General features: G+C 59.9%; 48 protein-coding genes. 33 read left to right on the top strand and 15 right to left on the bottom strand.

Annotated elements, in window-relative coordinates:
• Window positions 1-150: 150 nt before the first annotated feature.
• Window positions 151-1,986, bottom strand: coding sequence for a long-chain-fatty-acid--CoA ligase (locus tag HMPREF3042_RS08400; RefSeq protein WP_070856788.1), 1,836 nt, complete (start codon window positions 1,984-1,986; stop codon window positions 151-153).
• 270 nt (window positions 1,987-2,256) lie between these two features.
• Here HMPREF3042_RS08400 and mshA point away from each other — a divergent pair, with 270 nt between their 5' ends.
• The 5 genes from mshA (at window position 2,257) to HMPREF3042_RS08375 (ending at window position 7,019) form a co-directional block, all read left to right on the top strand.
• Window positions 2,257-3,519 (top strand): D-inositol-3-phosphate glycosyltransferase, encoded by a 1,263-nt coding sequence (gene mshA, locus HMPREF3042_RS08395; protein WP_210403447.1) that lies wholly within the window; start codon window positions 2,257-2,259, stop codon window positions 3,517-3,519.
• Between the two features lie 59 nt (window positions 3,520-3,578).
• Window positions 3,579-4,064: a type III secretion system chaperone family protein gene (locus HMPREF3042_RS08390; protein WP_070852009.1), complete on the top strand. Its 486-nt coding sequence runs from the start codon at window positions 3,579-3,581 to the stop codon at window positions 4,062-4,064.
• A gap of 70 nt (window positions 4,065-4,134) precedes the next feature.
• On the top strand, window positions 4,135-4,881 hold the full coding sequence (locus HMPREF3042_RS08385; protein ID WP_070852010.1) for a phosphoglyceromutase: 747 nt from the start codon (window positions 4,135-4,137) through the stop codon (window positions 4,879-4,881).
• A 131-nt stretch (window positions 4,882-5,012) separates the two neighbouring features.
• Entirely contained in the window at window positions 5,013-6,320 is a 1,308-nt protein-coding gene (locus HMPREF3042_RS08380; protein WP_070856786.1) for a sensor histidine kinase, read from the top strand.
• Between the two features lie 3 nt (window positions 6,321-6,323).
• A complete protein-coding gene (locus tag HMPREF3042_RS08375) occupies window positions 6,324-7,019 on the top strand; it encodes a response regulator transcription factor (protein WP_070856785.1) in 696 nt (231 codons plus the stop codon).
• 53 nt (window positions 7,020-7,072) lie between these two features.
• On the opposite strand, the gene HMPREF3042_RS08370 is transcribed toward HMPREF3042_RS08375, so the two are convergent.
• Window positions 7,073-8,005, bottom strand: coding sequence for a DUF3109 family protein (locus tag HMPREF3042_RS08370; protein WP_070856784.1), 933 nt, complete (start codon window positions 8,003-8,005; stop codon window positions 7,073-7,075).
• Between the two features lie 34 nt (window positions 8,006-8,039).
• On the opposite strand from HMPREF3042_RS08370, the gene HMPREF3042_RS08365 reads away from it, so the two are divergent.
• The 5 genes from HMPREF3042_RS08365 to HMPREF3042_RS10680 all read left to right on the top strand — a co-directional run bounded on the left by HMPREF3042_RS08365 (window position 8,040) and on the right by HMPREF3042_RS10680 (window position 12,131).
• Window positions 8,040-8,978 carry a Ppx/GppA family phosphatase gene (locus HMPREF3042_RS08365; protein ID WP_076773236.1) on the top strand — a complete coding sequence of 313 codons (939 nt, stop codon included), beginning with the start codon at window positions 8,040-8,042 and terminating at the stop codon, window positions 8,976-8,978.
• Window position 8,979: 1 nt separating this feature from the next.
• The gene (locus HMPREF3042_RS08360; RefSeq protein WP_070856782.1) at window positions 8,980-10,419 is read left to right on the top strand and encodes a hypothetical protein; all 1,440 of its coding nucleotides are present in this window, start codon (window positions 8,980-8,982) and stop codon (window positions 10,417-10,419) included.
• A 102-nt stretch (window positions 10,420-10,521) separates the two neighbouring features.
• Window positions 10,522-11,331, top strand: a complete 810-nt coding sequence (proC, locus tag HMPREF3042_RS08355) for a pyrroline-5-carboxylate reductase (protein ID WP_070856781.1) — start codon at window positions 10,522-10,524, stop codon at window positions 11,329-11,331.
• A 263-nt stretch (window positions 11,332-11,594) separates the two neighbouring features.
• Window positions 11,595-11,786 carry a helix-turn-helix domain-containing protein gene (locus HMPREF3042_RS08350; protein ID WP_005509751.1) on the top strand — a complete coding sequence of 64 codons (192 nt, stop codon included), beginning with the start codon at window positions 11,595-11,597 and terminating at the stop codon, window positions 11,784-11,786.
• 243 nt (window positions 11,787-12,029) lie between these two features.
• A complete protein-coding gene (locus HMPREF3042_RS10680; RefSeq protein ID WP_003855542.1) occupies window positions 12,030-12,131 on the top strand; it encodes a 30S ribosomal protein bS22 in 102 nt (33 codons plus the stop codon).
• A gap of 258 nt (window positions 12,132-12,389) precedes the next feature.
• Here HMPREF3042_RS10680 and HMPREF3042_RS08345 read toward each other — a convergent pair whose 3' ends face one another.
• Window positions 12,390-13,514, bottom strand: a complete 1,125-nt coding sequence (locus HMPREF3042_RS08345) for an HAD family hydrolase (protein ID WP_049172365.1) — start codon at window positions 13,512-13,514, stop codon at window positions 12,390-12,392.
• Between the two features lie 167 nt (window positions 13,515-13,681).
• Here HMPREF3042_RS08345 and HMPREF3042_RS08340 point away from each other — a divergent pair, with 167 nt between their 5' ends.
• From HMPREF3042_RS08340 to rfbA, 17 genes are all read left to right on the top strand, one after another.
• Window positions 13,682-13,924 (top strand): glutaredoxin family protein, encoded by a 243-nt coding sequence (locus HMPREF3042_RS08340; RefSeq protein WP_038627544.1) that lies wholly within the window; start codon window positions 13,682-13,684, stop codon window positions 13,922-13,924.
• A gap of 224 nt (window positions 13,925-14,148) precedes the next feature.
• On the top strand, window positions 14,149-15,591 hold the full coding sequence (locus tag HMPREF3042_RS08335; RefSeq protein WP_083308228.1) for a glutamyl-tRNA reductase: 1,443 nt from the start codon (window positions 14,149-14,151) through the stop codon (window positions 15,589-15,591).
• A 15-nt stretch (window positions 15,592-15,606) separates the two neighbouring features.
• A complete protein-coding gene (gene hemC / locus HMPREF3042_RS08330; RefSeq protein WP_070566381.1) occupies window positions 15,607-16,539 on the top strand; it encodes a hydroxymethylbilane synthase in 933 nt (310 codons plus the stop codon).
• Window positions 16,540-16,743: 204 nt separating this feature from the next.
• The gene (locus HMPREF3042_RS08325; protein WP_070856780.1) at window positions 16,744-18,411 is read left to right on the top strand and encodes a bifunctional uroporphyrinogen-III C-methyltransferase/uroporphyrinogen-III synthase; all 1,668 of its coding nucleotides are present in this window, start codon (window positions 16,744-16,746) and stop codon (window positions 18,409-18,411) included.
• Between the two features lie 46 nt (window positions 18,412-18,457).
• Complete coding sequence (hemB, locus tag HMPREF3042_RS08320; protein ID WP_070438168.1) at window positions 18,458-19,516, top strand: porphobilinogen synthase; 1,059 nt, start codon at window positions 18,458-18,460, stop codon at window positions 19,514-19,516.
• Between the two features lie 45 nt (window positions 19,517-19,561).
• Window positions 19,562-20,197 carry a hypothetical protein gene (locus HMPREF3042_RS08315; RefSeq protein ID WP_070851777.1) on the top strand — a complete coding sequence of 212 codons (636 nt, stop codon included), beginning with the start codon at window positions 19,562-19,564 and terminating at the stop codon, window positions 20,195-20,197.
• The gene (locus HMPREF3042_RS08310) at window positions 20,194-20,574 is read left to right on the top strand and encodes a hypothetical protein (RefSeq protein ID WP_070856779.1); all 381 of its coding nucleotides are present in this window, start codon (window positions 20,194-20,196) and stop codon (window positions 20,572-20,574) included. The genes HMPREF3042_RS08315 and HMPREF3042_RS08310 overlap by 4 nt, the downstream gene beginning before the upstream one ends.
• 19 nt (window positions 20,575-20,593) lie before the next feature.
• Window positions 20,594-23,185 carry a heavy metal translocating P-type ATPase gene (locus HMPREF3042_RS08305; RefSeq protein WP_070856778.1) on the top strand — a complete coding sequence of 864 codons (2,592 nt, stop codon included), beginning with the start codon at window positions 20,594-20,596 and terminating at the stop codon, window positions 23,183-23,185.
• A gap of 35 nt (window positions 23,186-23,220) precedes the next feature.
• A complete protein-coding gene (hemL, locus tag HMPREF3042_RS08300) occupies window positions 23,221-24,567 on the top strand; it encodes a glutamate-1-semialdehyde 2,1-aminomutase (protein ID WP_070856777.1) in 1,347 nt (448 codons plus the stop codon).
• Between the two features lie 148 nt (window positions 24,568-24,715).
• On the top strand, window positions 24,716-25,309 hold the full coding sequence (locus tag HMPREF3042_RS08295) for a histidine phosphatase family protein (protein ID WP_070857034.1): 594 nt from the start codon (window positions 24,716-24,718) through the stop codon (window positions 25,307-25,309).
• 54 nt (window positions 25,310-25,363) lie between these two features.
• Window positions 25,364-25,978: a TlpA disulfide reductase family protein gene (locus HMPREF3042_RS08290; protein WP_070856776.1), complete on the top strand. Its 615-nt coding sequence runs from the start codon at window positions 25,364-25,366 to the stop codon at window positions 25,976-25,978.
• A 23-nt stretch (window positions 25,979-26,001) separates the two neighbouring features.
• Window positions 26,002-26,862, top strand: coding sequence for a cytochrome c biogenesis CcdA family protein (locus tag HMPREF3042_RS08285; protein WP_070857033.1), 861 nt, complete (start codon window positions 26,002-26,004; stop codon window positions 26,860-26,862).
• A gap of 15 nt (window positions 26,863-26,877) precedes the next feature.
• Window positions 26,878-28,566 carry a cytochrome c biogenesis protein ResB gene (locus HMPREF3042_RS08280; RefSeq protein WP_070856775.1) on the top strand — a complete coding sequence of 563 codons (1,689 nt, stop codon included), beginning with the start codon at window positions 26,878-26,880 and terminating at the stop codon, window positions 28,564-28,566.
• 172 nt (window positions 28,567-28,738) lie between these two features.
• A complete protein-coding gene (gene ccsB, locus HMPREF3042_RS08275) occupies window positions 28,739-29,749 on the top strand; it encodes a c-type cytochrome biogenesis protein CcsB (protein ID WP_070856774.1) in 1,011 nt (336 codons plus the stop codon).
• A 52-nt stretch (window positions 29,750-29,801) separates the two neighbouring features.
• Window positions 29,802-30,794: a dTDP-glucose 4,6-dehydratase gene (rfbB, locus tag HMPREF3042_RS08270; RefSeq protein ID WP_070856773.1), complete on the top strand. Its 993-nt coding sequence runs from the start codon at window positions 29,802-29,804 to the stop codon at window positions 30,792-30,794.
• Window positions 30,795-30,897: 103 nt separating this feature from the next.
• Window positions 30,898-31,587, top strand: coding sequence for a dTDP-4-dehydrorhamnose 3,5-epimerase family protein (locus tag HMPREF3042_RS08265; RefSeq protein WP_070856772.1), 690 nt, complete (start codon window positions 30,898-30,900; stop codon window positions 31,585-31,587).
• 20 nt (window positions 31,588-31,607) lie between these two features.
• Complete coding sequence (gene rfbA / locus HMPREF3042_RS08260; RefSeq protein ID WP_048759301.1) at window positions 31,608-32,483, top strand: glucose-1-phosphate thymidylyltransferase RfbA; 876 nt, start codon at window positions 31,608-31,610, stop codon at window positions 32,481-32,483.
• On the opposite strand, the gene HMPREF3042_RS08255 is transcribed toward rfbA, so the two are convergent.
• Window positions 32,480-32,782, bottom strand: coding sequence for a hypothetical protein (locus HMPREF3042_RS08255; RefSeq protein ID WP_070851767.1), 303 nt, complete (start codon window positions 32,780-32,782; stop codon window positions 32,480-32,482). The genes rfbA and HMPREF3042_RS08255 overlap by 4 nt on opposite strands.
• 193 nt (window positions 32,783-32,975) lie before the next feature.
• Here HMPREF3042_RS08255 and HMPREF3042_RS08250 point away from each other — a divergent pair, with 193 nt between their 5' ends.
• A complete protein-coding gene (locus HMPREF3042_RS08250; protein WP_070856771.1) occupies window positions 32,976-33,377 on the top strand; it encodes a DUF4229 domain-containing protein in 402 nt (133 codons plus the stop codon).
• Between the two features lie 26 nt (window positions 33,378-33,403).
• On the opposite strand, the gene HMPREF3042_RS08245 is transcribed toward HMPREF3042_RS08250, so the two are convergent.
• The 3 genes from HMPREF3042_RS08245 to menE form a co-directional block, all read right to left on the bottom strand.
• Entirely contained in the window at window positions 33,404-34,585 is a 1,182-nt protein-coding gene (locus HMPREF3042_RS08245) for an alpha/beta fold hydrolase (protein WP_083327452.1), read from the bottom strand.
• A gap of 9 nt (window positions 34,586-34,594) precedes the next feature.
• Window positions 34,595-35,491, bottom strand: a complete 897-nt coding sequence (locus HMPREF3042_RS08240; protein ID WP_070851765.1) for a 1,4-dihydroxy-2-naphthoate polyprenyltransferase — start codon at window positions 35,489-35,491, stop codon at window positions 34,595-34,597.
• A gap of 78 nt (window positions 35,492-35,569) precedes the next feature.
• Window positions 35,570-36,736 (bottom strand): o-succinylbenzoate--CoA ligase, encoded by a 1,167-nt coding sequence (gene menE / locus HMPREF3042_RS08235; protein WP_070856770.1) that lies wholly within the window; start codon window positions 36,734-36,736, stop codon window positions 35,570-35,572.
• 137 nt (window positions 36,737-36,873) lie between these two features.
• On the opposite strand from menE, the gene msrA reads away from it, so the two are divergent.
• Together msrA and HMPREF3042_RS08225 are read left to right on the top strand one after the other, a co-directional pair.
• Window positions 36,874-37,530, top strand: coding sequence for a peptide-methionine (S)-S-oxide reductase MsrA (gene msrA, locus HMPREF3042_RS08230; protein WP_070856769.1), 657 nt, complete (start codon window positions 36,874-36,876; stop codon window positions 37,528-37,530).
• A gap of 99 nt (window positions 37,531-37,629) precedes the next feature.
• Window positions 37,630-38,811, top strand: a complete 1,182-nt coding sequence (locus HMPREF3042_RS08225; protein ID WP_070856768.1) for a YkvI family membrane protein — start codon at window positions 37,630-37,632, stop codon at window positions 38,809-38,811.
• Between the two features lie 34 nt (window positions 38,812-38,845).
• On the opposite strand, the gene HMPREF3042_RS11020 is transcribed toward HMPREF3042_RS08225, so the two are convergent.
• From HMPREF3042_RS11020 to HMPREF3042_RS08195, 7 genes are all read right to left on the bottom strand, one after another.
• Complete coding sequence (locus HMPREF3042_RS11020) at window positions 38,846-39,334, bottom strand: hypothetical protein (RefSeq protein ID WP_246822382.1); 489 nt, start codon at window positions 39,332-39,334, stop codon at window positions 38,846-38,848.
• Complete coding sequence (locus HMPREF3042_RS08220; RefSeq protein ID WP_246822380.1) at window positions 39,312-40,280, bottom strand: ABC-2 family transporter permease; 969 nt, start codon at window positions 40,278-40,280, stop codon at window positions 39,312-39,314. The genes HMPREF3042_RS11020 and HMPREF3042_RS08220 overlap by 23 nt, the downstream gene beginning before the upstream one ends.
• The gene (locus HMPREF3042_RS08215) at window positions 40,277-41,020 is read right to left on the bottom strand and encodes an ABC transporter ATP-binding protein (protein WP_070856767.1); all 744 of its coding nucleotides are present in this window, start codon (window positions 41,018-41,020) and stop codon (window positions 40,277-40,279) included. The genes HMPREF3042_RS08220 and HMPREF3042_RS08215 overlap by 4 nt, the downstream gene beginning before the upstream one ends.
• A 116-nt stretch (window positions 41,021-41,136) precedes the next feature.
• Entirely contained in the window at window positions 41,137-41,844 is a 708-nt protein-coding gene (locus HMPREF3042_RS08210; protein WP_070628679.1) for a response regulator, read from the bottom strand.
• Between the two features lie 52 nt (window positions 41,845-41,896).
• Window positions 41,897-43,150 carry a sensor histidine kinase gene (locus tag HMPREF3042_RS08205; protein WP_070856766.1) on the bottom strand — a complete coding sequence of 418 codons (1,254 nt, stop codon included), beginning with the start codon at window positions 43,148-43,150 and terminating at the stop codon, window positions 41,897-41,899.
• 33 nt (window positions 43,151-43,183) lie between these two features.
• Complete coding sequence (locus HMPREF3042_RS08200; protein WP_070856765.1) at window positions 43,184-43,864, bottom strand: alpha-ketoglutarate-dependent dioxygenase AlkB family protein; 681 nt, start codon at window positions 43,862-43,864, stop codon at window positions 43,184-43,186.
• A gap of 16 nt (window positions 43,865-43,880) precedes the next feature.
• Window positions 43,881-44,663, bottom strand: coding sequence for an SDR family oxidoreductase (locus HMPREF3042_RS08195; protein WP_070856764.1), 783 nt, complete (start codon window positions 44,661-44,663; stop codon window positions 43,881-43,883).
• A 139-nt stretch (window positions 44,664-44,802) separates the two neighbouring features.
• Here HMPREF3042_RS08195 and arfB point away from each other — a divergent pair, with 139 nt between their 5' ends.
• Entirely contained in the window at window positions 44,803-45,246 is a 444-nt protein-coding gene (gene arfB / locus HMPREF3042_RS08190) for an alternative ribosome rescue aminoacyl-tRNA hydrolase ArfB (protein WP_070438066.1), read from the top strand.
• A 41-nt stretch (window positions 45,247-45,287) separates the two neighbouring features.
• Entirely contained in the window at window positions 45,288-46,214 is a 927-nt protein-coding gene (gene pdxY / locus HMPREF3042_RS08185; RefSeq protein WP_239392963.1) for a pyridoxal kinase PdxY, read from the top strand.
• Window positions 46,215-46,265: 51 nt separating this feature from the next.
• Here pdxY and HMPREF3042_RS08180 read toward each other — a convergent pair whose 3' ends face one another.
• Entirely contained in the window at window positions 46,266-47,246 is a 981-nt protein-coding gene (locus HMPREF3042_RS08180; RefSeq protein ID WP_016422029.1) for a 1,4-dihydroxy-2-naphthoyl-CoA synthase, read from the bottom strand.
• A gap of 13 nt (window positions 47,247-47,259) precedes the next feature.
• On the opposite strand from HMPREF3042_RS08180, the gene HMPREF3042_RS08175 reads away from it, so the two are divergent.
• Window positions 47,260-48,285 (top strand): o-succinylbenzoate synthase, encoded by a 1,026-nt coding sequence (locus HMPREF3042_RS08175; RefSeq protein WP_070628676.1) that lies wholly within the window; start codon window positions 47,260-47,262, stop codon window positions 48,283-48,285.
• Window positions 48,286-48,426: the final 141 nt, after the last annotated feature.

The raw sequence follows: 48,426 nt of genomic DNA, 5'->3' as shown, positions 1-48,426 counted from the left end.
AAAGTGACTAGGTTTATGACACGTGAATTGCATTCACTCGCAATTTTTTGCCATAAACCTAGTCACTAAGTCTGGGGGCGGGGATCCGCCTTATGGGGATAGGGGCCAGCTCTACTCAGGCCCCTATCCCAACTACAAAACCACCGTGAACTAATGGGACTTGCGGTGGGAAAGCGAATCGACGCTCTGGCCCTTCTGCTCCAGCTGCTTGAGTAGCACGTCGCGGACGTCCCGGCGGCGGACCTTGCCCATCTGGTCACGCGGCAGTTCCTCCAGGTGGAAGAATGCGCGCGGCACTTTGTACCGGGTCAGGTTGTCGTAGCAGTGGTCGCGGTAGGCATCGGAATCCAGTCGGGCGTAGTCAGCAAGAGTGATGGCGGCTACGACCATCTCGGAGCCGTCGCTCTTTGGCAGGCCGACAACCGTGGCATCGGTGATGTCCGGGTGGGAGAGTAGTACTTCCTCGACCTCGGCCGGGTAGACATTGAAGCCACCGGTGATGATGACCTCCTTGATGCGGGCAACCAGCTTGATGAAGCCGTCCGACTCCATGACTCCGACATCGCCGGTGCGGTACCAACGGTCGCCAGCGGGAAGCTCAGCCGGCCCATCGGTAAAGGACTTCTCCGTTGCTTCCGGGAGGTTGAGATAACCGGCGAAAACCTGTGGGCCTCGGACGATGACCTCGCCCTCCTCGCCGTCAGCGCGGAGCTTGGTGGGGTCATCGGGGTCAACGATGGCGACCTCGGTGTCAGGGAAAGGCAGGCCAACGTAGCCCGGGCGGCGGTTACCGTCCATCGGGTTGCCGACGATAATCGGTGAGGTTTCGGTGAGACCGTAGCCCTCGACAAGGCGACCACCAGTGAGCTTCTCCCACTTCTGCACGAGGGAAACCGGCAGGGTAGCGGCGCCACAGAAGGCGAACTTCACGCCGGAGAGGTCGACATTATCCCGCTCGGCGGCTTCGACAATTTTCTCGTAGAGGGTCGGCACGCCAGGAACCCATGTCGGGCGATTGTTCTTCATCACCTTCATAATCAGCGGAATCTCCGGTGACGGCACCAGTACCAGTTCAGCGCCAATCAGCATGGACAGGTTAGTGACAATGGTCAGGCCGTAGGCGTGGAACATCGGCAGGATGCCAAGGGAGATTTCCCGCTCCTTGCCAAGGCCCGGTACCCAGGCCTTGCCCTGCAGAATGTTGGCGACCAGCCCGCGGTGGCTCAGCTGCGCGCCCTTCGGCGAGCCCGTGGTGCCAGAGGTGTACATCATCACTGCAGTGTCATCGGCAGTGATGGGCTCATCGGCCTGGAGGTCGTGGCCGTCTCCGCCGACGGCGTCGTGAAGCAAAGCATCAAAACCCATGACCTGCGGTGCGGAGGAATGCAGCTTAGCGCGGGCGGCGCGGAGTTTCGGCAGCGGGATTGACAGGGCGGTGCGCATGACAAACGGCAGATCCTGCAGCATGTTGACCGCAATGATGGTCTCGAGCGGGGTGTTGCTGCGAAGGTCTTCAAGTACGGGGACGATCTTGTCCCAGCAGATGGCAAAGCGGGCACCGTGGTCGTTGAACGGATGGCGCAGCTCGTGGGCGGTGTAGAGGGGGTTGTGCTCTACGGCAACAGCGCCGAGATGCAGAACTGCCCAGTAGGCGATGACGTGCTGCGGGCAGTTCGGCATGAGCAGTGCCACGCGATCGCCTTTGCGTACACCGAGTGCGCGCAGGCCGGCGGCAACGCTGCGAACCTTGGCATCCAGTTCGGCATAGGAGGTAGAGCGACCGAAGAAGGTCAGTGCCTTGCGGCGCGGGTGGTTGCTCAGAGTGTGGCGGTAGACATCTAGGAGGGTGTCGAAGTTGTAGTCAATGTGAGGCGGGGTCCACTCCGGATACAGGTTCAGCCAGGCCTTGGAAATAGCAGCGTTGGGTGTCGAACCGTTAGCTGGGGCAGAGTTTTTTTCAGCGCGCGAGCTGGATGTATCGGCCATGGGGTCCTCCTAGTTTTTGTGTGTGACCTGACCACGTCGTGAGGTGATAATAACTTACGACGTAGTAGGTATCGACCCCTATTGTGCCGTACGTCGCACTGCAATGTCGGGATTTCTATACACGTATTTGAGGTACTCATTTGCGGGGTTGCCCTTGGAATAGGCACTCTGGGCAGTATGACCGAAACATTTCCGTCGGCAACGGCGGGCGCAGACGCCGCCACCCCAAACACCACCTCTAATACCCCGGCGTGGCCGAACCGCATCGCGATGATCTCCATGCATACCTCTCCGCTGGAGCAACCGGGCATCGGTGACGCTGGCGGCATGAATGTCTACGTGCTGCGCACCTGCGAGGAGTTGGCGCGACGCGGTGTGAAGGTGGATGTTTTCACTCGCGCCACGCGTTCCAGCGATGGACCGGTGATTCAGGTCAGTGAGAATTTCCGTGTCATCAACATAGTGGCTGGCCCATATGAGGGGCTGGAGAAGTCAGACCTGGCTACGCAGATGCCGGCTTTTGCTGGCGGGGTTATTGAGTTCGCCCGCAAACAGGGGATTGAATACGACCTGATTCATTCGCACTACTGGCTCTCTGGCCAGGTGGGGTGGTTGCTGTCGGATTTGCTTGATATTCCGTTTGTGCACACGGCGCACACGCTGGCGGCGGTGAAGAACCTCCATCTGGCGGAGGGGGATACGCCAGAGCCTGAGTCGCGTCGTATTTGTGAGCAGCAGATTGTGGACAATGCGTGCCGGCTCATCGTCAATACAGATGCCGAAGCTAAGCAGCTCGCGGATCTCCACGATGCCGACCCGTGGCGCATCAATGTCGTGCCGCCCGGGGTGGACGTGGAGCTCTTTTCGCCGGGCAGCGATCGTGCCACCGAGCGGTCCCGTCGTGAGCTGGGCATCCCGTTGCACACTAAGGTCATTTTGTTCGTTGGTAGGCTGCAGCGGCTGAAGGGGCCGCAGGTATTGCTGCGCGGTGTTAGCGAGCTCATGCGTCGCCATCCCGCCACTAATGTCCGAGTGATTATCTGCGGTGGCCTGTCCGGTTCTGGGGTGCACGCGCCCGACGAGTTCACCAATCTCGCCGCGGAAGAGGGGATCGATCACCTAGTCCGTTTCATGCCCCCGCGCCCGCCGCAGGACCTGGCGAAGCTCTACCAGGCCGCAGACATCGTCGCCGTGCCCAGTTACAACGAAACTTTCGGGTTGGTGGCGATGGAGGCTCAGGCCACCGGCACTCCCGTTGTCGCGGCGAATGTTGGCGGGCTCTCCATCGCTGTCGACGATGGGGTCAGCGGTTTGCTTGTCGACGGTCACGAGCCCGCAGCCTGGGCCGATGCCCTCGGTCGCCTGGTGGAGGACGACGAGCTGCGCATTAAGTTGGCCACCCAGGCGCGCGAGCACTCCTTGGAGTTTTCCTGGCAAAAGACCGTGGATCGGTTGGCCGATGTCTATCATCGAACCGAACTCCAAAAGGAAAATTGTCCCGGCTCTATCCGGGATGCGGGTGGCTCTCGGTAGGTTTCGTTAGCTTCAGAATCGCCAGGGCCGTAGCCACATAAACAGGGAGATGATTCACGATGAGCACGGACATCCAAGGACTGCTGAAATCCCTCGGTGAGCAGCTAGAACGTCTCGGTGTTGAGCATGGCATTGCCGACAATGCCGCCGTGGTGGTTCTGCCTGGTAAGAAGAAGCTGAAGACCGTCGTTGGCCTCATCCCGGCGCCTGACTCCCTGCGTGTCGAAGCCTTCGTTTGTCGCGCTGTCGAAGAAAACCACGAGGCCGTCTACAAGTGGTTGCTGCAGCGCAATCGTCGGCTGTTCGGCATCGGTTACACCATTGACGCCGCCGGCGACATCTACCTGGTTGGTCAACTGCCGGCTCAGATTTCCGACGATGATCTCGACCGCCTCCTTGGTCAGCTGCTGGAGACGGCCGATGGGGACTTCAACCAGATCCTCGAACGCGGCTTTGCATCGGCAATTAAGCGCGAGTGGGAGTGGCGGGTTGACCGCGGGGAAAACCTGGCCAATCTGGAGCAGTTCCGCCACATGGTTGAGTAGCCGGGGGTAGTAACCCACATAGCGGGGCAACGAACGGCGGGCTCTCCAGTTTTGGGGCACAATTGGGGGTATGAGCAATGGAAAACTGATTCTTGTCCGTCATGGCCAGAGTGAGTGGAACGCATCCAACCAGTTCACGGGCTGGGTCGACGTTGCACTGACCGACAAGGGCCGCGCTGAGGCAGTACGTGCCGGTGAGATGCTCGTAGAGGCAGGCCTGAAACCGCAGGTGCTCTACACATCGCTGCTGCGTCGCGCAATTAACACCGCACACATTGCCCTGGATACCGCTGACCTGGTGTGGATTCCGGTTATCCGTGACTGGCGTCTGAACGAGCGCCACTACGGTGCTCTGCAGGGTCTGAACAAGGCAGAGACCAAGGAGAAGTACGGCGAGGACCAGTTCATGTCCTGGCGTCGCTCTTACGACACTCCGCCGCCGGAGCTGTCGGATGACAGCGAGTTCTCGCAGGCTAATGACCCGCGTTACGCCAACCTGGATGAGGTTCCGCGCACGGAGTGCCTCCTGGACGTCGTCAAGCGTTTCATTCCTTACTTTGAAGAGGAAATCCTGCCGCGTCTGAAGGCCGGTGAGACTGTCATGGTGGCAGCTCACGGTAACTCGCTGCGTGCACTGGTCAAGCACCTGGACAACATCTCGGACGAGGACATTGCCGCTCTGAACATCCCGACCGGTATCCCGCTGGTTTACGATTTTGATGCTGAGGGCAAGGTTTTGAACCCGGGTGGCACCTACCTGGATCCGGAAGCTGCAGCTGCAGGTGCTGCTGCTGTTGCCGCTCAGGGCAACAAGTAAATATGTAGGTGATTGATAGGCCGATAAGGGGCGCAGCCAAGTGAGGCTGTGCTCCTTGGTCTATTTAGGGCTAGCGAGCGCAATAGTTTTTCAGCGCGCGCGGATCGTGAAAAGAGCTTAGGGTAAGACCCGTGTCAAAAATCATTATCGCTGCTCTACTAGGTGCTGCGGTTATGGCAGCTGTGCTGATTCTTGGTGGAGTTGTCTCGGGTGCCTATAACGCCGCTCGGCGCCAGAGGAGCGACGAGGAAAGTTCAATAACCACCATGGCGCAGGTCATGCACCTGGCCATTCAGAAGTCTCCGACGGGGGTGGTGGTCGTTGACATCTCCCGTGATTTGATTTTGTCCAACTCCATGGCCCACAAGTTGGGGCTGGTTTATGAGCGCCGCCTGAATGATGTGGGCTGGGAAGCTGCAGAAAAGGTTTTTGACTCGCAGGAGGACCAGGAGCTGACACTGGTGTTGCCGTCGCGCCGGGCAGGGGCGCCGGACACGATCGTCCGTTGCCAGCTGACTCCGCTGTCACTGGTGGATGACCGTTTTGTGGTGATTTACGCGGCGGATGTCTCCGAACAGGCCCGCATGGAAGCCGCACGACGTGACTTTGTGGCCAACGTTTCCCATGAGCTTAAGACTCCCGTCGGGGCTATCAGTCTGTTGGTTGAGGCGTTGAATGAAGCTACCGACGACCCGGTGGCAGTGCGTCACTTTAGTGAGAGCCTGACGCAGGAGTCCAAGCGGATGTCGACGATGATTACGGAGCTCATCTCGCTGTCGAAGCTGCAGGGGGCGGAGCCGCTGCCGGACATGTCGCCCGTGAAGGTTGAAGAGATCGTCCAGGCAGCGGTGCGTCGTAACCAGATGCTCGCGGAGCAAGCGGGTATTGAAATCACCGTTGACTGTGAGCCGGAGTTGGTCGTTGAAGGTGAGCGCAGCCTGTTGATTACTGCGGTGTCCAACCTGATTTCAAACGCCATCAACTACTCGCCAGAGGCCACGCCTGTGTCCGTGACTGCAGTCAAGGAGGATAACGACACCGTCGCTATCCGGGTAACTGACCGTGGTATTGGCATTTCTCAGGCGAACCAGAAGCGCATCTTCGAGCGCTTCTTCCGTGCGGATAAGGCACGCTCGCGGGCGACAGGTGGTACAGGTCTGGGCTTGGCAATTGTTAAGCACGTCGCAGCGAACCACAAGGGAACCGTCAAGCTGTGGAGTCGACTGGGCACTGGATCGACCTTCACCATTGAGCTACCGCTGATGGATAAGACCGGTTCCGCGTCGAATGACGGCGATGTATCTGCACGTTTGCCGATCGGGCACACTCCGCCTGCGGGTAAACTTGTGGCTAAGAAAAACGCGCAGCGTGGTACGGGCAAATCCCGCGGCAAGGATAAGGATTCCCAGAACAAGGATTCCAAGGAAGGAATGAAGTAATCCGTGACTGAGGTACTTATTGTCGAAGACGAGACGGCTTTGGCGGAGCCGCTAGCGTTTCTGCTGCAGCGCGAGGGATTCGAGGTGCGGATGGCCGCTGACGGCCAGGAAGCACTTGCAGAATTCTCCAAAGCAGAACCGGACATTGTGCTGTTGGATCTCATGCTGCCAGGTATGAGTGGCACCGAGGTCTGCAAAAACATCCGCTTAAAGTCCGCTGTCCCAGTGATTATGGTCACCGCCCGTGACACTGAGATTGACAAGGTCGTCGGCCTCGAAATTGGTGCGGATGACTATGTGACCAAGCCTTATTCCTCTCGGGAGCTTATTGCCCGTATCCGGGCTGTGCTGCGCCGCGGTCGTCACGACGACTCCGACGATGTCGAGGAGCTCTACGAGGAGGTCTTGCGCGGCGGCCCAGTCGTGCTGGATGTCGAGCGCCATGTAGTCACCGTTGACGGCGATGATGTCGCAATGCCGCTCAAGGAATTCGACCTGCTGGAGTACTTGCTGCGCAACCGTGGTCGTGTGCTAACCCGTGGCCAGCTCATCGACCGCGTCTGGGGCTCCGACTACGTCGGCGACACCAAGACGCTGGACGTACACATCAAGCGCCTGCGCTCCAAGATTGAGCGCAATCCTTCCTCGCCTGAGTTCCTGGTCACCGTTCGCGGCTTGGGTTACAAGTTCGAGGACTAACGCAGCTAACTGCTGCCGATGATCTCCGCTGGCGATCTGATGAATCCTCGACGTTAAACCTCGTCTGGGGACAGCCCCTCGGCCGCTGCGCGTGTGGCCGGGTGAATCGCCAGCAGTGGGTAGCCGCTCGGCCCGAAAGCCTTGGCCGCGCCCGCTGCCTCTCGGGCCCGGCAGTGCTCCGCCAGAATTTCGTAGCACTCTTCGCCGATGAGCTCGATTAGCTCAGACTTGTGCGTGCGCCACATCGGTTCGCCACCGGCATGTGTGGCCGGCGCGCCCGTGCAGAACCATTCAAAGTCCTCGCCGCCATCGCCCCAGCCGCGACGGTCGTACTCAGTAATAGTCGTGCGCAGAATCTCCTGGCCGTCTGGGCGTTCCTCCCAGTCCTCCAGTCGACGTAGCGGCACCTGCCAGCACACATCTGGCTTGACCTTCACTGGGTCAATGTCGTTGGCCATCGCCCACTGGTGGATGGCACAGCCCGCACCATTTCGCCACCCCTTACGGTTGGCAAAAATGCAGGCATTATTCAGGACCTTCGTTTTCAGAGCAGGCTCAGGCTCTCCGTTTTCGTCGTCAAGCTCGTCCCACACTAACCACGGTTCCAACGGCTCGGAGGGATCGGTTTCGTAGGTTTCGAGCCACTTCAGCGTTTGTTTGGGGCGGTTCTGCCACCACTGGGGCTCTGGGGAGTCGCCTTCCATCCGCTTGACGACGTCAATAACCCTCTCGCGGTCTTCGTCGTCGGTGATAAAGGCGCCATGGCCGCAGCATCCGACATCCGCGTTCGCGGAGTCGATGCCCAGGCAAGCGGAGGTGCCGAAGGCGCATTGATAGGAGCTCATCAACCAGGTTAGGTCGCAGGTGATGATGTGTTCTGGGTCCTCTGGGTGGGCGAACTCGAACCACTCTCGGGGAAAATCATAGGCGACTTCAGCGGGAGATGGTTGTGGTCCGCGACCGGGGCGGGGGTGGGGTTGATTCACACCAATACACCGTAGACCGTCTAACCTACTAAGAGTGAGATTAGGTGTATTAGATGTAGGTAGTAATACCGTCCACTTGGTGATGGTGGACGCCCGCCGGGGCGGACATCCGACTCCGATGAGCGATTCCAAGTCGACGATGAAGCTGGTCGAGTACCTGGATAAGGACAACAACCTGTCCAAGAAGGGCATTGACAAGCTGACGGGCTACGTCGCTGAATCCAAGGAATTGGTTGAGCAGATGAAGTGCGAAGAGATGATTAGTTTCGCCACTTCGGCTGTTCGCGATGCCGCCAACGCGGACGAAGTACTCGCCCACGTCGAGAAGGAAACTGGCATTAAGCTGCAGATTCTCTCCGGTGAGGAGGAGGCTCGTCTGACCTTTTTGGCAGTACGGCGCTGGTACGGCTGGTCTGCTGGTCGTCTAATCAACCTGGATATCGGTGGCGGCTCTCTCGAGTTGACGTCGGGTAACGATGAGGATCCGGAGGCCGCGTACTCACTGCTGCTCGGTGCGGGCCGTTTGACCCACGAGTGGTTCGAGACCGACCCGCCGGAGCGTAAGAAGATTGACCTGCTGCGCGACTACATTGATGCTGAGCTCGCTGAGCCAGCTCGTCATCTGCGTACGCTTGGTGAGCCGGACTTGGCTGTCGCCACCTCGAAGACTTTCCGCACTCTCGCCCGCCTGACTGGTGCGGCGCCTTCCGCCGCTGGTCCGAGGGTTAAGCGCACTCTGACTGCGGCTGGTTTGCGTCAGTTGATTGCGTTTATTTCACGCATGACGGCGGCTGACCGTGCTGAACTTGAGGGTGTTAGTGCAAATCGTTCTCACCAAATTGTCGCAGGTGCTCTCGTTGCAGAGGCTAGTATGCGAGCATTGGGATTAGAGAAGGTCGAGATTTGTCCTTGGGCTCTGCGCGAGGGCATTATCTTCCGACGACTGGACAGTGACCTATACGGAAAGGGTTGAGATGAGCGAGGAAAAGCTCACCGTTGCCGAACTGCTGGCGCGGCGGCAGAAGGAGGGAGCCCCCTCTGAACCACCGCGGCGCCGCCGTCGACGCAGCCTTGAAGAAGGCGGTGTGTCCGTTCAGGAACTCACTGGCTCAATCCCTCGCGTTAAGGCCGGCGAACCGCGGCGTGGTGCGCACGCTCTTTCCAACGCAGACGACGGTCAGACGACTACGAGCGATTTGCTTGCCGACGAAGCTGCGACCAACGGCACCGAAGAAGCACGGGCTTCCGAACCGGAGGCAGAAGCTCCGGAGCACTCGGAGGCCGTTGCTGAGTCAGTGATAGTTGCTGAAGAGGCGGATTCTTCGGAGCATGAGGTTCAAGCTGAGGCCGAGGCTGAAGTTGCTGCTCAGGAAGAGGAAGAGCTGGAATCAATTGAGGCTGACACCGAGGTCGCTGATGCCGAAATAGCCGACGCCGAGGTCGCTGACGTCGAAGCTGACGAAGTTGCCGAAGAATCGGCTGTTCCGGTTGCTCCGGCAACTCCGCAGCAGGAGCAAGCTGCGCCGAGCATGCCAACTACGCAGCCAGCAGCCACTGCAGTGCCATTGGCAATTCCGATGGAACCCCGTCCGGTCATGGTCAACTCCGAGCGTTCGGAGATTACCTACACCTTTACCGAACTGCGTGACATGGCAGACGAGTCGCAGCAGATTGGGGAGCCGGGGCCAGTCGCTCGTGCAGTACTCACCGGTTCCAACGCTTACGACGACCGTCCGACTGCCTCCATTCCGGTTGTCCAGGACAGTGTCGACGAAGAGGCTGCGGCATCCGCGGAATCGGATGACGTCGACGGTGAACAGCTTGCTGAGTCTGAAACAACAGAAGCTCCGGAAGAGCAAACCCGTGTGCTGCCGCAGGTGGAAGAGGCAGACGCAGCCGGTGAGACCGAAGCTGCTCAGGAAACGGATACCTTCGAGGCTGCCGACGCTGATGCCGATACCGGTGCCGCTTCCGAGGCGGCAGTAGCAGCCGCTGTCGCTCCTGAAGTAGCACAGCCAGAAGACGTACAGGCCGAGACCACACCGACCCAGGTCGCAGCTGACGAGAAGCAGTCGGAGCCCCGGGACGTCGTTAAGCGTGATAAACCCAAGAGCTCCAAGGGCAAGGTCGCCGCGCGCGATGGCTACGCCGAGGACAATTCGCTCTCGGTGCCGTTGCTGCTGGTTCAGGTCTTCGTGGGTCTGATTGCTGGTGCATTGGTGTTCCTGGGCTTCACCATGGCCTGGTCGTCGCTGCCAAAGATCGTGGTTGTCATCATGGCTCTCGTGGTCGCTGGTGGCTTCGCGGGAATGGCTAACTACCTGCGCCGTGAGAAGGACAAACTGACACCGATTCTCGCGGGGCTTGTCGGTTTGGCACTGACATTTGGCCCCTGGATTCTCTTCCAGTTGTAGTGGGGCCAACAAGATAATCATCACCTGATGCAGGGGCCGGAAGCGAAGTTTTCCGGTCCCTGCATTCGCATGTGTGGGCCAGTTTTGGCACACTTAGCGTCCATGACAAGAATTGCTGTAATTGGTGGCGGAAAGATTGGTAGCGCACTCGTCGGTGGTCTCATCGACGGTGGTGTCTCGCCCTCCTCGATTTATGTGGTGGGGCGCACCAAGGAGAGCCTGGCCGGTCTGAAGGAGACCTACGGCATTGTCGATGCCGACGACCCAGTAGGGGCCGTCGACGGTGCCGACGTGGTGTTCTTGTGCGTAAAGCCGTACTTGATTATCGACATGCTCGAGCAGATTGCCGACGTGCTCGATGACTCTGAAGTTGACACCATCGTGGTGTCGATGGCGGCTGGCATCACGCTGGACAAGATGGAAGGTGTCTGTGCTGTCGGCACTCCGGTGATCCGCGTTATGCCGAATACCCCGATGCTGGTGGGTAAGGGCGTCTGTGCAGTCGCGCCGGGTCGCTTTGTCACGGAGAGCCAGACCGACGAGGTTGTCGAACTGCTGGAGAAGGTCGGCAGCGTTGAGGTTGTCGATGAGTCGCTGATGTCTGCAGTCACTGCCGTCTCGGGCTCTGGTCCGGCTTACTTCTTCCAGTTTGTCGAGGCGATGACAGATGCGGGTGTGAATCTGGGCCTCAAACGTGATCAGGCTAAGCGTCTGGCGTCGGCTACGGCTGCTGGTGCGGCCGAGATGATGATGCAGGAAGGTGCGGACCCGACTGCGCTGCGTGCTGATGTCACTTCGCCGGGCGGTACAACGGCAGCGGCCACCCGAGTTTTCGAGGAAGAGGGTATTCGCCGCGCGGTGCATCGCGCGCTGCAGGCTTGCTATGACAAGGCCAATGAGATGGGTAAATAAGTATTTCGCCGAGTGGTCGCGGGTGTACAAGTAACCCCAATATTTGGGGCATTGGAAATGGTTAGGGGCAGTAGCTAATCCGATACGCAGGGACGATGGGTTAGTCACAACTGTCACACCATTCGCCAATGCCCCTATTTTTTATCAAAAATCGCACCGGCACCTTGCCTACCGGTAGGATATGAAAAGCACGTGCGTGTCACGATTTTCTGCAGGAGGGGAAGCCTGCAGCGCGTCGCGTGCGCTGAAGGGAATATTTACTAATGCAGAATGCAGATAAAGGCACCTTTCTGACCGTTGCGGAAGTTGCTGACATCATGCGCGTATCCAAGATGACCGTCTACCGCCTGGTTCACGCTGGCGAGCTGCCGGCAGTGCGCGTGGGCCGTTCTTTCCGCGTCCATGAGTCCGCAGTCAAGGAATACCTGGACTCCTCTTTCTACAACGCGGGTTAATTTTTTCTGCCTTTTAAGCGGGGCTGTTTGACCTGAACGCATATGTCCCCGCTATGATTAATCCGATTAGTACATGGTGCTGTGCTGCGCCCCTGTTTCCTATCGTCTTCAAGTCATGAAGTATCTAGCTGTGAAGGCGGAAGGAAAAAGGGCGTGACATCTCGGCGGTTGTAAGGCCGCATTGAGTACGCCGCCATTGTGCAAGAAAAGAAATTTCCGTCAACGAATAGCGAGGTCGAGCCGATGGGTTCCGTCATTAAGAAGCGTCGCAAGCGCATGTCGAAGAAGAAGCACCGCAAGATGCTTCGCCGTACCCGCGTGCAGCGTCGTAAGCTCGGCAAGTAAGCCAGCATTCCTGCCGTTATCGCAGGAGCGCGCGTGCTGCGTCGCGTACACGTTTTAAAAGCAAAACCCGCCCGGTCTCGTTGAGATAGGGCGGGTTTTGTCGTTGGGGGGGGGGGAGAGCTGCTGAGTACGGATTAAGTAGCAAAAGATCGCGGGCTGCAAATGTGAAACTGTGCGATTTTATGGCACTTTCAGGCCATTTTTCGAGCCATTTTTGTCATAAACGCGGTCACTACCCTCGAGTACTCCTAGCAGCGCTTAGCTTTCCTTGTTCGCGTCCCACAGTCGCTTGCCGACGAGTCCCGCGCCCCCAACAACTCCTGCCAGTAGTGCTCCGATCGAGAGCCACCGCATCGTGGCGAAGGTTACGGAGCGGAAGTGACGGTAGTCGTAGATAGTCCAACCCATCTTCTGGGCGTAATTCCGCAATTTGCGATCCGGGTTGATGGCCACGGCGGTGCCCACCATGGACAGCATGGGAATGTCGTTGGCGGAATCTGAGTATGCCGTGCAGCGAGACATGTCCAACCCGGAGGAGGCCGCCAGAGCCGCTACCGCGTGCTTCTTACCCGGGCCGTGGAGGATATCGCCCACCAGGCGGCCGGTGAACTTTCCATCTTTGACCTCGGCGACTGTGCCGAGGGCGCCGGTCAGCCCGATGTGCTTAGCGATAACCTGGGCCAGCTGCACCGGGGTGGCGGTGACCAGCCAGACCTCTTGGCCAGCCTGGATATGCAGTTCCGCCAGATCGCGGGTGCCCTGGTAAACGCGGTCGCTGATCTTTTCTTCAAAGATCTCTTCGCCGAGTTTGACCATTTCATCCACATCGTGGCCGGCGAAAAACTCCAATGCCTGTTCGCGGGCCTTAGCTACGTCGGCGGCGTTTTCCGCGCCCGAGATTCGGAATTTAAGCTGTTTCCAAATCATCCCGGCCAAATCGCGCTTCTTGATGAACCCGCGCTCGACCAACCCCATGGCAAAGAGGAAGATTGATGCGCCCTGGACAAGCGTGTTGTCCACATCGAAGAAAGCGGCTGCGCCTTGATCGCGTTCGACACCTGGAATGGGCTGCGAGAGCACACGTGCACCGCCAGCGGCATCTTCGGCACCCGCTACACTGCGAAATCCCGTAGCCAGTTCTTCGCCGCCGACGTCGTAGACCTCGCCGAGAGCTTCCAGCGCATTGGCGGCTGCTGCAGTACCAGCTTCCTCCTGTGCTTCATCATTGAGCGGAGCGAGAACTATCTGCTCGAGGAAATTGCGGACGTTACCCTGCGAGGACGCAAGGTCGCCCAGCATGTCGATGGGGAAGGGGGAGCGGTTGACGGCACTGAACTCACTCACGGTACGAAAATCTCTTTCCACGGTGTATGCAACTGATATCCGTTATCGGAAGCTCTTGTTGAATAGTATCCGCTCTTTAGGCAAAGCTGCGCGCTGAGATTCAAGGAGCGGATGGGGGGGCAAAGATAAGAAGGGTCACTTTTGCAGGGGAAGTGCGGGGAGGGGGACGTCGTAAAGCGAAACAGTCGACCTTTAGACTGGCCGTTATGGTGACTGTGACGGTGATGAGTAGGAAGACGTGCGGTTCGTGCGCTCGCGTGATTGCGCAGATTGAGCCGCTGGTTCGGGACCAAAATGCGCAGTTCCAGGTGGAAGACGTCGATACCGATCCGAACTTGGCCATGGAATTTGGCGATCGCGTGCCGGTGATTTTGGTCAATGATGAGGAAATCGCTTGCTGGGAAATCGATGACGATGAGCTCCTGGAAGCGATAGCGGAGGTCGAATAAGTTCCCGAGACAGCTCTGCCGAACTGCTAGGAGCTGCGGGAACATGGCAGAATGTGGAGTAGCGGCAAAGAAGCAGTAGAGCGCTGCGAACATCGAGGTAGAGGCTAAGTAAAGTATGCCTTTGTTGTGGCGAGATGGCAGAGTTGTCTAGCGTTAACAGTCATAGCTGTGTGAAAAAGCCCGTAGCGGGGACTGTGAAGGAGCAATAGAGCGGTGATTGAGCGGTGAGTGTGCTTCTCGTCGGAATGTCGTACCGGTCTGCACCGGTGACCCTTCTTGAAAAGGTCTCTGTCGGTGAAACTGAGCGAGAGGCCATTTTGGCCCGTCTGATCGCGGATGAAGCAATCAGTGAAGCGATGCTGTTGTCGACCTGTAACCGCGTTGAGTACTACGTGGTGGCCAACGGCTTCCACTCTGGGCTATCGGCTGTGGTCCGTGAAATTGTCGGTCGTACTGGGCTCGAACTCGATGAACTGACGCCGCACCTCTATGTCCGGTATGCACAGGCTGCGGCGGAGCATGCTTTTTCGGTGTGTGCTGGTCTCGACTCGATGGTGCTGGGCGAACAGCAGATTATCGGTCAGATTCGCAATGCCTACCAGGAAGCGGACGAAGCCGGCACAGTCGGTCGCATGTTGCATGACTTGGCACAGAAGGCGCTGCACACGGGTAAGCGCGTGCACAGTGAAACTCTGATTGATAACGCTGGTGCTTCGATGGTCTCCGTGGCCATCGACGAGGCAGTTGCTGCACTGCAACCCGGATTCAACTCTGGTGTTGACGTCGCTGAGGGTACCGATATCCTGGCCGGACGTTCGGCTCTTATCCTCGGCGCCGGTGCGATGAGTTCGCTGGCCGCTAGCTACCTGGGGCGCTGCGGTATTGACCGTCTGATTATTGCCAACCGCACCGTTGACAGGGCGCAGAACCTGGCCAACCACTCCATCGAAGCGGGCATCCCCGCTACTGCTATTGCGTTGCATGATTTCGCCGATGTCCTCGATGATGTGGACATTCTCGTCAGCGCCACTGGGGCCATGACTCCCGTCGTTTCAGCTGCTGATGTCATCGACCACGGCCCGCTCGCCATCGTCGACCTGTCTATGCCTCGCGACGTTGCGGAGGATGTCTCCGGGCTTGAGGGGATTGCACTATTCAACATCGAATTGCTGCAGATGACCCGCACGGAGGTCCCGGGCCGTGATGATGAGGCTGCAGCGCGCGACATTGTGGCCGAAGAGTTGGAGTCCTACCTCACGGCGCAGCGTGCAAGCGAGGTAGCACCGACTGTTCGCGCTCTGCGTGAGCGTGCGGCAGATGTGGCGGCGGCTGAGCTCGCTCGCCTGGAGGCGAAGACACCAGGTCTTACGCAAAAGGAACGTCGCGAAGTCGAGTCCACGGTTCGCCGCGTCGTCGATAAGCTCTTGCATGTGCCAACGGTGCAGGTCAAGAAGCTTTCTAGTCAGCAGGGTGGTGGCAACTACGCGCTTGCGCTGCAGAAGCTCTTCGACCTGCCCCTATCTACCCCCTCTGGCCTGTATGCTGACACCGATATCCCCGCAGATCTCATGGTAGAGGGCCGAATTGGGCGGATGCAGGGATTTGAGCAGTATGGTCTTGACAGTAGTGCCATCATTGAAGGCGTTGCTGAAACCACCAAAAATTAACACCCGGAGGGAAACATGCCTGACCCAGCGACTATTCGTATCGGTACCAGGGGCTCGGAACTGGCCACGACACAGGCCGGCCACGTCCGTGATGCACTGATTGAGCTGGGGCAGCCTGCAGAGCTGGTGATTGTAAAGACCGCCGGTGACCATAACCGCCACGACCCGGTGGAAAAGATTGGTATCGGTGTCTTTACCCAGGCGCTGCGTCATGCACTCCGCGAGGGGGTGTGCGACATTATCGTGCACTCGTTTAAAGATTTGCCGACGTTGCCGGAAGACGACATGATGGTCGCAGCCGTGCCGGAGCGCGTCGATCCGCGAGAGGCGCTGATTTCCCGCGATGCCACGCCGCTGATGGACCTGCCTGAGGGTGCTCGAGTGGGTACCTCCGCGCCGCGTCGTGTCTCTCAGCTGCGTGCGCTGCGCTCCGACCTGGAACTTGTACCACTGCGTGGAAACATCGAAACCCGCATGGGGCGCGTCTCTGAGGACCTGGACGCTGTCATTCTGGCTCGCGCCGGACTGGAGCGTACGGGGCGCCTCGGAGAGATTGCGGAATCCCTGGACATGGACGTCCTCATGCCGGCCCCGGCCCAGGGCGCCCTGGCGCTGGAGTGCCGCACTGCTGACCGCGAAATTGTGGATATTCTGCGGAAGATTGACCACCCGGTGTCCCATGCCCGCGCTGTCGCTGAGCGCGCTGTACTCAATGAGCTGGAAGCAGGCTGCACCGCCCCGGTTGCGGCCTACGCAACCGTGAGCGATAGCGGTGAACTCACCCTGCGGGCGGGGGTGTTCGCAGTCGACGGATCGCGCCAGTTGCTCGAGACCGCTACCGCAACCGTGGATAAGGCCGATGAGCTTGGCCGGAAGGTTGCGGCGGCCCTGCTTGAACGGGGTGCTCATGAGGTAATGGGCGATACCCTGCGGGAATCTCAAAAGTAGCCGGTTAGTTAATTTGGCTCAAACCCTTTATGCTAATAGGCCTGTATGCATGCCGTTGGGATAAGGGTTTCCTTCGTGTGCTCGCATGTGAGATTCAGGTGTCTACCTGCCCCTCACATGTGTTGGCGCATGTCCGCTTTCTTCCTTAGTGACTCATCGGCACGAAAAGTGAACAACCAATAGAAAAGAAATCACTCCGCAACGATGAACACCTCCCTCCCCGCAGCAACGGGACGCATCCTGTTCGTCGGCGCTGGTCCTGGAAATCCCGACCTGCTGACGCTTCGCGCCCGTGAGATTCTCGCAGACACCGCTATCGCCTACGTCGACGCCGATGTCATGCCGGGGGTTCGAGAACTCGTCGCAACCGATGTGCCTGTTCCTCCCGAGCTGCTGAAGGAAGCCGAGGAAGAGTACGAGCGCATGTGCGCCGCAGCCAAGGCCAAGGGATCTCGTCGTAAGCCACCGCGTCCGGCACCGCCGACCGCCGCAGATTTGCGCGAGCCTATCGACGATCCCAAGAAGATGGCCGCCCTGCTCGTCGAAGAAGCAGCCAAAGGCAATGATGTAGTGCGTTTGGTGGCCGGAAATCCGCTGACCAACGATTCGCTGCTGGCCGAAATCAACGAGATCTCGCACGCCGAGGTTGAGTTCCAGATCGTCCCTGGTATGTCCGTGCCCTCCACCGTCCCGGCATTTGCCGGTATCGCGTTGGGCTCGACGTACACGGAGACCGATCTCGGTCGCGCCGATGTGGACTGGGACGAGCTGGCACAGGCACCGCAGCCGCTGGTGCTGCAGGCTGTGCAGGATGACCTTTCCGCTATTGCCTCCGAACTCGGTGAACGCGGTCTGCCGTCGTCGTTGCCAGTGTCGGTGACTGTCAACGGTACGACTCGGCTGCAGCGCACCTACGATGTCACGCTGGGCACCTTGGCACAGCTCTCGGGAGACCTGACCGGTCCGCTGGTGGTCACACTTGGCAAAGGCGTGGACAATCGCTCGAAGTACTCGTGGTGGGAAAACCGGGCCCTCTACGGATGGAAGGTGCTGGTCCCACGCGCCAAGGCGCAGGCAGGGCCGATGAGTGCTCGTCTCGTTGGGCACGGCGCCATCCCGATTGAGGTCCCGACCATCTCAATCGAGCCACCACGTAGCCCAGCGCAGATGGAACGCGCCATCAAGGGGCTTGTCGACGGCCGTTACCAGTGGGTTGTTTTCACTTCCGTCAACGCTGTCACCGCAGTGTGGGAGAAGTTCCAGGCATTCGGGTTGGACGCGCGCTCGTTCGCTGGAGTCCGCATCGCAGCCGTCGGTCATCGCACCGCTGCTGCCATCCGTGATCTCGGCATTACCCCGGAGCTGCTTCCGGACGACACTCGTCAGAACGCCGCGGGCATCGTCGACGTGTTCCCGGAGTACATCGAGGATCTCGATCCGGTCAACCGCGTATTGCTGCCACGCGCCGACATCGGCACCGACGTGCTTGTCGACGGTCTGATTGACCTGGGCTGGGAAGTCGATGATGTGGTCGCTTACCGTACCGTGCGGGCAGCGCCACCGAGTGCGGACATCCGCGACATGATCAAGTCCGGTGGCTTCGACGCAGTGTGCTTTACCTCGGGGTCGACGGTGAAGAACCTGGTCGGCATCGCGGGTAAGCCGCATGCTCGCACCATCATTGCCTGCATCGGACCGATGGCCGCAGCCACGGCTCGCGAGTACGGTCTGCGTGTAGATGTCGTGCCGGAACGCGCAAGCATCCCGGAGCTGGTGGATGCGCTGGCAGAGCATGTTGCGCAACTGCGGGCGGCAGGGCAGCTGCCGCCACCGCGCAAGAAGCGTCGTCGTTCGCGTAAAACTAAGGCCTGAGCAGGGTTGATCGGAGCGAGTTCGCGTTTTGATTAAGGTTGTCTTTATGACTACATCTGGAGCTTCTGAATCATCCCGCGAAATCGATCTCGAACAGTTTGGATTTCCTCTCCCGATTCGTCGCCCACGCAGGCTGCGCACCAACCCGGTGATGCGTGCGATGACGGCAGAGACGACACTGACTCCGAAGAATCTCATCCTTCCCATGTTTGTCGCAGATGGGATTGATGAGCCAAAGCCAATCAGCTCCCTGCCCGGGGTAGTGCAGCACACCGAAGACTCCCTGGTGGAAGCTGTGCGCGAGGCTGTTGAGGCAGGTATCTCGGCGGTTGACCTCTTCGGTGTCCCGCTCGATGCGGATAAGGACGGCGAGGGCTCTGAATCCTGGAATCCGGAGGGCGTTCTCAACCGCGCTCTGCGTCGTCTCCGCGACGAGTTCGGGAATGACATTCTGATCATGGCCGACACCTGTCTGGATGAGTTCACTGACCACGGCCACTGTGGCGTACTGGGCACGGACCGCTTCGGCAACACGGTCGTTGAGAATGACCGCACGCTGATTAACTACGTCAAGATGGCCGTTGCCCAAGCCGACGCCGGTGCACATATCGTGTCCCCGTCGGGCATGATGGACGGCCAGATTGCCGCCATTCGTGAGGGCCTGGACGCCGCTGGCCATGAGGATGTCTCCATCATGGCGTACTCGGCAAAGTATGCTTCCGCCTTCTACGGTCCATTCCGTGAAGCCGTGGGCAGCTCGCTGCAGGGTGATCGCCGTACCTACCAGCAGGATCCTGCAAATCGTCGTGAGTCCCTGCTCGAAGTGCAGCTCGACGTTGACGAGGGCGCGGACATGGTGATGGTAAAGCCGGCCATGAGCTACCTGGACATTCTGCGTGAGGTCGCGGATATGTCGCCGGTGCCGGTTGCCGCCTACCAGGTCTCTGGTGAGTACGCGATGATTCACGCCGCTGCCGCCAACGGGTGGATTGACCTGGATGCTGCGATGATGGAAGCAGTACTGAGCATTCGCCGTGCCGGTGCGGAGCAGATTTTGACCTACGCAGCGGTGGACTTGGCGAAGAAGCTGCGTGCCCAGTTCTAATCCGCTGGGGTGAACGTGCAGTAATAAGTATCGAGAAGTGGACGGATGACTAAAGAAGAGAAGAAGCCCGCAATTCCCGAGCAGGTCGAGGGAGCTAGGCAGGCGTGGCGGGTTACGGCCGTGATGCAGCTGCTCCTCGCTGCAGTAGCCACGGTGACCTACTGGCTGCATCCGGAAATGCTGATGAGCCCCTCAACCGCTAAGGAGAATTTCCCGGGTTTCAGCGAGGGCCAGATTGATGCCGCCATGAAGGCGAGTATCGTTATCGCGTTCTTTTTCGCAGTGGGGCTTTGCATCGCGTTCTTCGCCATCATCGAGCGAATGCGCAAGGGGAGCGAAGGTGCTCGCACCGTGCTGGTTATCGGCTCACTTTACCTGGCGCTGTCGGCGCTGATGTCCTTCTTCTCTTCTACGGCTTCAGAATCGGGAGTGCCAGCATCCCTCGTTCTTATCAGCGGAATTGTGCGAATCGCCTCTGCCACTGCCGCGGTAGCTGGCCTGGTGCTCGCCGCCTCGAAGGAGTCCAAGGACTACTTCGATCATCAGCGCCCCTCGAAACCGTGGACTCCGTCCGCGCCGAAATCGCATCTGCCGGGAGCGTCGAAGTATGGCGCTGATACAAAGCAGCAACAGCAGCTGGACCAGTCACAGCCCAAGCAGCCTGAGGAGTCCAAGCAATGATGTCCCTGCCGAGTCGGCCCTGGCAGTGGGTGCTCTTCGTCGCGCTCATCGCCCAGATTGTCCTGAGCTTGATACTGGTCACCGGAGATTACTCGCAGGCTCCCGCCGCCGTTGGCCGCGATATCTACATCGTCGCCGGTGTGACGCTGGTCTGCTCGCTCATAGGTAGCGGCTGCTTGCCGACGGCCACTGAGTTCAAGCTCTCCCGGAACTGCCTGCTCATCATGGTGATTGTCACGGCTCTCGCCATGTTCTTTGCCATTATGGCCGGCGCGCTGACTGTATGGGTTATCGCGCCCAGCCTGGCGATGGCGTGTGGATTACTGTTGCTCTATCGTGAATTAGCGCTCACGCGCGCCAACCAGCCACAGGATTAGACGGAAAGTTTCAAAGGCCATGAGTGACACCGGTGAGTTTGATTTCTCTCTGGACAATCGCGTTGAACAGGCGATTGTGGATGCCAAGGTCGCTGCTCGTAAGGCATTGCCACGAAGCCGTCAGGACATCGACGAAGAAAGTGCCCATCAGCGGCTTGCACACCGCAGAGGCCAGTCCAACACAGCTTTCGCACTCATCCTGGAAAACTTGGAAAACGCCGAGAGTGCTGAGCGTGCTGAGCATGTTTTAGAATCCTTTCCAGATGTGACGGCCTCGGTGGTCTACAAGCCCGGACGCGCGTGGATTACAGCGCCCGATACCATCGATCCGAATCAGTTCATCGAAGCTCTCCGCGAAGTTGGGATCGAGTCGTACCTCACGCGCAGCACGCTTCGTCGTCGTGCAACTCGGCTGGATGTGTCGCAACATCGCCGTCCCGCTGTTCCGGCTGCCGCTCAACAGAATGAGGAGGAGCGCATTCGCCGTCGTGAAGCGGCGTTGCGCCGAAGCGGCGGCGGTGCGGAGGTACTGTTCACGGCGCGTGAACTGGTGACCAAGCAGCGCTTTTGGGGAAGCCTGTTCTTATCGATTCCAGTGCTGGTGACGTCGTTGAACGTCAACTGGCAGTTCCCGGGCTGGCAGTGGATGTGCCTTGTGCTGACCACGATTGTGGCGTGGTGGGGTGGCTGGCCGTTCCACCGGGCAATGGCGGCGTCCCTGCGTCGGCGGATGTCGGCGCTGGATGGGGCGAGCTCCATTGCCATTCTGCTCGCGTGGCTGTGGTCGCTGGCGCAGCTTATCTTTGGCCCCGCTGGACAGATTGGATATACCACTGCGCCCACGTGGTTTGCTTTCAACTATCGGGAAAGCGCCTCGGCAGAGGTGTTTTTTGACGTTGCTTGCGGCCTGACCGTGCTGTTGCTAACAGGCCGTATGTTTACGCGCTACAACAAGGTGCGTACTGGACAGATTTTGCGCAACCTACGCATTCCAGCTGAGCGAAACGTGACAGTCGTGCGCAAGAGCGCCAAATCCGCGGAGCCGAAACGGGTGGAGGTGACGGTCGCGGAGCTCAATATCGGTGATGACATCGTGGTTCCACCGCACTCGGTGATTCCGGTCGATGGCTCAGTCATCGGTGGTGCGTCCACGATGGATGCACAGCTACTCGGTATTGGCGTTGAACCTCAGAAAGTTAAGGTCAACTCCAAGGTTTGGGCCGGCGCAATCAACCTGGATTCGGAGCTCAAGGTGCGCGTGGAGCGCACCGGTTTCAAGACCCGGGCGTCGTCGATAGCGCGCTGGCTGCGTCAAGCGGTTCGAGAAGAAACAGTGATGCACCAGACCGCAGTGCACTCGGCGTCAGAGCTGGTGCCGTGGACGCTGTCGTTGGCGGGCGTGGCATTTTGCGGCTGGTGGCTGGCGACGGGCACGATGAGCGGTGCCCTCGCGGTGGCGCTGGCCATGCTCTCGGGCATCGCGCCGGTGGCATTGGCAATGTCTACGTCGACCGTGCAGCGCATCGGGATTCTGGCCGGTGCTAGTAACGGAATCTTGATTCGTGGCAATGAGACTTTCCGGAAGTTGGCTACCGCCAATGTGGTGATTTTTAACCGAGTTGGAACCCTGACCGAGGGGGACACCCACGTGCTCGGTGTCGCCGCAGAGCGCAATGAAAATCCGGATTTGGTTCTGCGTGTGGCGGGCGCTCTCATGATGGAGAGCAATCACCCGGCATCGGCGGCCATCGTGCGCGCGTGTCGTGCATCCCGCGACGCCGGTTCCGGCGGTGGCGAGGTGCCGCACTGGATTGAGACCGTGCATGTCGCAATTGCGGAAGACGGTGCGTTCGTTGGCCAGGTAGAGATTCCGGTGAAGGATTCCGACGACAAGTTGGAGATGCGCTTTGTTGAGGGGCGTGTTTGGCGTCCGCGTGATCTCACTGCACTCAGCGAGAAAATGGCCGTGGCTGCGCTCAGTGGCGGTACCCCGATGGTGGTGTCGTGGCGTGGCAAGGTCCGTGGTGTTATCACCATTGGTGAGGACATTAAGCCCGATGCGGTCGAGAGCATTGACCAGCTGGAGGATATGGGCGTGGACACCATGATGATCACTCGAGATCCGTATCCAGTAGCTCGTCGTTTCGCTGACCGGCTGAATATCTCGCGAGTATTCGCGGGCATCATTGCCTCCCGCAAGGCCATTGCGGTGCGTTCGGTCCACAGTGACGGTGAGACTGTCGTGATGGTTGGCGACAAGGACATCCGGGACTCTCTGCGTGCCGCTGACGTAGGTGTTTTGATGGACAACACCGAAGGCAACCAGAATCTTGATGTCGATTACGCCGATGTCGTTGCACTGCGCAACAACGTGTTGTCGATTCCGGAGGCCATTGAAATCGCGCGTGCTGTGGTGCGGATGATGGACTCCAACATCTACTTTGCGTGGTTCTACAACGTTGCAGTCATCCTGCTGGGTATGACCGGTATGATTCACCCGCTCTTGGCATCGCTATTGATGATTTTCTCCAGCTTGTGGATCGACTGGCGTTCCCGTCGAGTGTCGTCCCGCAGGAAGCATCTATTCAGGGTGAAGCTGGGACGTTGGTAGGGCAGGGTAGCCCTTAATCCGAGTGGCCGTCTACGATGGTCACCGTGACTCAAGACATTAATGCTCCTCATGTCCCAGAAAACGTTGAGCTCACCGAGCGTTCGGCAGAGTTCTTTACGCAGGCTCAGTCAGTGACGCCGGGTGGCGTGAACTCGCCGGTCCGCGCCTTCGGTTCCGTCGGTGGCACCCCACGTTTCATTGACCACGCCGCGGGCTCTCGTCTCGTGGATGTTGATGGCAACGAATATGTGGACTTGGTCTGCTCGTGGGGTCCAATGATTCTGGGCCACGCCCACCCGGCAGTGGTGGAGGCCGTTCAGAGTGCCGCCACTCGCGGGTTGTCTTTCGGCGCTCCGACGACGGCTGAGACCGACCTGGCTCGTCACATCGTTGAGCGCACGTCGGTAGATGAGGTGCGTCTGGTCAACTCCGGCACTGAGGCCACCATGTCCGCAGTTCGCCTGGCTCGCGGTTTCACTGGCCGTTCCAAGATCATCAAGTTCGCCGGCTGCTACCACGGTCACGTGGACGCGCTGCTGGCATCGGCCGGTTCTGGTGTCGCTACTTTCGGTCTGCCGGATTCGCCGGGTGTCACCGGTGCATCCGCTGCCGACACCATTGTTGTTCCTTACAACGACATTGAGGCGGTCAAGGCCGCATTCGCTGAGAACCCGGGTGAGATTGCCTGTGTCATCACTGAGGCGGCAGCGGGCAACATGGGTACCGTCGCACCGCAGGACAATTTCAATGCGAAGCTGAAGGAAGTCTGCCACGCCGACGGCGCTCTGCTGATCCTCGACGAGGTCATGACCGGCTTCCGCGCTTCCTACAACGGCTGGTACGGCATTGATGGTGTGGCCGGTGACCTGACCACCTTCGGCAAGGTTGTCTCCGGTGGTCTCCCGGCTGCTGCTTTCGGTGGTCGTCGCGACGTCATGGAGTATCTGGCTCCGAACGGCCCGGTGTACCAGGCCGGTACGCTCTCCGGTAACCCGGTCGCTATGGCAGCTGGCCTGGCCAACCTGGAAAACGCTACGAAGGATGTCTATGACACCGTTGCGGCCAATGCGGATCGCCTGGCCACGATTCTGTCCGATGCCCTGACCAAGCAGGGCGTGGCTCACCACATTCAGCGTGCGGGCACGATGCTCTCGCCGCGCTTCGCCGAGGGCGAGGGGCACAACTTTGAGCAGATGCAGGCAGCGGATACTTTCCGCTACCCGGCCTTCTTCCACGCCCTGCTGGCCAATGGTGTCTACCCGCCGGCTTCTTGCTACGAGACCTGGTTCGTCTCCGCCGCACTCACCGACGCAGACTTCGAAATCATCGAGCGTGCAGCAGCCCGCGCGGCCGAGGCGGCGGCAGCCGCCAAGCCGGAGTAGGTGACACGTGTCGAACAAGACCAATTCGCAGGCCGCGCAGCAGGCAGCACAGCAAGCCACACCGCAGGCAGCGCCGCAGGCCGCGCAGCCGGTACAGCCGGAGAATCAGGCAGCTAAGCGTGCGACAAAGCACGCCAAGACCACGGTTGTGCATCTCGTCCGCCACGGCGAGGTTTATAACCCGGATAAGATTCTCTACGGACGTCTGCCCGGCTGGCACCTGTCGGAGCGCGGTCAGCGCCAGGCAGCAGCCACGGCCTCGTCCTTCGAAGGCCACGACATCCGCTACTTCGCCTGCTCTCCGCTGCAGCGCACCCAGGAAACCTCACGGCCATTCACCGAGGTAATTGGCACGAAGCCAATCCTGGATGAAGATTTGCTGGAGGCGGGTAACTCCTTCGAGGGGTTGCACATCAAGGGCATTGACTCTGCACTGTGGAATCCGAAGTACTGGCCACGGCTGCGTCGTCCGAGCGTTCCCAGCTGGGGCGAGCCCTACGATGAGATCGCGGACCGTATGTTCCACGCCATCGAGCGAGCCCGCGAGGCCGCCGAGGGAGCGGAGTCAGTGCTGGTAACGCACCAGCTGTGCATCATCGCAGCTCAGCGTCGTGCGCGGTACTTGAAGCTCGCCCACAACCCGGCGACCAGGCAGTGTGATCTGGCCAGCGTAACCTCCTTGGTCTTCGTCGGAGACACCATTGTCGACGTGCGCTACAGTGAGCCGGCCGGTCACCTGTAAGGTGAATAAATAGTTTTGTTGAAGTTTCACTGACCCCGGAAGGTGGCACCCCAGGTGGCCAAGGTCTCATCGTCCCGAATTGCAGCAACGCTGGCGGCAGCAACTCTGTCTCTATCGCTCGTGGCATGTAACCCCGGAGAGTCGGTGGGACACGACGCCGTTGCCGTCGGCGGTCAGTTCGAGTTCGTTTCTCCAGGTGGTCAGCAGATTATTGACTACGCACCGGAGGAGCGCAAGCCGGTCGGCAATGTCTTCGGTCCTTCTCTGGAGGACGACGACAAGAAGATCTCCCTCGATGACTTCAAGGATCAGATTGTGGTCCTCAATGCATGGGGGCAGTGGTGCGCACCGTGCCGCTCCGAGTCTGATGACCTGCAGTACGTTCAGGAACAGATGGAAGAGCAGGGAATTGGCACCGTCCTCGGCATTAACGTCCGCGACAATGTCCGCCAAGCCCCCATCGACTTTGTGAAGGACAACGGTATCACCTACCCGTCCATCTACGACCCGGCTTTCGTCAACGCCGGTGCGCTCGGTGGTATCCCGGCGTCGGTGATTCCGACGACCATCATCCTGGACAAGCAGCACCGCCCGGCGAAGGTCTTCCTCCGCGAGGTCGATCACACGATGCTGATGAAGGCCGTCAATGAAGTGAAGGCGGAGGGCTAGGCCCCGTCATGTCAACTCTTGCCATGGACACGATCTATTTTGCCGATGGCATCGGTCAGCAGTTCGCGGACGTCGCCACCGGCGGTCCCATTGTGTTGGGGCTGCTTGCCGCTGCACTGGCCGGTCTCGTCTCGTTTGCCAGCCCGTGCGTCATTCCGCTCGTGCCCGGTTACGTCTCGTATCTCACCGGTATTTCCGGAGCATCGGGGGTGCAGGGCAATGGCGTGACGACGGGAGTTGCGGACGCAACCTCCGTCGATAAGCATGACGGCGATGGAGGCCGTGGCCAGCGTTCCTCGACTGCCCGCGTCGGCCTGGCTGCGTTGCTGTTCGTATTGGGCTTTACTGTCATTTTCGTGCTGGGGTCGGCCTCGATTTTCGGGCTCGTGTCCACGTTGCGTTTGCAGGCGCGCACGCTGACGATTGTTGGTGGCGTGGTGACCATCGTGATGGGACTTGCCTTCATGGGCATGGTGCCAGCGCTGCAGAAAGACACCCGCATGGCGCCGAAGCGCTGGACCACGTGGCTGGGAGCTCCACTGCTCGGCGCGGTGTTCGCGCTGGGGTGGACGCCGTGTCTGGGCCCGACGCTGACTGCAATTATTTCGGTGTCCGCAGGTACACAGGGCATGACTGCGGCCAGGGGAGTGGCGCTGATTATCGCTTACTGCCTGGGACTGGGGCTGCCGTTCATTTTGGTGGCGCTGGGGTCGGCACGTGCGATGCGTGGAGTGGACTTCCTGCGTAAGCACTCGCGAACCATTCAGCTCATCGGTGGTGTGGCGCTGGTGCTGGTCGGAATTGCCCTGGTCACGGGACTGTGGGATGTTTTTGTTGCCTGGGTTCAGGCCGCTTTTATTACTGATACGGTAACGCCAATTTAGTGAAAGATTTCTTCGATGTCGGTGAATTGGAATAAGGTACGACAGCCCTTCCAGCAGGTCTGGAACTGGTTGACCAGCATGCGCACGGCGCTGATTCTGCTGTTCATCCTCGCTTTCGCAGCGGTTCCGGGTGCCCTGTTGCCGCAGCGCTCGCTGAATAAGGACAAGGTCGACCAGTATCTTGCCGCCAACGGCAAGACCGCCGAGATCATGGATAAGCTGCAGCTTTTCGATGTCTTCTCGTCCGTCTGGTTCGTCGCCATCGTGGCCTTGCTGCTGATTTCCCTGGTCGGCTGCATTATTCCGCGGACCATCGACCACTACAAGGCCATGAAGACGCCGCCGGCTAGGGCACCGAAACGGTTGGCGCGTCTTCCGCTTCACGACGAAGCCGTGGTCGATGCCCCCGCGGACGAAGTTTCTGAGCGGGTGCGTGAGCGCCTGAACAAGTGGGCATTGACCGAAACCCCAGCAGATGAAGACCGCGCCGGGGCACGCTCCTTTTCTGCGGAGAAGGGCTACCTGCGCGAGTTCGGCAACCTGGTATTCCACCTGGGCATTGCGTTGCTGATTATCATCGTCGGCTTGGGCCGCATGATTTATTACGAGGGCCAGGTCATTTTGCTGACCAACACCGGCACTGAAATTTCTGATGACAACGTCAACAGCGCGGTGGGCGTTCCGTTCTGTAACACCGCTGCGGCGAACTATGACTCGCTGCGCTCGGGCAACACCTTCGACGGTACGACTTTGAACCCGTTCTGTATTCAGGTGGAGGACTTTGTTGCCGATTACCTGCCGAACGGCCAAGCCAAGATGTTCACCTCGCACATCCGATTCGCAGAAGAAGAGGATATGCGTAAGCCTGTCGATGAGTGGGAGAAGACCACGCTGCAGGTCAACCACCCTCTGCGCATCGCCGGTGACCGCGTCTACCTGCAGGGGCACGGCTTTGCGCCTGCGTTCAAGGTGACCTGGCCTAATGGCGAGTCGCGTACCTCGATTGTCCAGTTCCGTCCGGATGATCCGACCTTCTTCCTGTCTTCCGGCGCACTGCGCTTCGACCCACCGGCGGGCATGTACCCGGACTTGTTCGAGCGCCGCCAGAACCAGATCGCAATCGAGGGACTGTTCGCTCCGACCGCGGAGTTCACTGGTGAAAAGGGTGCTCTGCTGCAGTCCTCTTACCCGGCGATGCAAGACCCGGCCGTGGCTGTCGACATCTACCGCGGCGACGCGGGCTTGGACACTGGTCGCTCGCAGGGGCTGTTCTCCCTCGACCGCGACCTGATGCACTCGGGTCAGCTGGCTAAGGTAGCCCGCGTCAACCTCAAGCAGGGCGAATCCACCGAGCTTGCCGACGGCACCAAGATTGAATTCCTCGGTGCGAAGGAATTCGTCAACTTGCAGGTTTCGCACGATCCCACGCAGTTCTGGGTGCTGGTGGCAACTGTGGCCGCACTGGCAGGCATGGTTCTTTCGTTGGGCATTAAGCGCCGGCGTGTTTGGGTGCGCATGTTCCCGCTGGAAGATGGCCGCACTCGCGTTGAGTTCGGTGGTCTGGCCCGCACTGACAAGGCCGGTTGGGGCGAGGAGTTCCAGTACATCGTGGACGACATCCTGGAACGTGACAGTGATGACGAGGATGCTGCTGACAACAATGCTGCGACCGACGATAGCGCGGACGACAAGGACAAAAGCTAACTGACCACTAAGTCTGGTCCATCATTACTGCAGGGTGAATGCGCGGGGGCGAGAATTGCGCCTCCGCGCATTTTTGCGTCCCCCGTGTCCCCGGTACCCTTTTGCTTAGCCCCGCTTTAGTACTAGGGTTTGAAGAAGTATTCCGCTAATTCCACACTTTGGAGTCAAGTACATGCTCGTCAATAAGACACTGGCGCAGTTTTCGGACTGGTCGTACTTCACGGCCTTCGCCTTTTATCTTGTGGCCTTTGTTGTTTCCATTGCCTACTACAGCCGTCGTATCGCGGCCGCTGAAGCTAAGAGCCAGGTTGCGGAGCGCGAGCTGGTAGCCGCCGGTGCTGGTGATGGAGCTACCACCGCTAGTGTCGCTAACTCGGTGGAGTCGGAGACGAAGGCGTCGGCAAGCGTCGTTAAGACTCAGGCGCTGACGGACAAGCTCGGCGTTGTGACGGAAATGCTGATTTACGTCGGGGTGGCCGTGCACTTTGCATCGGTGCTGCTGCGTGGCCTGGCCGTGCAGCGTTTCCCGTGGGGCAACCTCTACGAGTACGTATCAGTTTCAATCCTCTTTGCTATGGCAATTGCAGCTGGCGTACTGCATCGTGAAACCATGCGTGTGTTCTGGCCGTGGCTGTTGGCTCCGATTCTGGCGCTGATGTTTTACGGTGGTAAGAACCTATATGTTGAGGCTGCTCCGGTGGTGCCGGCACTGCAGTCGATTTGGATTCCGGTTCACGTCTCGATTATTTCTATCGGGTGCAGTATCGCACTGATTTCCGGTGTTGCCTCGATTCTCTACATGCTGCGGATGTACAACCGCGAGGGCAAGGAAAAGGGCTTCCTGGGCAAACTGGTCTCGCCGCTGCCGGATGCTCAAAAGCTGGATGCGATTGCTTACCGCACCGCTATTTGGTCCTTCCCACTGTTCGGTCTGGGCATTGTGCTGGGCGCTATCTGGGCCGAGTCCGCATGGGGTCGTTACTGGGGCTGGGATCCGAAGGAGACCACGGCGCTGATTACCTGGATTATCTACGCCCTGTACCTGCACGCTCGCGCGACTTCGGGTTGGCGTAATACCAAGGCCGCGTGGATCAACATCTTCGGTTTTGCCACCATGGTGTTCAACCTCTTCTTCATCAACCAGGTGGTTTCGGGCCTGCACTCCTACGCTGGTCTGAACTAAGCCTTCACACTTGTACAAAGCCGGCATCGCCGGGTGAACTAGAATCGCTTCCATGCGCGTTCTCGTCACCGGTGGTGCCGGCTTTATTGGTTCCAACTTCGTTCTCCGCACTCTGGCTACACGGCCCGATGTGAATGTCACGGTACTGGACGCTTTCACCTATGCCGCGAACCCAGCGAGCTTGGACGGCGCAGACTGTGAGATCATTCGCGGCGATGTTCGTGACGCGGAGCTGATCGATCGCCTCGTGCCCCGCTTCGACGTGGTCGTCCACTTCGCCGCAGAGAGCCATAACGACAATTCGCTGGTGGATGCCGACCCCTTCGTCACCACTAATGTCATGGGCACCGTGAATCTGGCCAAGGCTTGCGCCACCTATGACGTTCGCCTTCACCACATCTCCACCGACGAGGTCTTCGGCGATCTTGCTCTCGACGACTCAGCACGCTTTACGACGGCCACCGCGTACAAACCCTCCAGCCCCTACTCGGCCTCCAAGGCTTCAGCGGACCACTTTGTCCGGGCGTGGGTGCGCAGCTTCGGGCTGGCGGCGACGATTAGTAACTGCTCGAACAACTACGGGCCTAGGCAGCATCCCGAGAAGCTGATTCCCCGCCAGATTTGTGGTCTGCTGCGCGGTCGTAGCCCTCGCGTATACGGCACTGGCGAGAATGTTCGGGACTGGATTCATGTCGATGACCACAACGATGCGGTCTGGGCAATCTTGGATTCCGGCGAGGTGGGGGAGACCTACCTCATCGGTGCCGATGGTGAGCGTTCCAACCTCGACGTGGTCGGCGACATCCTGGAGGGCTTCGGGCGTGCGCGATCCGATTTCGTACATGTCACTGACCGGCCGGGGCATGACCGTCGATATGCAATTGATCCTGCATCCATCCGCAGCCTTGGCTGGCAACCGCGCTACCAAGACTTTTCCGTCGGCCTTGCCGAGACTATCGACTGGTATCGCGCCAACGAGTCCTGGTGGGCTGCGGCCTACGATGCCGCTGAGGCTGGCTACGCCGAGCGCGAGCAGGAGTTGTAGTTCGTCTGTCGGGGCACACCTAGCGCACTCCCAACGCACACTCAGTGCACACTAAACGCGTGCCACAGCCTCAGCCCGGGCGCCGCGTCTACACTTGTTACCCATGAGCCCTAAGAGCACATTCCAGCCCACTTCCATCGACGGCGTTTTCACCTTCGAGCCGGTCATCCACGGCGACAGCCGCGGTAGTTTCCACGAGTGGTATCGCCTCGACGCATTCGCCGAGGCCACGGGCTACCCGTTCTTTCCGGAGCAGGCCAACATGAGTGTCTCCGCCGCTGGCGTTGTCCGTGGCCTTCACTTCGCCGACGTCAGCACCGCTCTAGACGGTCATCCCGGCCAGGCGAAGCTGGTTACGTGCCCCGTAGGCCACATCCTCGACATTGCGGTTGACCTGCGTCGCGGCTCTGACACATTCGGCAAGGTTGAGGTCTTCGAGCTCGACAGCACGACCCGCCGCGTGGTCTATCTGCCCAACGGCATCGGACATGGTTTCGTCTCGCTTGCCGACGACTCCGTGCTCACCTACCTCACTTCCACCGGCTACAACCCGGAGGCTGAACGCGCTGTTAGCATCCAGGACCCGACTCTCGGAATTGATTTAGCCGCACTGCTGGCCAAGGGAAATCTCACCGAAGCGGATATGATTCTCTCCGAGCGTGATCAGAAGGCTCCGACGATTGAGCAGTTCGAGGCCGAAGGCAATAAGCTCCCCAGTGAGTTTGACTGCAAGGACCTCGAAAACATGGCTCGCGATGAGTGGGCCATCGCCAACGAAGCGGCTGGGCAGTAGGGCAGAAAGGCGCGAGCACTATGAAGGGCATCATCCTCGCAGGTGGCACGGGCTCTCGGCTGTTTCCCATCACACTTGGTGTCAGCAAGCAACTGGTTCCCGTCTATGACAAGCCGATGATCTACTACCCGCTGAGCACGCTGATGCTCGCGGGAATCAGGGACATCCTCGTCATCACCACGCCACACGATGCCCCGCAGTTTGAGCGCCTACTTGGCGATGGCTCGCAGTGGGGCCTCAACCTCACCTTTGCCACTCAGGACGAGCCCCGTGGTCTCGCAGAAGCGTTCATCATCGGTGCGGACCACATCGGCGATGACTCCGTTGCGCTCATCCTCGGCGACAACATCTTCTACGGCGCCGGCTTGGGCACGCAGCTGCGTCGCTTCCATGACGTCGATGGCGGAGCAATCTTCGCCTACTGGGTCGCAGATCCCACCGCCTATGGAGTAGTGGACTTCGACCAAAGCGGCAAGGCCGTGGCAATTCAGGAGAAGCCGAAGAAACCTCGCAGCCACTTCGCGGTGCCGGGTTTGTACTTTTATGACGCCGATGTTGTTGAAATAGCTCGCTCGCTGGAACCGTCGTCACGCGGCGAATTGGAAATCACGGATGTTAACCGCGCCTACTTGGAGCGCGGAAAACTACGGGTAGAGGTGCTGCCGCGTGGGACAGCCTGGCTGGATACGGGCACGGTGGACAATCTGATGGCAGCGGGCGATTTCGTGCGCACGATTGAGCAGCGCCAGGGTTTAAAGATTGGTTCGCCGGAAGAGGTGGCGTGGCGCATGGGATTCATCGACGATGCAGCGCTTAGCGTGCGTGCCGACGCCCTCAGCGCCAGCGGCTACGGGGAGTACCTGCAGCAGTTGTTGCTGCGAGGCAAAGACGTTTAGTCGGTTTCGCTGGGATTATCAGGGCTATTGGGACTATCTGGTTTATCTCCCTGGTTATCCCGGTCGCGAGGGTCGCGTTCGCGCCGTTCCTGTAGCTCCTGCTCACGCTTGCGGCGATCGAATTCGGCCTTCTTGAGCTTCCAGAGGAACTCCGGATCATCGTCGGGAGCAAGCGGGCGGGGCTCCGGTTGCGGAGCAGAAATACGCCGCATGCCGTTGCCACGACTGCCGGGGCCAAATGCCTTCCACAGCATGACTACGACAAGGATGATGAAAAGCAGCAGAATGAGCCGACCCATGTAATAGCTAACCTCCTGGATTTACCGACTAGAATACGCAACGAGTCCCGTAGTGCCCACGAGGGGTATCGCAACGCAGGCGGTACGGCGTACAGAGTTCGTTAGGGTACAAAGGAACGTTGGACACGAACAGCCATGGGGCGCTGACAACGTCGGGCGCAGTACAGGCGTAATACGTAGAGGTGAGGGTTTAATGACCAATCCAGCAGAGCAGGACAAGTTGGCTTCTGAGGCTGAAGGGGAGTCGACGCAGACTCCGGCTTCGGCTCCAGCAACTCCGAAGCAGTCAGCTCCTAGCTCCAAGAATGCTGGTCGCGGCAACGCCATGAAGGGACTGTTCTGGTACGGCCTTGCGCGTCTGCTGCTGTTCCTGGTGCTGTTCTTCATCCTGCTCGTGATTATCTACCTTGTTGGCGTGCGGATTCCGGCCGCAATTACGGCTGTGTTTGCGCTGATTATTGCGATGCCGCTGTCGGTTTTTGTGTTTCCGAAGCTGCGCGTTCAGGCCAATGAGTCTGTTGCAGTGTGGTCGGAGAACCGCCGCGCGCATAAGGAATACATTGCGCAGCAGATTAAGGACCGCGAGGAAAACTAGGGCACTAGTCAGCTATCGTTGCCGCTCTAGCTTCTTTTCTGAACTTTTTCCAGCACCCGCTCGATTGCCCGGTTCACCGCATCCGGAGCTTCCAGCGGCAACATGTGGCCGGCCCCGTCGACTTCAACTAGCTCGGCATCCGGCCACTTTTCCATAATTAGGTCTGCTTGCTTGCGGGGAGTGACATCGTCCTTCGTGCCCACCAGTACCGCTCCCGGCAGACCCTCTAAGCGAGGTCCGGCCGCGAACTCTTCATGGTCCTGCAGGTCGTCGAGGTATCCCACGAAAGTTTCCAGCGGTGTTTCATTAATCATGGCCGCGTGGAACTCGATGATCTCGTAGTCCGTGCGCCGGGCGAACACCGCAACTGCCAACGACGGCGCCATCAGTGACGCGATTGCCTCGCGGAACTTGCGAATCTCCTTCGGCGAGGACTCAATCGCATTGCGCGCCGCATCCGCCACCGGGGACGCGAGAATCTGCGGTACCCCCTGGGCGGCAAGCTTGTCGATAGACGTGGAAATCAGCACTACGCCTGCGATCCGACGGCGAATACTTTCCTCGGCAGCGCGCACCATGTGCAGTGCGATCAAACCGCCCAGTGAATGCCCAACCACGATGAGTTTTCCGGTCGCGGCGCGCTCCGCAATCACGGCCAGCGCATCGGCCGCAGCACCTTCGACCGTGCAGAGTGAAGCCGGAACCGCGCCGGTCTGGCCGTGGCCGCGTAGATCCATGGTGAGCAGGCGTGCTTCCGGGTGTGACTTCCGCAGCGCGTTGAACTGCCGGTACCAGGACTCGCCAGCCAGGGTGAAGCCATGGATAAAGACGATGGTCACGGGGTCGTTGGCGGGAGCACTAGGGGGACTCTCAGGCTCAACCTCGTACCAGTGCACCGGAATATCGGTGGTGACAGCATCCGGTTTGTCGCTGGCCTTTCGCTCGTCATCCTTGGCCGCAATGTCGGCTGTGACCGGTGCGGTCTTGATATGTACTACACCGGTGGCCGTAAGATCCGTCAGGCCCGGTTCACGGGTCTGTGAATGCAGCGCGCCGTGCTCCAGTGCCAGTCGTCGACGTCCCGAACTGGTCAAACGCAGAGCAGCGCTGCGGACGAAAGCTGGAGCCTTGGCTGCTGTGTCGCCAACTCGGGTTCCGGCCTTCTGGACGTCGTCAAGCGTCTTGTGCGTCAGTGCGCGGAAGTCCATCGGTACCCCTTAGCTGAGTGCGAGTGCGAGTGCCGTGATGACGGACCAGGCAAGCATCATCTTGCCGGTAAGCCCCAGTACCGGGATGAGCTCCTTGCCCTTCTTATGCATGCGGATTGGCTCGGAAGCCTTCACCCACAGCGGCACGATGAGCAGACCCACCAACGCCCATGGGCGCCAGAAAGCGATAAAGATACTGGCCAGGGCAGGCATGATGGAGAGAATCTGCCAGACGATGCGGGTGCGGAAGTCGCCTAGGCGAACTGCCAGGGTGATCTTGCCGGTGGCAGCGTCGGTGGGAATATCGCGCAAGTTGTTCGCCAGGTTTACGGCAGAGGACACCGAACCGATACCGATTGCGCAGGCCAGACCGACCCAGGACAGGGAGCCGGTCTGGGTGAACTCCGTACCGAGCACCGCGACGAGACCGAAGAAGACGAAGACCGAGACCTCGCCAAGGCCGCGGTATCCGTAGGGATTCTTGCCGCCGGTGTAGAACCACGCCGCCGCGATGCACAGCGCGCCGACCAGAATGAGCCACCACGCGCTCATCAGAGACAGCGCCACACCGGCAAGACCCGCGACACCAAAAGCGCCGAACGCCGCGTACTTCACGACCTTCGGCTCCACCAGCCCAGAACCAGTCAGGCGCAGCGGGCCTGAGCGGTCATCGTCAGTGCCGCGGATGCCGTCGGAATAGTCGTTGGCGAAGTTCACGCCCACAATCAGCGCCCACGCGACAACCAGCGCGAGCACCGCGCGTCCCCAGATAATCGGCGCGTGCGTCGATGCTGCTCCGACACCGACGATGACCGGCGCAAACGCATTCGCCCAGGTATGGGGGCGCGCGCCTTCCAGCCAATCGCTTAACGACGCCGTTGCAGGACTCTTTGGTGCTTCAGACATGAATTAATAATAGGACGTGACACCAAATGCCTTGAACTAATGCGGGTTCGAGTGGCTTAAAGGCTGGAAGGTAAAAGATTAAAAGAGCGCCGCGACTTTCTTCCGGTCGACCTTGCCCGGCCCAATCAGTGGCAGGGCCTCCACGCGACGCAGATCCTTCGGAATCATCCAGTGATTGATGCGCCCGGCGTCTTCAGAATCGCCGAGGCCGTCCATGACATCGCCGAGCTCAGCGGTTCCTTCATACGCTGCGACAATGGCGTGGCCGAGCCGTGGGTGTGGCACGCCGACCACGCAGGCTCCCGTAACGCCGTCGATGGCGAGCAGTTCACGCTCGAGGACTTCGGGGTGCAGTTTCAGCCCGCCGGAGTCGATGATGGTGTCCAAGCGTCCCGTAATGATGAGCCGACCGCCGCGGATCTCGCCCGCATCGGAGGTGGCGAACCAACCAGGTTTGGAAAAGGCCTCGTGACCGGGCGCATTGCGGTAACCGTGTGCGATCATCGGCCCGCCGAGCCAGACGCGACCATTTTCGATGGCGACCTGTGCACCTTCGATGGGCTGCCCGTCATAGACGCAGCCGCCGGCCGTCTCGGAAGAACCATAGGTGGTCACGACGTTAATGCCGAGCTCTTCCGCGCGTGCTGCCACCTGTGGGTTCAAGGCCGCGCCGCCGACGAGGATGGCGTCGAAGAGACGCAGGGCTGCCACGCCAAAGGGTTCTTCCATGGCCTTCGCCAGCTGCATGGGAGCCAGCGAAGTGTAGGCGCGGTCGCCGGCACCGGCACCGGCACCAGTGAGGGCCTCGGCGCCGTCGGCGAATGCGGCTACATCAAAACCGTCGGTCACATCCACACACACCGGATCCGTGCCCGCGAGCAGCGAACGGATGAGGACCTGCAGGCCAGCGATATGGTAGGCCGGCATCGCCAGCAGCCACTGTCCTTCACCGCCGAGCCACTGATGTGTAGCCGTCGCGGACGATACCAAGTTATCCACCGTCAGCTGTGCACCCTTCGGTGTGCCGGTGGAACCGGAAGTGCCGACAACAAGTGCGATGGACTCATCAATTGGCTCACCTGCGCGTTGCGAGTTCCGCAAGATTGAGGCTCGCGTGCCGTCGTGAAGCGGAACGGGAAGCAGCGAGACCTCGCCGTCCAGCGCGGCACGGAGATCGGGCAGGATAGCGGTCGGGTCGTGGGGATTGACGGAAAGCAGGCTGAGCGTACGCACAATCCAAACCATAGCCCGTGTTGTGCCGTAGTTTCTGGTGACGAGGCGTGTGAAACGTGAGTGTGGCGGTGGTGACAGGGGGCGGAACAATCGTGACCGCGGACGCGTTGCGCAGAGCATAGGAAGTCGTAGATAGAAAGGCATCGAAGATGGGTTGGATTTTTGGTAGGTCGGCGGAGCTTGTGCCGGAAGGTGAGGCGCTAAAGGGCGGTTCACACCCGGTGTTGGAGAATCCGAAGCCGCATGCGGTGCTCGGCACGCCTATTACCGGCCCATGGGAGGATGGCCAGGAGGTTGTCTACATCGGTATCGGCTGCTACTGGGGTGCCGAAAAGCTGTTTTGGGAAACCCCGGGCGTGCTCAGTACGTCGGTCGGGTTCGCCGGTGGCGTGACGCCAAATCCCACTTACCGTGAGTCCTGCACTGGGCGGACCAACCACACCGAGATTGTGGAGGTCGTCTACGACCCGGAGCAGATTAGCTTCGACCAGCTGATCGCGAAGGCCTTCGAGGCCCACGATCCCACGCAGGGCTACCGTCAGGGTAATGACGTCGGCACGCAGTACCGTTCCGCGATTTACACGACGACGCCCGAGCAGGCGCGCCGGGCGCAGGAAATCGCCGATGCGTACGCGCCGAAGCTTGCCGATGCTGGCCTGGGCCCCATCACCACCGAGATTAAGCCACTCGCGGAGACTCCGGCAGGGGAGTACTACCGAGCCGAGGACGAGCACCAGCAGTACTTGTTTAAGAATCCGAACGGCTACTGCCCGGTGCATTCAACCGGCGTGGCCTGCGGGATTTAAAGGCGAAATTTCGTAGAACGCTTAATCGTGATTAGTAAAACTCACTGAGAAAAGTAAGGTGGTTATATCAATCCGATAGTTGAATAGGAGTGAACCCTTGTGGTGAAGCAAGTACTGCGCGTTGCATTTGCTTTCGTCGGCGTAGTCGTCGGCGCGGGCTTTGCGACGGGTCAGGAAATCATGCAATACTTCGTCGCCTTTGGCATCAATGGTGTCTGGGGTGCCGTTCTCTCAGCGGTGATCATGAGCCTGATGGCGATGATCATTTTGCAGCTGGGAAGCTATTTCCAGGCCAGCGAGCACGGTGAAGTATTCCGACGCGTATCGCATCCCATCTTTTCGCGAGTACTGGACATCGGCGTGATTATCACGCTCTTCGCCACGGGGTTCGTTATGTTCGCCGGTGCCGGTGCCAACATGGAGCAGCAGTGGGGCATCCCCGTGTGGATTGGTGCCGTGATGATGGTGCTAGTGACCATCGCAGCCGGTTTCCTCGACGTCGATCGCGTGACCACTGTGATCGGTTCCATCACGCCGTTTATCGTTGGCTTTATCCTACTGGCCAGTATTTATACGCTGGCGTTTACCGATGCCACCCCGGCCGCGGAGCAGGCAGCTGCCATCGCAGAAGTCCCGACTACTCTGCCGAACTGGGTTGTCGCCGCAGTGAACTATGTCGGTTTTAACCTGATGGTTGCGGTCTCCATGGCGATTGTTATTGGCGGCAACCTGTTCAATCCCCGCGCCGCAGGTGCCGGTGGTTTCGTTGGCGGTTTGGTGTACTCCGCAATGCTGCTGATTACCACCATCACGCTGTTCCACACTGTTGGTACCGTCGCCACTGATGCCGTGCCGATGCTCACCGTTATTAACCGCTTGCACCCGTGGCTTGGTCAGGCAATGGCCGTGGTTATTCTCGGTATGATTTTCAACACGGCACTTGGCATGTTCTACGCACTGGGGCGTCGCGTCACCGCAAATCACCCGGAAAAGTTCAAGATTGTCTACGTTGGTCTGGTTCTGCTCGGTTTCGCCTTGAGCTTCATGGGCTTCCAGAACCTGATTGGTTGGGTCTACCCAATCCTGGGCTACATCGGGCTGCTGCTCATTACCGTCATGCTCATTGCCTGGCTGCGCGGTCGTGAGCGCATCAGCGAAGAGACTTCTCGCCGTAAGCGCATCTTCCGCCTTGTTCGCCGTGGTCGGAAGAAGGAAGCTCGCGAGGAAATCGAAGACTCCAACCTCAGCGTCGAAGAGGTCCGCGAGGCTATCGAGGAGTAGGTGGGCTGGCGCGTGGCTACAGTCAGCGTCGCTGTCAGCTTCGAGAGCGGATTGCTTTCAGTGACGTTGCCCGCGCCCAGGTCACGAATGCCCCGGTCACAATGGCGGATGCCAGAACCATCAGCGGCCACCGCTCGGGGTAATCACGGACCACCCAGGTCCATCCCCATTCTGAAGTCCACCACAGCGGTGAGGCACTGAGGACATCACCGCCAACCATCACAGCCCAACCGCCGAGCGCGACCGAGACAAAGATTGCGGCCGCCACACTGCGACGCGCAATCAATCCGGTCACGGCCACAATCATTGCGGCCACAAGAGGCGCGATGACCGCCTGGTACGGCCAAGGGGTGATGTCGGTCTCGCTGCTGGCTTCGACGCCTGCGCCGCTGATAATCACCGCAATCACGAGCACTGGCGCGAGAAATGCCATATCCAAGGCAAACAGTCGGAGCGTGATGCTCCCCCGCGAGCGCCGATACATCAGCGCTGGCCAGGCATCAGCTTGCGAGGTCCACGTCATGATGGCGACCACGGTTGCGGCCGTCGGCACGCAGACGAAAACTCAGCAGCCCCAGCGCATACTCCGGGTTCCACACCACACGCACGACCGCAAGCCCGGCAAGCATCAGTGCTGCGAGGCTCCACCAGGTGCGCCAGGGCAGGGTCGCGCTCATGCCATGGCTTAACGACGAAGTGCTGCGTTCCCGGCCCGTCGGCAAGCTGAGAGATTTTCCGTGCGCAGCCAATGCGATGGCAAAGAAGCCTAGTCCGAGGAGTAAATGCAGCAGCGCGGGCGGCAGGATGGCAATGTCCCAGATTTCGCTGTCTGCCGGAGCCGTGATGGAATTAGCCTGCACACCGTGAATAGGTAACGTTGGGCGGATTGCCCAGGTCCACGGGAGAACTTGCCAGTTTGGGCTCATGGCATCCAGTGTTCCTGCGATGGCCCAAGCGATGGCAGTCAGCGGCGCAAGGAAGAGAGCTGCGCGTGGCACAAGGCGCCATAGGGCAAGGCCGAATGCCCAGAACACGAAGAATGACAACGTGTTGAAGATCGTAAATTGCAATGCGGTGCTCACGCTCCGGGCAAGGAGAGTGGCCATAAGTGCGTGGCCGAGGGCCGTGGAGGCGATAACAGTGGCTGCGCGTGCCAGGAACACTCGAGTGCTCGAGATATTGCGCCAGATTAGGCCACCTTGGCGGAGCTTTTCTTCACGGTTTTGGCCAATGACGGACGTAATAGCAGCCAGGGGAGGAAGCAGGATAAGTGAGTAGATGTGGGCACTCGCCATGGCGGTGGCATCGACACCTCTAGAAAAAACCATGCTGACCAGAGCGATTGCCACCATGATGATGGGCAGGAACATGGTGAGCGACCACTTCGCCCGCAGTAGTTCGGCGCGGAAGTAGTGGCGCGTAGGAACAGCGCGCGTGTTAAGAGTGCGTGTGTGCGGTTGAGCGCTCATCGGGCAACACCTACTGCGGCAAAGAAAGCCTGCTCGAGGGATTGACCAGCAGCCGCAAAGTCAGTCAGCGGGCCTTCGTAGACCAGCCGGCCCCCAGCAAGGACGCCAAGGTGGTCAACGCTCTTTTCGACCTCTCCGAGTTGATGGGAGGACACCACGACGGCCTTGCCACTAGCGGCGAGATTTCGCAACAAGGTGCGCAGGCCCACGATAGCTTCCGGATCGAGGCCGTTGGTGGGCTCGTCGAGAAGCACAATGTCGGGGTCGGTGAGCAGTGCCATCGCCAGGGAGAGCCGAACCTTCATGCCAGTGGAGAAAGCACGGACACGCTTGTTACCAGCATGAAGTCCGACCAAGTTGAGGACTTCGGCGATACGGCTCCTGTCCGTGCCGGTCAAGTGTGCGTGCACTTTGAGGTTGTCGGTGGCCGAGAGTTGCGGGTAGAACGCAGGACCATTGATGGAGGCGCCGATGCGGTCCAGGTCTTCAATGGACCACGGGTGTCCCGCGATGCTGATTTCACCGGCGTAGGGAATTAGCCCAAGCACCGTGCTCATCAGCGTCGACTTACCGGCACCGTTGAGCCCCAAAAGTCCGTAGACCTCACCGGCACGAACGCTCATGTCGAGACCGTTCAGGACCGGTTCGTTCTTGCCGTAGGAGACAGTGATGCCGCGCAGCTGAAGAAGGGGAGCGGCGGCATCTGCGGAATGGCCTGAGATAGGGGTTGGTGCGTTCATGCCTTAAGTAATAGGCATGGCCGGTTCGGTTCGCGCCCTCCCTGAGGATGAGATGGCGGAAATATCCTCCCCAGGGAGGAGTCGCTAGCGAGGGTGACGGCACCAGCGAGGAGAATCTAAAGCATCCCGTTTTTCGCAGCCCAAATGACAAGATCCACACGACTGCGTGAGCCCGTCTTGGTCAACAGGGCTTTCACATGGGTTTTCACGGTCGTCGTGGCGACCACCAACCTGCGAGCGATCTCATCATTGGAAAGCCCTTGGCAGACGAGGTCCAAAATCTCCTGTTCGCGGGGTGTGAACTGAAGCGCTGAATGGATGGCATCTGAGCTAGAGCCACTGGCCGAGGATGCCCTCGCTGGCTGCCCTGAGTGCGGTGCGCGCGGTGAAACGTGTCGCAACACCATTGGCGTCACCTTCGGATCGATGACTCCTTCACCGCGGTGAATACGCATGATGGCCGAAAGTAACTCACGGGGATCGGAGTCTTTGAGTAAAAAGCCTGCGGCTCCAGCCTCTAAAGCGCCAAGTACGAGGGATTCTTCGCGGAAGGTGGTCAGTACCAGGACTTTCGGAGCGGATGCGTGGGTCGCGCCTCCGGACGATGCCCCTCGCACGATTTGCCGCGTGGCCTCGATACCGTCCATCACTGGCATACGAATGTCCATGACGACCACATCTGCGCCGGAGGCAAGACGCACAGCCTCAGCACCGTCGCCCACGGCGCCAATGACTTTCATCTGCGGGTGGGCATCAATAAGCTGCGCAAAAGACTGCCGAATCAGCGCTTGATCTTCAGCGACTAAAACTCGAATTACACCCATTGCTCGTCTTTCTATGCAGTGTCAATAGTTAGACCTGCTTTGGCCAAAGCACTTATAGCTGAATGCTGACGCGGAACATACCGTCGCTTTCACCATAAGTCATCTCGCCACCGAGCTGCGCCACGCGTTCATCCAGACCAATCAGGCCAGCACCAGCTCGCTTCCTGTGTGCCAAGGCGTCGCTCACAGCCCGATTTGCGGTCACCAAATGAACCCGCGCCGGGCTGATATCGGCATCGGCAGATGGGGCAATAGGCGACTCAGTAGGCGATTCAATCGTCAACGTGAACTGACCAGCGCCCGATGAGTGCTTAGCCATATTCGCAGCCAACTCCGTCACTGCCCGCACCAGAGTCAGTCGCTTCGCGAGTGGCCAATCCGCCAGCGCCTCATAAGACTCCGGCAGAGTCACCGAAACATCGCGACCCGGCGGACAGGTAGCCGCAACCAGACGTGGAATCTCATTCGGATCAGCGCTAATCTCGCCGCCTTCACGTAGTGCATCGACAAGCGCATGCACATCTCGCAACGATTGTTCTGCGGTCTCGGCAATACCTTCCAGCGTGGTCTTTTCAGCAGCGCTTTCCGCTCGTGAGTCATCCATCTCCGCCAGGTACAGTGCTGTTTGGGCCTGAACCTTAATAGAGGTGAGTCCGTGCCCCACGACGTCGTGAAGCTCCCTGGACAACTCCAGCTTGTTGAGCGCCACGACGTTCTCCAACTCCGCGGCATGTTCCTCGGCGTTGATGCGCAGCCACAGCGGCACTGCGTACGCGCTCGCCGTGATGAGCACCGCGGGCAGACCGAAGACCAACAGCCGTTCCGGAGTAAAACCGAAGGCTGGAACCGCTGGGTTGAGGAAACTGCCAATCAACCCTAAAAAGAGCCCAACTATGCCCCAGGTGCGATTCTGTTCCCACCTGGTCACAGCCCATAGTGATAGTGGGGCGGCAACAATAATAGGGTCTACCCCAAGGTTCACCGGGGATAGCCACACCAGCAAGGCGAGGCCCGCTAGGGCACTGTACGTAATCACAAACGATGCACGCACTGCTTTACGACGAAACGCTGCGGCGCCGGCAATCATCGCGGACAGAACCACATTGGTGACATAAGTGAAGCTCGGGCCATAAGTAAATAGCGGCGTCATGCTCAACCAGCAGCACAGCAGGAAAGCAGCCGCAATAGCGAGATCGGCAGCTGGGAACGAGCCGACAAAGAAACGCACCCGGCTGGGCCAGTCGAGTGGGTCAGGAGTCTGCGTGGTGGCAGCCTGTGCGTGCATGGAGGAAGCGGTGCGCTGCATGTGTCTAGGCTAGCGGTCGGTGGCTTGCGCGGTTTAGTGTGAGTTTTCCACTTGCCGAAACGTGATGTTGATGCGCCCCTCTTTAAGCTCGCACCCCTCCGGCAAAGTGCCCGGACGAGTTTTGGGCACACCATGAAACGCAAGCCGCTTGGGGCCACCAAACACGATCACATCCCCGCTGGCGAGAGTCACGTCATCCCAGGGCTTGTTGCGGTTTTCAGTTCCGCCAATGCGGAACAGAGCCTCATCGCCGATAGAGAGCGACACAATTGGCGCAGGGGAGTTTTCGTTGCGATCCTGGTGCATCCCCATGGTGGCCCCGGGTGGGTAGTAGTTGACCAGCGCCATGTCGGGCCGAAAAGTGGCGGGCCACTGGCTGAGGGATTCGTCGTAAAGCGCGGCAGCGCCGAGTGCTTCGGTGGCGAGCTGTAGCAGATTGTCAGGCATAGGCGGGACGCGAACGCCGCCTACGTGTGTGACGTAGCGGTACGGATTTGTGGCCCACATGCGGCCGAGATGGAGCATGAAGACCTGCATCTGGCCACTTTTGAGCTGTGGGCGAGTCATGGCCAGGGGAGTTCCGGCAAGGTCGCGGGCGATGTCACGGAGTTGCGTGATGATGCCCGCCTGCCGCTCCAATGGAAGCCACCCCGGAAGATGAACAACTCCCGGCGTGATGCAGGCATCGTCGCGCGGGAGCTGATCAAAGAGCATAGGTCTAGTTTGCCTCTTAACCCGCGATGATTGCGTTAACCGGGCGGGACAGGAACTGCGGACCAATCTTGCCCAGGTAGCGCAGGATAAAGTCCGCTGCCGACACCGAGTAGAAGTGGCGCTGGCGCTCAATGAAGTTCTGCGGATGCGTTGCCTTCCACACGGCATCAGCGACCTGATCCGGCGTGATGCGCACGCCAAGACGACGGGTCGAACCAGAGGAAACGTCCGCCAGCTTGGTCTTCGCCCACAGCGGCATGATGGCAACGACGCGGATCTTGTCCTTGCGCCATTCCAAATCCAGAGCCTGCGTCAGACCCGAGACGTAGAACTTCGACGCAGAGTACGGCGCGATGTGCGGCTGACCGTAGATACCCGAAGCCGAACCCATGTTGACCAGGTGAGACCCCTTGGTGCGCTTCAGGTACGGGTGCGCCGCCTTCGCACCCAGCGTCAGGCCGGTGCAGTTGATGTCCACCTGCGCGCGGATAATCTCCGGTGACTGGTCAGTGATATCGCCATCGCCGATGATGCCCGCGTTATTGTCCAGCACCGTCAGCTTGCCGCCGGTGTGGGAGGTGAAGTCCGCAAGCGCGTCCTCCCACTGCTTAAAGTCCGTCACGTCCAGCTTGCCGACGATTACCTCCGGGCGCTCAGCCTTGAGCTTCGCCAGGGCATCCTCATTGATGTCGTAGACGCCGACGGTCCAGCCTGCAGCCAGGAACTTCTCGGCCACCGCGCGGCCAATGCCCTGCGCGCCGCCGGAGATGAAAATGGACGGGGAATCAGAAGTGGCCATGGTGTCTCAATCCTGCCTTTTCTTGCTGTTTTTATAAGTGGATAAATGTTATTTGCCAGCTTAGGTGAGTATTTGTTGTTTAACTGCGGATTAGAGGAAACGCGCCCTGATTACAAACGCGCCCTCTACACTGGCCATCATGAAACCCCTGAACATCCCACCAGGTCCCGGCATCCCAAAGGGCCTCGTCATCCCCGCGGCGGAACTCACTGAACGCTTCGCACGCTCCGGAGGGCCGGGCGGTCAGGGCGTTAACACCACGGACTCCAAGGTGCAGCTATCGGTCGATATTGCCGAGCTCAGCGTGCTTTCCGACGTCCACCGCCGCCGCGCTCTCCAGAACCTCAGCCACCGACTCGACGGCACCACACTCACCGTGTCGGTCACCACGCAGCGCTCCCAAGTGCGCAACCGCGCGGAAGCCCGGCGTCGCCTGGCGGATCTCATTCGGGAAGCCGTGCAGCCACCGCCTCCGAGGCGCCGGCGGACTCGACCAAGTCGGGCCTCGATTGCGCGTCGTAAAGCGCAGAAGCAACGCCGCTCTGAGCTCAAAGCCAGCAGGCGCCGACCCAGCGCCTACTAGGGGAATATGGGATTTTCGCGCATCCGTTGCAATATAGAGGAATGAGCGAAAATCAGGCCCCTACCGAAAAGGCAGCTGAAGCCGTCGCGGAGTTCAACCGCGTGCCCTCGATCCTGTCCATCCAGTCGCATGTGAGCTACGGCCATGTGGGTAACTCCGCTGCCGTTTTCCCGCTGCAGCGCGCAGGTTTTGAAGTGTGGCCGGTCCACACCGTCGATTTCTCCAACCACACCGGCTACGGCCAGTGGCGCGGCCCGATGATTCCGGCCACGGATGTGCGTGAGGTCATCAAGGGTATCGATGAGCTGGGCAAGCTTGACGACGTCGACGCGATTATCTCCGGCTACCAGGGCGGTAGCGATATTGCGGATGTCATCATCGAGGCCGTGGCGCTGGCCAAGGAGCGCAACCCGAAGGCCATTTACTCGTGTGACCCGGTGATGGGAAATGCCAAGAGTGGCTGCCACGTCTCGGATGACATTCCGCCGCTGCTGCGCGACAAGGTTGTGCCGGTGGCAGACGTGATTACGCCGAACCAGTTTGAGCTGGGATACCTGACAGGCCGCGAGGTCAGCGACCTGGAGTCCACCATTGCGGCAGCCCATGCTGCTCGTGAGATGGGCCCGGAGGCCGTGCTGGTCACCAGCGTGCTGCGTCCGGAGCGCAAGGAGGGCGAGATTGAGATGCTCGCCGTCAACGGCTCGGGCGCATGGCTGGTGGCGACGCCGTACCTGCCGCTGAAGCGCAACGGCTCCGGCGATGTCACGGCCGCGCTGTTTGCAGGCAACCTGCTGCGCGGTCGCGGTATTGACGGTGACCTCTCGGTCGCGCTGGGCAACACCGCGGCCAGCATCTTTGAGCTGCTAAAGGTCACGCACGAGTCCGGCTCTGACGAGCTGGAGCTCGTTCGTGCGCAGGAGGCGTACGTCCACCCGGAGCAGCGGTTTGAGGTAACGAAGGTGGCGTAAGGCTGGGGTGCGGTGGGGCTGGGGCAGTAGTGCTGGGTTCAGCCCCCGTGCTTAGTAATAGAACGGGAACTCGTCCCAGTTCGGGTCGCGCTTTTCCAAGAACGCTTCCTTGCCCTCGACGGCCTCGTCGGTCATGTACGCCAGGCGAGTGGCCTCGCCAGCGAAGACCTGCTGGCCCATCAGTCCGTCATCGGTCAGGTTGAAAGCGAACTTCAGCATGCGCTGCGCCGTTGGGGACTTACCGTTGATCATGCGGCCCCACTCCACCGCGACATCTTCCAGCTCAGCGTGGTCGGCGACCTCGTTGACAGCGCCCATGCGGTGCATGGTCTCAGCGTCGTAGGAACGGCCGAGGAAGAAAATCTCGCGGGCAAACTTCTGGCCAACCTGCTTCGCCAGGTAGGCCGAGCCATAGCCGGCATCGAAAGATCCCACGTCAGCGTCGGTCTGCTTAAAGCGGGCCTCCTGGCGGGATGCCAGCGTCAGGTCACACACCACGTGCAGGGAGTGTCCGCCACCTGCGGCCCAACCATTGACCACGGCAATGACAACCTTCGGCATGGTGCGAATCAGGCGCTGCACCTCCAGGATGTGCAGGCGACCTCCCTCGACCTTGGCGCGCGCGGTATCGATGGTGGATGCGTCTGCGGTAGCGTCGTCATGCTCGTGGGACGTTGCGTACTGGTATCCAGAACGACCGCGAATGCGCTGGTCACCACCCGAACAGAATGCCCAGCCACCGTCCTTGGTGCTCGGGCCGTTACCGGTCAGCAGCACAACGCCGACATCCGGGGTGCGGCGCGCGTGGTCGAGCGCGCGGTAGAGCTCATCGACGGTATGCGGGCGGAATGCGTTACGAACCTCCGGGCGATCAAACGCAATGCGCACAATGCCGTTTTCGCGGCCCTCGCCGACGTGGCGGTGGTAGGTGATGTCGGTCAAATCCTCAAAACCATCAACCGTCTTCCACTGCTCGGGGCGGAAGGGGTTATCGGTCGAGTACTTCGCGGTATCAGTCATGGCTTCCAGCATAAAGGTCTCTAGCATGAGGGGTATGTGTGTGTCCGCTGCGCCCAACATCCAGCTTCCGCCAATCGACGACATTCTCGACCGCGCCCACGTCGTGGCTCTGCCCATGGCAGTGAAATTCCGTGGCGTCACCACTCGCGAGGCGCTCCTCATCGACGGCCCCGCCACCTGGGGAGAGTTCGCTCCCTTCCTGGAGTACGAGGCACCCGAAGCTGCCGCGTGGCTGCGCTCGGCCATCGAATGCGCATACGTTGGCCTGCCCACCCCGAAGCGCGAGTTTGTCGAGGTCAACGCCACCATCCCCGCCATCACACCCGAGCAGGTGCCGGAGGTCGTGGGGCGTTACCCCGGGTGCCGCACGTTCAAGGTCAAGGTCGCAGAGAGCGGCCAATCGCTTAACGACGACATCGAGCGCGTAGCCGCCGTCCGCACCGCGGTGGCCGAAGCCTATGGCTATGAACCTGTGGTGCGGGTGGATGCGAACCGTGGCTGGTCGGTGGAGCAGGCCATCCGCGCCGCTCATGAGTTGGGCCCGCTGGAGTATATGGAACAGCCCGTTGCGACTGTCGCCGAGCTCCGCGAGGTCCGCGACGCAGTGGGGGAGTTTTGCCCGGTTGCGGCCGATGAGTCGATCCGCAAGGCTGAGGATCCGTATTTGGTTGCGCGCGAGCAGGCGGCTGACGTGGGCGTAATGAAGGTCGCGCCACTTGGTGGGCCACGCCGTTTGCTTCGGTTGGCCGAGGAGCTGGAGATGAAGGTGACCGTCGCCAGCGCGTTGGACACCGGCGTTGGCATGGCTGCCGGCTTGTTCGCGGCGGCGGCCCTGCCTACTACCGAGCTGCAGCCGGAGCCGAACGCGGCGGGTTTGGCCACGTCGTCACTCTTTATTGAGGACGTCATCGAGCCCCGGCCACTTATCGATGGCCGTTTGCCCGTCACCAACCCCGCCCCCGACCCTTCCCGCCTGGCCGAGCTCGCCGCGCCGGGTCCCCGCCGCGATTGGTGGTTCGACCGCCTCCGCGCGGCGTACGCCCACCTGTAGCGGCGCACCTGGCGGCCTATCCCCACCTGTAGCTGCTCTACAACCTGCTCCAACTCACGGAGCATCCAGAGATACTGACCCCGTTTATGACACTTTGAGTTCGAAAAACGGCGGTAGAGTCAGGCGGTCATTGCATCATGG

The sequence above is a fragment of the Corynebacterium sp. HMSC074C05 genome, from assembly GCF_001838325.1.
In the GTDB taxonomy this organism is placed as follows: Bacteria; Actinomycetota; Actinomycetes; order Mycobacteriales; family Mycobacteriaceae; genus Corynebacterium; species Corynebacterium amycolatum.
Note: the sequence above shows the minus strand (reverse complement) of the source record. Positions and strands in the feature narration are given on the sequence as shown.

Excerpts from the sequence above, each read along its gene's own strand:
- rfbA (WP_048759301.1), top strand. The coding sequence starts at position 31,608 with ATGAAGGGCATCATCCTCGCAGGTGGCACGGGCTCTCGGCTGTTTCCC.
- HMPREF3042_RS08305 (WP_070856778.1), top strand. The coding sequence starts at position 20,594 with ATGAGTGACACCGGTGAGTTTGATTTCTCTCTGGACAATCGCGTTGAA.
- pdxY (WP_239392963.1), top strand. The coding sequence starts at position 45,288 with ATGAGCGAAAATCAGGCCCCTACCGAAAAGGCAGCTGAAGCCGTCGCG.
- HMPREF3042_RS08175 (WP_070628676.1), top strand. The coding sequence starts at position 47,260 with ATGAGGGGTATGTGTGTGTCCGCTGCGCCCAACATCCAGCTTCCGCCA.
- HMPREF3042_RS08210 (WP_070628679.1), bottom strand. The coding sequence starts at position 41,844 with ATGGGTGTAATTCGAGTTTTAGTCGCTGAAGATCAAGCGCTGATTCGG.
- proC (WP_070856781.1), top strand. The coding sequence starts at position 10,522 with ATGACAAGAATTGCTGTAATTGGTGGCGGAAAGATTGGTAGCGCACTC.
- HMPREF3042_RS08325 (WP_070856780.1), top strand. The coding sequence starts at position 16,744 with ATGAACACCTCCCTCCCCGCAGCAACGGGACGCATCCTGTTCGTCGGC.
- HMPREF3042_RS08400 (WP_070856788.1), bottom strand. The coding sequence starts at position 1,986 with ATGGCCGATACATCCAGCTCGCGCGCTGAAAAAAACTCTGCCCCAGCT.
- menE (WP_070856770.1), bottom strand. The coding sequence starts at position 36,736 with ATGGTTTGGATTGTGCGTACGCTCAGCCTGCTTTCCGTCAATCCCCAC.
- hemC (WP_070566381.1), top strand. The coding sequence starts at position 15,607 with ATGCCTGACCCAGCGACTATTCGTATCGGTACCAGGGGCTCGGAACTG.
- rfbB (WP_070856773.1), top strand. The coding sequence starts at position 29,802 with ATGCGCGTTCTCGTCACCGGTGGTGCCGGCTTTATTGGTTCCAACTTC.
- HMPREF3042_RS08350 (WP_005509751.1), top strand. The coding sequence starts at position 11,595 with ATGCAGAATGCAGATAAAGGCACCTTTCTGACCGTTGCGGAAGTTGCT.
- HMPREF3042_RS08200 (WP_070856765.1), bottom strand. The coding sequence starts at position 43,864 with ATGCTCTTTGATCAGCTCCCGCGCGACGATGCCTGCATCACGCCGGGA.
- HMPREF3042_RS08385 (WP_070852010.1), top strand. The coding sequence starts at position 4,135 with ATGAGCAATGGAAAACTGATTCTTGTCCGTCATGGCCAGAGTGAGTGG.
- ccsB (WP_070856774.1), top strand. The coding sequence starts at position 28,739 with ATGCTCGTCAATAAGACACTGGCGCAGTTTTCGGACTGGTCGTACTTC.
- HMPREF3042_RS08265 (WP_070856772.1), top strand. The coding sequence starts at position 30,898 with ATGAGCCCTAAGAGCACATTCCAGCCCACTTCCATCGACGGCGTTTTC.
- HMPREF3042_RS08280 (WP_070856775.1), top strand. The coding sequence starts at position 26,878 with ATGTCGGTGAATTGGAATAAGGTACGACAGCCCTTCCAGCAGGTCTGG.
- msrA (WP_070856769.1), top strand. The coding sequence starts at position 36,874 with ATGGGTTGGATTTTTGGTAGGTCGGCGGAGCTTGTGCCGGAAGGTGAG.
- HMPREF3042_RS08250 (WP_070856771.1), top strand. The coding sequence starts at position 32,976 with ATGACCAATCCAGCAGAGCAGGACAAGTTGGCTTCTGAGGCTGAAGGG.
- HMPREF3042_RS08195 (WP_070856764.1), bottom strand. The coding sequence starts at position 44,663 with ATGGCCACTTCTGATTCCCCGTCCATTTTCATCTCCGGCGGCGCGCAG.
- HMPREF3042_RS08255 (WP_070851767.1), bottom strand. The coding sequence starts at position 32,782 with ATGGGTCGGCTCATTCTGCTGCTTTTCATCATCCTTGTCGTAGTCATG.
- HMPREF3042_RS08205 (WP_070856766.1), bottom strand. The coding sequence starts at position 43,150 with ATGCAGCGCACCGCTTCCTCCATGCACGCACAGGCTGCCACCACGCAG.
- HMPREF3042_RS08240 (WP_070851765.1), bottom strand. The coding sequence starts at position 35,491 with ATGTCTGAAGCACCAAAGAGTCCTGCAACGGCGTCGTTAAGCGATTGG.
- HMPREF3042_RS08215 (WP_070856767.1), bottom strand. The coding sequence starts at position 41,020 with ATGAACGCACCAACCCCTATCTCAGGCCATTCCGCAGATGCCGCCGCT.
- HMPREF3042_RS08390 (WP_070852009.1), top strand. The coding sequence starts at position 3,579 with ATGAGCACGGACATCCAAGGACTGCTGAAATCCCTCGGTGAGCAGCTA.
- HMPREF3042_RS08220 (WP_246822380.1), bottom strand. The coding sequence starts at position 40,280 with ATGAGCGCTCAACCGCACACACGCACTCTTAACACGCGCGCTGTTCCT.
- HMPREF3042_RS08310 (WP_070856779.1), top strand. The coding sequence starts at position 20,194 with ATGATGTCCCTGCCGAGTCGGCCCTGGCAGTGGGTGCTCTTCGTCGCG.
- HMPREF3042_RS11020 (WP_246822382.1), bottom strand. The coding sequence starts at position 39,334 with ATGACGTGGACCTCGCAAGCTGATGCCTGGCCAGCGCTGATGTATCGG.
- mshA (WP_210403447.1), top strand. The coding sequence starts at position 2,257 with ATGATCTCCATGCATACCTCTCCGCTGGAGCAACCGGGCATCGGTGAC.
- HMPREF3042_RS08245 (WP_083327452.1), bottom strand. The coding sequence starts at position 34,585 with ATGGACTTCCGCGCACTGACGCACAAGACGCTTGACGACGTCCAGAAG.
- HMPREF3042_RS08340 (WP_038627544.1), top strand. The coding sequence starts at position 13,682 with ATGGTGACTGTGACGGTGATGAGTAGGAAGACGTGCGGTTCGTGCGCT.
- arfB (WP_070438066.1), top strand. The coding sequence starts at position 44,803 with ATGAAACCCCTGAACATCCCACCAGGTCCCGGCATCCCAAAGGGCCTC.
- hemL (WP_070856777.1), top strand. The coding sequence starts at position 23,221 with ATGGTCACCGTGACTCAAGACATTAATGCTCCTCATGTCCCAGAAAAC.
- HMPREF3042_RS08360 (WP_070856782.1), top strand. The coding sequence starts at position 8,980 with ATGAGCGAGGAAAAGCTCACCGTTGCCGAACTGCTGGCGCGGCGGCAG.
- HMPREF3042_RS08180 (WP_016422029.1), bottom strand. The coding sequence starts at position 47,246 with ATGCTGGAAGCCATGACTGATACCGCGAAGTACTCGACCGATAACCCC.
- hemB (WP_070438168.1), top strand. The coding sequence starts at position 18,458 with ATGACTACATCTGGAGCTTCTGAATCATCCCGCGAAATCGATCTCGAA.
- HMPREF3042_RS10680 (WP_003855542.1), top strand. The coding sequence starts at position 12,030 with ATGGGTTCCGTCATTAAGAAGCGTCGCAAGCGCATGTCGAAGAAGAAG.
- HMPREF3042_RS08315 (WP_070851777.1), top strand. The coding sequence starts at position 19,562 with ATGACTAAAGAAGAGAAGAAGCCCGCAATTCCCGAGCAGGTCGAGGGA.
- HMPREF3042_RS08285 (WP_070857033.1), top strand. The coding sequence starts at position 26,002 with ATGGACACGATCTATTTTGCCGATGGCATCGGTCAGCAGTTCGCGGAC.